The organism is Gordonia sp. NPDC003425, assembly GCF_053588635.1.
In genome coordinates this window covers 400,613-457,510 of the sequence record NZ_JBSFQI010000002.1, presented here as the reverse complement: position 1 = coordinate 457,510, position 56,898 = coordinate 400,613, and the positions used below count along the sequence as shown (strand labels likewise).

55 protein-coding genes (1 of these 55 running past the window's edge) are annotated in these 56,898 nt (G+C 67.6%); 25 read left to right on the top strand and 30 right to left on the bottom strand.

From position 1 onward, the window contains the following. Positions 1-115: the 5' end (the start) of a SelT/SelW/SelH family protein gene (locus tag ACWDTD_RS04665; RefSeq protein ID WP_449745879.1), read on the bottom strand. It extends 173 nt beyond the left edge of the window; only the first 115 of its 288 coding nucleotides appear in the window; it begins with the start codon at positions 113-115; its stop codon lies off the left edge, out of view. 35 nt (positions 116-150) lie between these two features. Between ACWDTD_RS04665 and ACWDTD_RS04660 the strand changes: the two genes are divergently transcribed. Continuing rightward, complete coding sequence (locus ACWDTD_RS04660; protein WP_449745878.1) at positions 151-1,035, top strand: phosphoribosylaminoimidazolesuccinocarboxamide synthase; 885 nt, start codon at positions 151-153, stop codon at positions 1,033-1,035. Positions 1,036-1,066: 31 nt separating this feature from the next. Next, positions 1,067-3,220, top strand: a complete 2,154-nt coding sequence (locus tag ACWDTD_RS04655; protein WP_449745877.1) for a S9 family peptidase — start codon at positions 1,067-1,069, stop codon at positions 3,218-3,220. A gap of 617 nt (positions 3,221-3,837) precedes the next feature. Here the strand turns inward: ACWDTD_RS04655 and ACWDTD_RS04650 are convergent. After that, positions 3,838-5,439 (bottom strand): DHA2 family efflux MFS transporter permease subunit, encoded by a 1,602-nt coding sequence (locus ACWDTD_RS04650; RefSeq protein WP_449745876.1) that lies wholly within the window; start codon positions 5,437-5,439, stop codon positions 3,838-3,840. Further along, positions 5,436-5,942, bottom strand: a complete 507-nt coding sequence (locus ACWDTD_RS04645; RefSeq protein WP_449745875.1) for a MarR family winged helix-turn-helix transcriptional regulator — start codon at positions 5,940-5,942, stop codon at positions 5,436-5,438. The genes ACWDTD_RS04650 and ACWDTD_RS04645 overlap by 4 nt, the downstream gene beginning before the upstream one ends. 122 nt (positions 5,943-6,064) lie before the next feature. On the opposite strand from ACWDTD_RS04645, the gene ACWDTD_RS04640 reads away from it, so the two are divergent. The 4 genes from ACWDTD_RS04640 (at position 6,065) to ACWDTD_RS04625 (ending at position 8,924) form a co-directional block, all read left to right on the top strand. Continuing rightward, positions 6,065-6,547, top strand: a complete 483-nt coding sequence (locus tag ACWDTD_RS04640) for a glutathione peroxidase (protein ID WP_449745874.1) — start codon at positions 6,065-6,067, stop codon at positions 6,545-6,547. A gap of 94 nt (positions 6,548-6,641) precedes the next feature. After that, positions 6,642-6,881: a phosphoribosylformylglycinamidine synthase subunit PurS gene (gene purS / locus ACWDTD_RS04635; RefSeq protein WP_449745873.1), complete on the top strand. Its 240-nt coding sequence runs from the start codon at positions 6,642-6,644 to the stop codon at positions 6,879-6,881. Between the two features lie 59 nt (positions 6,882-6,940). Then, entirely contained in the window at positions 6,941-7,621 is a 681-nt protein-coding gene (gene purQ, locus ACWDTD_RS04630; protein WP_449745872.1) for a phosphoribosylformylglycinamidine synthase subunit PurQ, read from the top strand. Then, complete coding sequence (locus ACWDTD_RS04625; RefSeq protein ID WP_449745871.1) at positions 7,614-8,924, top strand: M18 family aminopeptidase; 1,311 nt, start codon at positions 7,614-7,616, stop codon at positions 8,922-8,924. The genes purQ and ACWDTD_RS04625 overlap by 8 nt, the downstream gene beginning before the upstream one ends. Before the next feature lie 37 nt (positions 8,925-8,961). Here the strand turns inward: ACWDTD_RS04625 and ACWDTD_RS04620 are convergent, their stop codons facing one another. The 3 genes from ACWDTD_RS04620 to ACWDTD_RS04610 all read right to left on the bottom strand — a co-directional run bounded on the left by ACWDTD_RS04620 (position 8,962) and on the right by ACWDTD_RS04610 (position 12,194). Beyond that, positions 8,962-9,750 carry a lytic transglycosylase domain-containing protein gene (locus ACWDTD_RS04620; protein ID WP_449745870.1) on the bottom strand — a complete coding sequence of 263 codons (789 nt, stop codon included), beginning with the start codon at positions 9,748-9,750 and terminating at the stop codon, positions 8,962-8,964. 174 nt (positions 9,751-9,924) lie between these two features. Continuing rightward, complete coding sequence (locus ACWDTD_RS04615; RefSeq protein ID WP_449745869.1) at positions 9,925-11,232, bottom strand: hypothetical protein; 1,308 nt, start codon at positions 11,230-11,232, stop codon at positions 9,925-9,927. A gap of 92 nt (positions 11,233-11,324) precedes the next feature. Beyond that, positions 11,325-12,194 (bottom strand): NmrA family NAD(P)-binding protein, encoded by an 870-nt coding sequence (locus tag ACWDTD_RS04610; RefSeq protein WP_449745868.1) that lies wholly within the window; start codon positions 12,192-12,194, stop codon positions 11,325-11,327. 115 nt (positions 12,195-12,309) lie between these two features. Here ACWDTD_RS04610 and ACWDTD_RS04605 point away from each other — a divergent pair, with 115 nt between their 5' ends. Further along, positions 12,310-12,744: a winged helix-turn-helix transcriptional regulator gene (locus tag ACWDTD_RS04605; protein ID WP_449745867.1), complete on the top strand. Its 435-nt coding sequence runs from the start codon at positions 12,310-12,312 to the stop codon at positions 12,742-12,744. Positions 12,745-12,764: 20 nt separating this feature from the next. Here ACWDTD_RS04605 and ACWDTD_RS04600 read toward each other — a convergent pair whose 3' ends face one another. The 4 genes from ACWDTD_RS04600 to ACWDTD_RS04585 form a co-directional block, all read right to left on the bottom strand. After that, the gene (locus ACWDTD_RS04600; protein WP_449745866.1) at positions 12,765-14,117 is read right to left on the bottom strand and encodes a VOC family protein; all 1,353 of its coding nucleotides are present in this window, start codon (positions 14,115-14,117) and stop codon (positions 12,765-12,767) included. Beyond that, the gene (locus ACWDTD_RS04595) at positions 14,114-14,635 is read right to left on the bottom strand and encodes an RNA polymerase sigma factor (protein WP_449745865.1); all 522 of its coding nucleotides are present in this window, start codon (positions 14,633-14,635) and stop codon (positions 14,114-14,116) included. The genes ACWDTD_RS04600 and ACWDTD_RS04595 overlap by 4 nt, the downstream gene beginning before the upstream one ends. A 97-nt stretch (positions 14,636-14,732) precedes the next feature. Next, positions 14,733-15,320 (bottom strand): LppP/LprE family lipoprotein, encoded by a 588-nt coding sequence (locus tag ACWDTD_RS04590; protein WP_449745864.1) that lies wholly within the window; start codon positions 15,318-15,320, stop codon positions 14,733-14,735. Between the two features lie 125 nt (positions 15,321-15,445). Further along, a complete protein-coding gene (locus ACWDTD_RS04585; RefSeq protein WP_449745863.1) occupies positions 15,446-16,096 on the bottom strand; it encodes a TetR/AcrR family transcriptional regulator in 651 nt (216 codons plus the stop codon). A 72-nt stretch (positions 16,097-16,168) separates the two neighbouring features. Between ACWDTD_RS04585 and ACWDTD_RS04580 the strand changes: the two genes are divergently transcribed. From ACWDTD_RS04580 to ACWDTD_RS04570, 3 genes are all read left to right on the top strand, one after another. Beyond that, the gene (locus ACWDTD_RS04580; RefSeq protein WP_449745862.1) at positions 16,169-16,684 is read left to right on the top strand and encodes an ester cyclase; all 516 of its coding nucleotides are present in this window, start codon (positions 16,169-16,171) and stop codon (positions 16,682-16,684) included. Between the two features lie 30 nt (positions 16,685-16,714). Further along, positions 16,715-17,506, top strand: a complete 792-nt coding sequence (locus ACWDTD_RS04575) for a VOC family protein (protein ID WP_449745861.1) — start codon at positions 16,715-16,717, stop codon at positions 17,504-17,506. A gap of 258 nt (positions 17,507-17,764) precedes the next feature. Continuing rightward, complete coding sequence (locus ACWDTD_RS04570; protein ID WP_449745860.1) at positions 17,765-20,311, top strand: ATP-dependent Clp protease ATP-binding subunit; 2,547 nt, start codon at positions 17,765-17,767, stop codon at positions 20,309-20,311. Here the strand turns inward: ACWDTD_RS04570 and ACWDTD_RS04565 are convergent. From ACWDTD_RS04565 to ACWDTD_RS04545, 5 genes are all read right to left on the bottom strand, one after another. Continuing rightward, on the bottom strand, positions 20,308-20,565 hold the full coding sequence (locus tag ACWDTD_RS04565; RefSeq protein WP_449745859.1) for a hypothetical protein: 258 nt from the start codon (positions 20,563-20,565) through the stop codon (positions 20,308-20,310). The two genes, ACWDTD_RS04570 and ACWDTD_RS04565, sit on opposite strands and share 4 nt — an antisense overlap. Positions 20,566-20,709: 144 nt before the next feature. Then, positions 20,710-21,627, bottom strand: coding sequence for an SGNH/GDSL hydrolase family protein (locus ACWDTD_RS04560; RefSeq protein ID WP_449745858.1), 918 nt, complete (start codon positions 21,625-21,627; stop codon positions 20,710-20,712). A 180-nt stretch (positions 21,628-21,807) separates the two neighbouring features. Continuing rightward, a complete protein-coding gene (locus ACWDTD_RS04555) occupies positions 21,808-23,142 on the bottom strand; it encodes an acyltransferase (RefSeq protein WP_449745857.1) in 1,335 nt (444 codons plus the stop codon). A 166-nt stretch (positions 23,143-23,308) separates the two neighbouring features. Next, a complete protein-coding gene (locus ACWDTD_RS04550) occupies positions 23,309-24,574 on the bottom strand; it encodes an MFS transporter (RefSeq protein ID WP_449745856.1) in 1,266 nt (421 codons plus the stop codon). A 52-nt stretch (positions 24,575-24,626) separates the two neighbouring features. Beyond that, entirely contained in the window at positions 24,627-25,205 is a 579-nt protein-coding gene (locus tag ACWDTD_RS04545) for a TIGR03086 family metal-binding protein (protein ID WP_449745855.1), read from the bottom strand. 94 nt (positions 25,206-25,299) lie between these two features. Between ACWDTD_RS04545 and ACWDTD_RS04540 the strand changes: the two genes are divergently transcribed. Beyond that, complete coding sequence (locus ACWDTD_RS04540) at positions 25,300-26,259, top strand: helix-turn-helix transcriptional regulator (RefSeq protein WP_449745854.1); 960 nt, start codon at positions 25,300-25,302, stop codon at positions 26,257-26,259. Positions 26,260-26,274: 15 nt separating this feature from the next. Next, positions 26,275-26,937, top strand: a complete 663-nt coding sequence (locus ACWDTD_RS04535) for a GntR family transcriptional regulator (RefSeq protein WP_449745853.1) — start codon at positions 26,275-26,277, stop codon at positions 26,935-26,937. Positions 26,938-26,941: 4 nt separating this feature from the next. Here the strand turns inward: ACWDTD_RS04535 and ACWDTD_RS04530 are convergent, their stop codons facing one another. Genes ACWDTD_RS04530 through ACWDTD_RS04510 form a run of 5 tightly spaced genes read right to left on the bottom strand, consistent with a single transcriptional unit; the run spans position 26,942 to position 31,849 of the window. Then, positions 26,942-27,721, bottom strand: a complete 780-nt coding sequence (locus tag ACWDTD_RS04530) for an alpha/beta fold hydrolase (protein WP_449745852.1) — start codon at positions 27,719-27,721, stop codon at positions 26,942-26,944. Continuing rightward, on the bottom strand, positions 27,718-28,545 hold the full coding sequence (locus tag ACWDTD_RS04525; protein ID WP_449745851.1) for an HpcH/HpaI aldolase/citrate lyase family protein: 828 nt from the start codon (positions 28,543-28,545) through the stop codon (positions 27,718-27,720). The genes ACWDTD_RS04530 and ACWDTD_RS04525 overlap by 4 nt, the downstream gene beginning before the upstream one ends. Continuing rightward, entirely contained in the window at positions 28,545-29,405 is an 861-nt protein-coding gene (locus ACWDTD_RS04520; protein ID WP_449745850.1) for an FAS1-like dehydratase domain-containing protein, read from the bottom strand. The genes ACWDTD_RS04525 and ACWDTD_RS04520 overlap by 1 nt, the downstream gene beginning before the upstream one ends. Further along, positions 29,402-30,652, bottom strand: coding sequence for a CaiB/BaiF CoA transferase family protein (locus tag ACWDTD_RS04515; RefSeq protein ID WP_449745849.1), 1,251 nt, complete (start codon positions 30,650-30,652; stop codon positions 29,402-29,404). Before ACWDTD_RS04515 ends, ACWDTD_RS04520 begins: the two co-directional genes overlap by 4 nt. A 39-nt stretch (positions 30,653-30,691) precedes the next feature. Further along, positions 30,692-31,849 carry an acyl-CoA dehydrogenase family protein gene (locus ACWDTD_RS04510; RefSeq protein WP_449745848.1) on the bottom strand — a complete coding sequence of 386 codons (1,158 nt, stop codon included), beginning with the start codon at positions 31,847-31,849 and terminating at the stop codon, positions 30,692-30,694. 194 nt (positions 31,850-32,043) lie between these two features. On the opposite strand from ACWDTD_RS04510, the gene ACWDTD_RS04505 reads away from it, so the two are divergent. Then, positions 32,044-33,084, top strand: a complete 1,041-nt coding sequence (locus ACWDTD_RS04505; protein WP_449745941.1) for an alpha/beta hydrolase — start codon at positions 32,044-32,046, stop codon at positions 33,082-33,084. 10 nt (positions 33,085-33,094) lie between these two features. Here the strand turns inward: ACWDTD_RS04505 and kstR are convergent, their stop codons facing one another. Beyond that, complete coding sequence (gene kstR, locus ACWDTD_RS04500) at positions 33,095-33,751, bottom strand: cholesterol catabolism transcriptional regulator KstR (RefSeq protein WP_449745847.1); 657 nt, start codon at positions 33,749-33,751, stop codon at positions 33,095-33,097. Between the two features lie 121 nt (positions 33,752-33,872). Between kstR and ACWDTD_RS04495 the strand changes: the two genes are divergently transcribed. From ACWDTD_RS04495 to ACWDTD_RS04465, 7 genes are all read left to right on the top strand, one after another. Then, entirely contained in the window at positions 33,873-36,053 is a 2,181-nt protein-coding gene (locus ACWDTD_RS04495) for an acyl-CoA dehydrogenase family protein (protein WP_449745846.1), read from the top strand. Positions 36,054-36,169: 116 nt separating this feature from the next. Beyond that, positions 36,170-37,273 carry an acyl-CoA dehydrogenase family protein gene (locus tag ACWDTD_RS04490; protein WP_449745845.1) on the top strand — a complete coding sequence of 368 codons (1,104 nt, stop codon included), beginning with the start codon at positions 36,170-36,172 and terminating at the stop codon, positions 37,271-37,273. Beyond that, positions 37,263-38,426 carry an acyl-CoA dehydrogenase family protein gene (locus tag ACWDTD_RS04485; protein WP_449745844.1) on the top strand — a complete coding sequence of 388 codons (1,164 nt, stop codon included), beginning with the start codon at positions 37,263-37,265 and terminating at the stop codon, positions 38,424-38,426. The genes ACWDTD_RS04490 and ACWDTD_RS04485 overlap by 11 nt, the downstream gene beginning before the upstream one ends. Beyond that, positions 38,423-39,478 (top strand): bifunctional MaoC family dehydratase N-terminal/OB-fold nucleic acid binding domain-containing protein, encoded by a 1,056-nt coding sequence (locus ACWDTD_RS04480; RefSeq protein WP_449745843.1) that lies wholly within the window; start codon positions 38,423-38,425, stop codon positions 39,476-39,478. The genes ACWDTD_RS04485 and ACWDTD_RS04480 overlap by 4 nt, the downstream gene beginning before the upstream one ends. Then, positions 39,475-39,888, top strand: a complete 414-nt coding sequence (locus tag ACWDTD_RS04475) for a MaoC family dehydratase (RefSeq protein ID WP_449745842.1) — start codon at positions 39,475-39,477, stop codon at positions 39,886-39,888. The genes ACWDTD_RS04480 and ACWDTD_RS04475 overlap by 4 nt, the downstream gene beginning before the upstream one ends. Beyond that, a complete protein-coding gene (locus tag ACWDTD_RS04470) occupies positions 39,885-41,072 on the top strand; it encodes a lipid-transfer protein (RefSeq protein ID WP_449745841.1) in 1,188 nt (395 codons plus the stop codon). The genes ACWDTD_RS04475 and ACWDTD_RS04470 overlap by 4 nt, the downstream gene beginning before the upstream one ends. Positions 41,073-41,146: 74 nt before the next feature. Next, on the top strand, positions 41,147-42,781 hold the full coding sequence (locus tag ACWDTD_RS04465; protein ID WP_449745840.1) for an AMP-binding protein: 1,635 nt from the start codon (positions 41,147-41,149) through the stop codon (positions 42,779-42,781). 88 nt (positions 42,782-42,869) lie between these two features. On the opposite strand, the gene ACWDTD_RS04460 is transcribed toward ACWDTD_RS04465, so the two are convergent. Together ACWDTD_RS04460 and ACWDTD_RS04455 are read right to left on the bottom strand one after the other, a co-directional pair. Beyond that, positions 42,870-44,144: an SLC13 family permease gene (locus tag ACWDTD_RS04460; protein ID WP_449745839.1), complete on the bottom strand. Its 1,275-nt coding sequence runs from the start codon at positions 44,142-44,144 to the stop codon at positions 42,870-42,872. Between the two features lie 18 nt (positions 44,145-44,162). Then, positions 44,163-45,812 carry an MFS transporter gene (locus ACWDTD_RS04455; protein WP_449745838.1) on the bottom strand — a complete coding sequence of 550 codons (1,650 nt, stop codon included), beginning with the start codon at positions 45,810-45,812 and terminating at the stop codon, positions 44,163-44,165. A 186-nt stretch (positions 45,813-45,998) separates the two neighbouring features. Here ACWDTD_RS04455 and ACWDTD_RS04450 point away from each other — a divergent pair, with 186 nt between their 5' ends. Continuing rightward, the gene (locus ACWDTD_RS04450; RefSeq protein WP_449745837.1) at positions 45,999-46,136 is read left to right on the top strand and encodes a hypothetical protein; all 138 of its coding nucleotides are present in this window, start codon (positions 45,999-46,001) and stop codon (positions 46,134-46,136) included. A 22-nt stretch (positions 46,137-46,158) separates the two neighbouring features. On the opposite strand, the gene ACWDTD_RS04445 is transcribed toward ACWDTD_RS04450, so the two are convergent. From ACWDTD_RS04445 to ACWDTD_RS04425, 5 genes are all read right to left on the bottom strand, one after another. Then, on the bottom strand, positions 46,159-46,590 hold the full coding sequence (locus tag ACWDTD_RS04445) for a DUF6918 family protein (RefSeq protein ID WP_449745836.1): 432 nt from the start codon (positions 46,588-46,590) through the stop codon (positions 46,159-46,161). Positions 46,591-46,663: 73 nt separating this feature from the next. Further along, complete coding sequence (locus tag ACWDTD_RS04440; RefSeq protein ID WP_449745835.1) at positions 46,664-47,527, bottom strand: MaoC/PaaZ C-terminal domain-containing protein; 864 nt, start codon at positions 47,525-47,527, stop codon at positions 46,664-46,666. Between the two features lie 3 nt (positions 47,528-47,530). Continuing rightward, a complete protein-coding gene (gene kstD, locus ACWDTD_RS04435) occupies positions 47,531-49,303 on the bottom strand; it encodes a 3-oxosteroid 1-dehydrogenase (protein ID WP_449745834.1) in 1,773 nt (590 codons plus the stop codon). Positions 49,304-49,434: 131 nt separating this feature from the next. Continuing rightward, positions 49,435-50,703 carry a CaiB/BaiF CoA transferase family protein gene (locus tag ACWDTD_RS04430; protein ID WP_449745833.1) on the bottom strand — a complete coding sequence of 423 codons (1,269 nt, stop codon included), beginning with the start codon at positions 50,701-50,703 and terminating at the stop codon, positions 49,435-49,437. Positions 50,704-50,732: 29 nt separating this feature from the next. Continuing rightward, positions 50,733-51,947 (bottom strand): NADH:flavin oxidoreductase, encoded by a 1,215-nt coding sequence (locus tag ACWDTD_RS04425; protein WP_449745832.1) that lies wholly within the window; start codon positions 51,945-51,947, stop codon positions 50,733-50,735. Between the two features lie 96 nt (positions 51,948-52,043). Between ACWDTD_RS04425 and ACWDTD_RS04420 the strand changes: the two genes are divergently transcribed. From ACWDTD_RS04420 to dmpG, 4 genes are all read left to right on the top strand, one after another. Continuing rightward, positions 52,044-52,904, top strand: a complete 861-nt coding sequence (locus tag ACWDTD_RS04420; RefSeq protein WP_449745831.1) for an SDR family oxidoreductase — start codon at positions 52,044-52,046, stop codon at positions 52,902-52,904. A 101-nt stretch (positions 52,905-53,005) separates the two neighbouring features. Continuing rightward, a complete protein-coding gene (locus ACWDTD_RS04415; protein WP_449745830.1) occupies positions 53,006-53,794 on the top strand; it encodes a 2-keto-4-pentenoate hydratase in 789 nt (262 codons plus the stop codon). 17 nt (positions 53,795-53,811) lie between these two features. After that, a complete protein-coding gene (locus ACWDTD_RS04410) occupies positions 53,812-54,714 on the top strand; it encodes an acetaldehyde dehydrogenase (acetylating) (protein ID WP_449745829.1) in 903 nt (300 codons plus the stop codon). Beyond that, the gene (gene dmpG / locus ACWDTD_RS04405) at positions 54,711-55,787 is read left to right on the top strand and encodes a 4-hydroxy-2-oxovalerate aldolase (protein WP_449745828.1); all 1,077 of its coding nucleotides are present in this window, start codon (positions 54,711-54,713) and stop codon (positions 55,785-55,787) included. The genes ACWDTD_RS04410 and dmpG overlap by 4 nt, the downstream gene beginning before the upstream one ends. Positions 55,788-55,915: 128 nt before the next feature. Here dmpG and ACWDTD_RS04400 read toward each other — a convergent pair whose 3' ends face one another. Both ACWDTD_RS04400 and ACWDTD_RS04395 read right to left on the bottom strand, forming a co-directional pair. After that, entirely contained in the window at positions 55,916-56,107 is a 192-nt protein-coding gene (locus ACWDTD_RS04400; RefSeq protein ID WP_449745827.1) for a hypothetical protein, read from the bottom strand. Further along, the gene (locus ACWDTD_RS04395; protein WP_449745826.1) at positions 56,104-56,838 is read right to left on the bottom strand and encodes a hypothetical protein; all 735 of its coding nucleotides are present in this window, start codon (positions 56,836-56,838) and stop codon (positions 56,104-56,106) included. The genes ACWDTD_RS04400 and ACWDTD_RS04395 overlap by 4 nt, the downstream gene beginning before the upstream one ends. Positions 56,839-56,898 lie beyond the last annotated feature (60 nt).

Here is a 56,898-nt window from a genome sequence, read left to right as displayed (position 1 = left end):
TCACCGAACCGAGGTCGGTGCCGAAGGTGTTCAGCAACTCGGCGGCCATCCAGTTGGCGCGCAGCAGCCAGTTGCACTGGGTGCAGTAGGTGATGGTGATCCGCGGCCCGGGCATGCGGCTCAGCGTGTCATACCTCTAAGGTCGAAGCCATGCGGCCGGCACTGGAGTCATATCGGCATCTCGCCTCGGGCAAGGTGCGCGAGATCTACGAGATCGACGCCGACACCCTGCTGATGGTGGCCAGCGACCGCATCTCGGCGTACGACTTCGTGCTCTCACCCGCGATACCCGATAAGGGCGCCATCCTGACCGCGATGAGCTTCTTCTGGTTCGACGCATTGGGTGTGCCCAATCATCTGGCCGGCGGCCCCGACGACGAACGCATCCCCGACGTGCTCGTGGGACGGTCGATGGTGGTGCACCGACTCCCGATGCTGCCGGTCGAATGTGTGGCCCGCGGATACCTGACCGGTTCCGGGCTGATCGACTACCGGGCCACCGGGGCGGTGTGCGGGGTGGCGCTGCCGGACGGCCTCGACGAGGCCGACAAGCTGCCCGAACCCATCTTCACCCCGGCCACCAAGGCCGAACAGGGCGATCACGACGAGAACATCAGCTTCGGGAGGGCGGCGGAGATCGTCGGCACCGACGTCGCCGAGGCGTTGCGCACCGCCACCCTCGACATCTACGGGCGCGGTGCGCAGTTGGCCGCGGAGCGCGGAATCATCCTCGCCGACACCAAGTTCGAGTTCGGGCAGGCGCCCGACGGATCGCTCGTGCTGGCCGACGAGGTGCTCACCCCCGACTCGTCGCGTTATTGGGACGCTGGCACCTATGCGCCCGGACACGTGCAGCCCAGCTTCGACAAGCAGATCGTCCGGAACTGGCTAACCTCGCCCGAGTCGGGCTGGGACCGGGCGGGCGATGCGCCGCCGCCCACGTTGCCCGCCGATGTCGTCACCCGCACCCGCGCCCGGTACATCGAGGCCTACGAATGGATTTCGCAGAAATCCTTCGACGACTGGCCGCACTAGACAACCGGCCACACCAGAGGATTGGAGATCCGTGCCCGCTCCCGCCGCCAAGAAGGTTCCCTCCGAACGCGTCCACCACGGAGACACCTTTGTCGACGACTACGAATGGTTGCGCGACAAGGACGATCCGGAGGTCGTCGCGTTCCTCGAGGCGGAGAACGCCTACACCGAGGAGAACACCGCCGATCTCGCCGATCTGCGCGCCAGCATCTTCGGGGAGATCAAGGCCCGCACCAAGGAAACCGACATGTCGGTGCCGAGTCGCCGCGGCAATTACTGGTACTACGGGCGCACTCACGAGGGTAAGCAGTACGGGATCAACTGCCGCTGCCCCATCCGTGGCGAGGACGACTGGACGCCACCCGAGATCTCCGACGACGCAACACTTCCCGGCGAGCAGATCCTGCTCGACGCGAATGTCGAAGCCGAAGGTCACGACTTCTTCAGTCTCGGCGCGCTCTCCGTCAGCCACGACGGTCAGTGGCTGGCCTACAGCACCGATGTGGTGGGCGACGAGCGGTACACGCTGCGGTTCCGAAATCTCGACACCGGTGAACTCCTGCCGGAGACCATCGCCGACACCGCGGGCGGTGCGGTGTGGTCGCTCGACGCCGCGCACGTCTTCTACCAGACGGTCGATGCCGCGTGGCGCCCGGACACGGTGTGGCGCCATGACATCGGTGCGGGCACCGAGGATGTGAAGGTGTTCCACGAACCCGACGAACGGTACTGGGTGGGTATGGGCACCACCCGCAGTGACAAGTACCTGATGATCGCTGCCGGATCGAAGATCACCTCGGAATGCTATGTGCTCGCCGCCGACGACCCGACGGGCGAATTCCGCAGTGTCGCACCGCGCGTGGACGGCGTGGAGTACACCGTCGAGCATGCCGAGATCGGCGGGTCGGACTATTTCCTGATCGTGCACAACGACATCCGGGATGGCGAGAAGGCCGACGATTTCGCCATCGACATCGCGCCGGTCGACGATCCGGGGGCGCGCACCGAATTCATCGGGCATCGTCGCGGCGTGCGGATCGAGGACATCGATGCCTTCCGCGACTATCTCGTGCTCTCCTACCGGGCCGACGCGTTGCCGCGGGTGTCGATCGCCGACCTGCGCCGGATCGACGGTGTTCCGGTGGCCGAGGATTTCGTCGAGGTGGCGGTCGCGCAGGAACTGTTCTCCCTCGGGCTGGCCGGGAATCGTGAATGGGTCACGCCGCGACTGCGTTTCGGGTACGGCAGCTTCATCGAACCGGCCGAACTGTTCGAGCTCGATGTGCACACCGGCGAACGGGTGCTGCTCAAACGGCAACCGGTGCTCGGCGGCTACGACGTGGCCGACTACGTGCAGTCCCGGGAGTGGGCCACCGCGGCCGACGGCACCCGGATTCCGCTGTCGATCGTGCGACACACGGACGTCGCCGCACCGGGTGATCCGGGCCAGGCGCCCGCCCCGCTGCTCATCTACGGATACGGTTCGTACGAGGCAAGTTTCGACCCAGGGTTCTCGGTGTCGCGGTTGTCGCTGCTCGACCGCGGCGTGGTCTTCGTGCTCGCGCACATCCGCGGCGGCGGTGAGATGGGCCGGCACTGGTACGAGAACGGTAAGACGCTCACCAAGAAGAACACCTTTACCGACTTCGTCGACTCGGCACGGTATCTGGTGGATCGGGGCTGGACCACGCCCGGACAGATGGTGGCCGAGGGTGGTTCGGCCGGTGGGCTGCTCATGGGCGCGGTGGCCAACCTGGCACCGGAACTGTTCGGTGGCATCCTCGCATCGGTGCCGTTCGTCGACGCGCTCACCTCGATCCTCGATCCGTCTCTGCCGCTGACGGTGATCGAATGGGACGAATGGGGTGACCCGCTGCACGATCCGACGGTCTACGAGTACATGAAGTCGTACTCGCCCTACGAGAACGTCACCGCCCAGCCCTACCCGCCCATCCTCGCCGAAACGTCACTCAACGACACCCGGGTGATGTTCACCGAGGCCGCGAAATGGGTTGCCAAACTGCAGGATCTGAGCACGTCGGACAATCCGATCCTGCTCAAGACCGAGATGTCGGCGGGCCACGGCGGGGTCAGTGGTCGCTACAAGCAGTGGGAAGAGATCGCGTTCGAACTCGCCTGGATTCTGCGTCAGACGGGCGCGGTCACCCCGTCGCCCGCTGGTTGAGCTGCTATCGCTGGTTGAGCTTGTCGAAACCACCCACCCGGCTGGTTGAGCTGCCATCGCTGGTTGAGCTGCTCTCGCTGGTTGAGCTTGTCGAAACCACCCCACCCGCTGGTTGAGCCCGCTCGCTGGTTGAGCTGCTCTCGCTGGTTGAGCTTGTCGAAACCACCCACCCGCAAGTTGAGCCGTCGCCCGCTGGTCGAGCTGCTATCGCTGGTTGAGCTTGTCGAAACCACCCACCCCATCCGCTGGTCGAGCTGCCATCGCTGGTCGAGCCGTCGCCCGCTGGTTGAGCTTGTCGAAACCACCCGCAAGTTGAGCCGTCGCCCGCTGGTTGAGCTTGTCGAAACCACCCCACCCGCTGGTTGAGCCGTCGCCCGCTGGTTGAGCTTGTCGAAACCACCCCCGCCGGGCACGCTCGACGCGGATCTGGGCACGCTCGACCGGGATTTGGGCACGCTCGACGGGGATCCGGGCACGCTCGACCGGGATCTGGGCACGCTCGACGCGGATCTGGGCACGCTCGACTGGGATCTGGGCACGCTCGACTGGGATCTGGGCACGCTCGACGCGGATCTGGGCACGCTCGACGCGGATCCGGGCACGCTCGATGCGGACCGTCAGTGCATGATCGTCGGCGTCATCGCTGCGTCGACATCCTCCTCGACCAGCGGTGAGGCGATCTTCTTGCGCGGCAGGAACAACGCCGGGATGAACGTCAATCCCACCAGCACCACCGCGACGATGAACGTGGTGCCGAACGCATCGGCGGCCCAGGAGAACCACTGATCCGGAGGTGTGGCAGGCAGGTGCATCTGCGGTGGCACACCCGGTGCGTTCGACGCCGCGACCGCCTGCTGGTACTTCTCCGGTGCCGCATTCGACGTGATCGCGAGCAGCGATTCGGTGTGGGTCTTGAGGTTGGTCGCGAGGATCACCGAGATCACGGCGGTACCGATCGACGACGCGGTCTGCTGGACGACGTTCATCAGCGTGGACCCGTCGGGCACCTGCACGTTGGTGAGCGTCGCGAGGGCCGCCGACATGATCGGCATCATCGTCATGCCCATGCCGAGTCCCTGGACGAACAACGCACCGCAGAGCAGCCAGTATGAGGTGTCGGCGCCCAGGAACACGAAGGTGCCCATGCCCAGGAAGATCAGCACGATGCCACCGAGGACGAACTTGCCCGGGCCGATCTTGTCGGTCATCCGCCCGGCGATCGGCATGGTGAGCATCGCGCCGATGCCCTGCGGGGCCAGCAGCAGACCGGCCGAGAGAGTCGACTCGCCGCGCACACCGATGAAGTACTGGGGATACAGCAGTGACGCACCGAAGAAGGCGATCATGAACAGCGTCATCGTGATCACCGCGATACTCAGTGTGCGATTGGAGAACAGGCGCAGGTCCAGCAGCGGCTTGTCCGAGCGCAGCGCGTGCCAGATGAAGGCGGCGATCAGCACCGCACCGACGATGGTGGGGATGAGAACCTTCGCGGCGATGAACGTGCCCGCGTCGGTGCTCGACGACACGCCGTAGAGGAACAGCGCGAGACCCGGTGAGAGCAACAACAATCCGACGATGTCGATGCTGGGCCGGGACGTCTGCTGGTCACCGGAGAGGGCGAACCACGAGTAGACGAGCGCGACCAGTCCGATCGGCACGTTGATCAGGAACACCCAGTGCCAGCTGGCCTGCTCGATGAGCAGACCGCCGAGGATGGGTCCGGCGATCGGGCCGAGCAGCATGGGGATACCGAGCACCGCCATCACCGAGCCGATGCGTTCGGGTCCGGCGGCCTTGGTCAGGATCATCATGCCGATCGGCATCAGCAGGCCGCCGCCGAGTCCCTGCACCACGCGGAAGGCCACAAGTGATCCGATGTTCCAGGCCAGCGCGCACAGCGCCGACCCGATCACAAACAGGACCAGCGAGGTCATGTAGACCCGTTTGGTGCCGAATCGTGCTGCGGCCCAACTCGACAGCGGGATCACCGCGGCCAACGCCAGGGTGTAGCCGGTCATCGTCCAGGCCGCGCCCGCGGCGTTGGTGTTGAACTCGTTCTGGAAGGTGTTCTGCGCCACCGAGACCACGGTGACGTCGAGAATCGACATGATGGCGCCGAGCACCACCACGCCGGCGACCATCAGGACGTGACGGTCGAGTTTGGTGTCGGGTGGACCGGCGTGGACGTTTCCGCCGGCGTCGGTGGAGGAGGTCATGAGAGCGTCTTCTCTTTCGTGAGGGCGGTCTGGTGAGTGAGATCGAAATAGTCGACGTCGGCGTCGACGATCTGTCGGAGTGCAGACGTGAGATGGGCGCGAAATTCATCGGGCAGACCCGCGACGAACCGTCCGACGAGGTCGCGCTTCACGTCGAGTTGTGCGTCGACGGCCGCTTGTCCCTGCTCGGTCGGCGCCACCCGCTTGATCCGCCGGTCGGCGGGGTCCTCGCGACGATCCACCAGTCCCGTCTGGACCAGCCGGTCGACCACTCGACCGGCTGCGGCGACCGATAGGTCGACGGCGTCGGCGATCTCGTGCACGGGCATCGGCGTCGGCTCCACGCACACGACGAACAGCACGCGTAGCTGCGAGAACGTGAGCTCGGACGCGGCGAAGGTCTCCATGGCCCGGGCCGTGCCCAGGCAGCTCAACCGCTCCAGGAACGACGTCAGCGCTTCGCAGGCGGCGTCGGCCTGGGAGGTGTGGGGAGCGGAGGTCACCCCGAAATAGTAACGAGCACGCAACTATCGCAGCGACGCAACTATATGTGAGATGCATCGCGTGCGAGATCGGCTGTGATCTGGCCAACACCTCGTCGGTGGGCTGCGGCTACGCTCGGAACATGACCAATATCAAGGACATCCCCGTCACCGCGCTCGACGGCTCGGATCTCAGTCTCGCCGACTTCGGCGGGCCGCTGCTGGTGGTGAACGTCGCGAGCAAGTGCGGACTCACCCCGCAGTACGCGGGTCTCGAAGAGATCGCCGAACGCTATGCCGATCGCGGGCTGACCGTGGTCGGCGTTCCCTGTAACCAGTTCATGGGTCAGGAACCCGGCAGCCCGGAGGAGATCGCCACCTTCTGCTCCAGCACCTACGGCGTCACGTTTCCCCTCCTGGCGAAGTCCGACGTGAAGGGCGACGCGCAACACCCGCTCTACGCCGAGCTGACACAGACCGCCGACGCCGACGGCGAGGCGGGCGACGTGCAGTGGAACTTCGAGAAGTTCGTGGTCGACGCCGACGGGACGGTCACCCATCGCTTCCGGCCGCGCACCGAACCCACCGCACCGGAGGTCGTCGAGGCCATCGAAGCCGCGCTCTGAGCCCGGCCGGGGCAAACGGTAAGGTGAGCGTGGTCGCCGAACATCCAGCCATCATCTGACGGCTGGATTCTTCTCCAGATGGGAGCGCTAGCCGATGGCACGAGTGGTGGTCGATGTGATGCCGAAGGCCGAGATCCTCGACCCGCAGGGGCAGGCGATCGTCGGCGCGCTGGGGCGTCTGGGCTTCACCGGGATCGGCGAGGTACGCCAGGGCAAGCGATTCGAACTCGAGGTCGACGACTCGGTGGACGACACCACGCTCGAGCGCATCGCCGAGGAGTTGCTCACCAACACGGTGATCGAGAACTTCAACGTCTCGCGTGTGGTCGACTGACCGCCCGCGACACCAGACGATCCCCCTTCATCCGGCGCCTCTGTGACGAGTAGGACCTCATGACTGCACGAATCGGTGTGATCACCTTCCCCGGCACCCTCGACGACATCGACGCCGCCCGCGCGGTCCGTATCGCCGGTGCCGAGGCCGTCGAACTGTGGCACGGCGACGCCGATCTCAAGGGTGTCGACGCGGTGGTGGTGCCGGGCGGTTTCTCCTACGGCGACTACCTGCGTGCGGGCGCCATCGCCAAGTTCGCGCCGGTCATGGGATCGGTGGTCGAGGCCGCCGGCAAGGGAATGCCGGTCCTGGGTATCTGCAACGGATTCCAGATCCTGTGCGAGGCCGGATTGCTGCCCGGTGCGCTCACCCGCAATGAGGGACTGCACTTCATCTGCCGCGATCAGTGGCTGCGCGTGGAGTCCAACAGCACCGCGTGGACCTCGCGGTACGAGCGGACCGCGGAGATCCTGATCCCGCTCAAGTCCGGCGAGGGACGCTACGTCGCGCCCGAACGCAAACTCGAGGAACTCGAGGGCGAAGGTCTGATCGTGTTCCGCTACGCCGGCGACAACCCGAACGGCTCGGCTCTCGACATCGCGGGTATCAGCAGCCCCGACGGGCGCATCGTCGGCCTGATGCCGCATCCCGAGCACGCCACCGAGGCGCTGACGGGTCCCAGCGACGATGGCCTCGGCATGTTCTATTCGGTCATCGACTCGGTCCTCGCCAGTGCCTGAGACCCCTTCAATCGCCACCACCGCGACGGCGGGCGGTCTCGGTCGTTTCATCGACAAGTCCCCGTCGCCGTTCCACGTCTGCGCCACTGTGGCCACCGAACTCGAGGACGCCGGTTTCCGGAGGCTTCTCGAGGAGGACGACTGGTCCTCGGAAGAACATCTCGCACCGAACTTCCTGGCGCAGGACTCGTCGCGACGCTTCTACGTGATCCGCGGCGGGTCGATCATCGCGTGGGACCAGGGCGACGGCGACGCGTTCCGGATCGTCGGCGGGCACACCGACAGCCCCAATCTGCGGGTCAAACAGAATCCCGACCGCTTCTCGGCCGGTCTGGCGATGGTGGCACTCGAACCGTACGGCGGCGCCTGGCTGAACTCGTGGCTCGACCGCGATCTCGGTCTTTCGGGGCGACTGGCCTATCGGGTGGGCGACCGGGTGGAGCATGCGCCGGTGCACGTCACCGAGCCGGTGATCCGGGTGTCGCAGTTGGCCATTCACCTCTCCGAGGACCGCAAGGGGGTGTCGCTGAATCCGCAGCGCCACGTCGACGGAATCGTCGGGGTGGGCGAGGGGCGGCCGATTCTGCGGTGGGTGGCCGAGTACGCGGGCGTCGACCCCGATGCGCTGCTCGGCTGGGAACTGATGACCCATGACGTGAGTCCGTGCAGTCTCGTCGGCGCCGACGACGAATTGCTCAGTGCGCCACGGCTGGACAATCAGGGCACCTGCTATGCGGGATTGCGGGCGCTGCTCGACGGTGAACCGTCGATCCACACCCGGGTGCTGGCACTGTTCGACCACGAGGAAGTGGGCAGCGGCTCCGAACGTGGTGCGGCATCGGATTTCCTGGCCACCACGCTGGAGCGAATCGTGTTGGCGCGCGGTGGATCTCGTTCGGACTATCTGCGTGCGATGGCGGCGAGTTGTTGCGTGTCGGGCGACATGGCGCACGCCACCCACCCGAACTACCCGGACCGGCACGAACCGTCGCATCGGATCGCGGTGAACGGCGGTCCGGTGCTCAAGGTGAACCAGAATCTGCGGTACGCCTCCGACGCGATCGGGGAGGCCGTCTTCGCGCTCGCCTGCGAGGTGGCCGGGGTGCCGCTGCAACGGTACGTCCACCGTGCCGATCTGCCGTGCGGCTCCACCATCGGACCCATCACCGCCACCCGCACCGGACTGCTCACCGTCGACGTCGGGGCACCGCAGCTGGCTATGCACAGCGCGCGAGAACTGATGGGTGCGGCCGACGTGCCGATGTATTCGGCTGCGCTGCAAGCTTTCCTGAGCGCCGAGTGAGGGTCCGGAGTGAGTCCGGCCCGGTGGCCGCGCAGGATCAGTAGCTGCGGGCGAATCCGAGCACGTTGCTGACGTAGTCGGCGGAATTGTTGTAGCGCAGCACGGCTGTCCCCTCGGCAACCGGGTTGCGCAGATCCAGATTGCCGTCGCACAGGTACCGGGCGGTGGTCAGTGCGGCGTCGAAGATGTTCTGGGGGTCGGCGATTCCGTCGCCGTTGCCGTCGGCTGCGTACTTCTGCCAGGTGGCCGGGAGGAACTGCATCGGGCCCACCGCGCGATCGTGAGTGGGATCGCCGTCGAGACGTCCACCGTCGGTGTCGGCAACCACCTGATTGCCGGCGAGTGAGCCGTCGAGCGCGGGCCCGAAGATCGGGGTGCGCAGCGCGCCGTGGGCGTCGGTGTCGCCCTCGTTGGCATGATGTGATTCCACCTTGCCGATGCCCGCGATGAGCGTCCACGGAATGCCGCAGCCGGGCTGGGTGCGGGCCATGGTGTCCGCGGCGCGGCGATAGGCCTCATAGTTGATCGTGGGCACCGAACCGTCGGTCACACTGACCGGCAGCGGAGGCGGCGGTGCGGCCGGTCGGGCGACGACCGGGGCAACAGCAAGTGTGCGGGCGGGTGGGCTGTCGGGGCCGGTGGACTCCTGGTGCGGGCTCTGCGCCGCAACGGCCGGCACCGAGGGCTGCACGTGGTCGGCGCCTGCCGACGACGCCGCGGTGAGCGCCCCGCCGGCCGCGAGCAGCGCCGCCGCGGCGAGCGGCGCACGAGACATGCCGGAGACCCGCCCCAGAATCGGATCCCGGGGCTTGGAGTGCTTACCCAAACTTCAACCTCACACGTACATCGGCGGACAGACCGGAGCCGACCGTACATGTTCCCGTGTCCGGAGCGTTATCTCAGCGTTATACAAAGCTGAGGATGGGCTGAGCCTCCCAGGCGCCCGCGCAGGTCAGCTCGAACGCCCACCACGAACTATGAGCTCGACCACACCCGGCGCTCAGCCGGGACGTAGCACGCTCAGCGAGGTGCCCTGGGTGACGACGATGTATCCGTCCACGACGCGGGTCTGACCGAGAAGTGGCCGACGCCATGCGATCCGTCGTTGTGCCGGATCGAAGGCGGTGAGCTGATCGGCATTGGCGAAGACGACGAGGTCACCGGAGGAGCCGACACAGCGGAGCGAATCGATGTTGGCGTCGGGCTCGTCGAGTGACGGCACCGGAAGCGCCCCGACTCTCGTTCCATCTCTGAGGCGGTAGACCTCCCGGGAGCGATCCTTGCGGGCGAAGGCCACCATCGTCCCGCACGGCCGCGTGTTGGCCTTCGACAACTCGGGGTCGGTGATCTGCCACAACGGCTTTCCGCGGGCCGGGTCGCGCACCTCGTACTGCCCCTGGGTGGCCTCCATCTCGGGGATGCCGGTGCCGGCGATCACCGGGAGGATCGACGCGCCACCGAGCACCCGGGAATCGGGCTGACGTGCGGTGGGGCGCCGGCTGACGGTGCCGTCGACCACGGCGTAGGTGGTCACGCTCTCTGCCCCGAAGGTGTTGTGCGAAACGGTGATCCCCGAAGCGAAGCGCCGGATGTCGCACCCGGCGCAGGTGATCTCGTCGGTCCCGTCGGAGGGGTCGACGACGAACTCGTTGCCGTCGGCGGTCGAGATCAGCAGGATGCCGTGGGAGAATGAGGCGGTCGCCGCCGCGGCGAAGGTGCGGTTCCACACCGATCGCCCGGACGGCGAACGCATCGAGACGCGATAACCGGCCTGGTCGATCCGCAGGAAGTCCGCGCCCACGCCGATCACCTGTGCGGTGTCGTCGAGGGGCAACCGGGCGCCGAGTCGGCCGGTGTCGTCGACGGAGTAGAAGCCGTCGGGGGCCTGACCGAGTTTCAGTGCGCATCCGACGCCGCCGGAACCGTCGAAGGCGCACGCCCCCAGGCCCACCACCACCGGAGCGGACCACACACGACGGCCGGTGTAGCGGTCCACCATGACGAAGGCGCGGCCGATTCCGCTCGGATACGCCAGCAGCCAGCGGTCTCCGTGACTGTCGGCGACCTCGATCGGCGACGCCGACTGGTATCCGGGCAGGTCGGCGTCGGCGACGGTCCAGGCGACGTCGGGCTGTCGCGGGTAGCTGCGGAGCTGCCCGTTGTCGTAGGTGGCCGTCGATGTCGGAGTGCCGATGGAGAGCACCACGCCGACCGTCGCGACGAGCGCGGCCGACAGGATGAGGGTCACCGTGCCGATGCCGAAGGGAACGTGTGCGACGAACCGCTTGGCGGCACCGCGGATGGACATGGGCAACAGTCAATCACGGGTGCGTGCCCGCGGAACCGGCCGCCGTGGTGGATCGCGGCGGCGGGGTCGGGATGCGGGCCCGGTCTGCTCGCCTAGGTCGCGGCGGGCTCGAATGCGGTCCGCGCCACCTCGGCGAACGAGGTCGGCGGACGGCCGATGAGATCGGCCAGATCGGTGGAGTCCGAATCGAGCTCGCCGCGGGCCACGCCCGCGTCGGAGTCGGCCAGGATCTTCGCGAACGCCTCGGGGATGCCGGTGCTCGCGAGCGCCGCGGCATAGTCGGCCTCGGGCAGATCCTGATAGCGGACGGGAGATCCGCTGACCTCGGCGAACGTCGCGGCGAAGTCGGCGTGCGTGAGGTGTTCGGAGCCGTTGAGTTCGTACACCTCGCCGCCACGGGCGTCGACCAGCGCGGTAGCCGCTGCCGCCGCGTAGTCGGCGCGCGTCGCGCCGGCCACCCGGCCGTCACCCGCACTGCCGTAGAGCACGCCGGAGGTGACCGCGGCCTGCGCGCCGCCGAGGTAGTTCTCCCAGTACCAGCCGTTGCGCAGCAGGACGTACGGGATTCCGGCGTCGGCGAGTAGTTTCTCGGTGTCGACATGCTCGGTGGCCAGCGCCAGTGTGCTGGTGTCGGCGCGCAGGATCGAGGTGTAGGCGATCACACCGACGCCGGCGGCCTTGGCGGCCTCGATCACGTTGGTGTGCTGGCTCACTCGCGCGCCCACCGCGCTGCTCGACACCAACAGGAGGCGGTCGACGCCCGCCAACGCCGAACGCAGCGCGGCGGGATTCTCGTAGTCGGCCACGCGGACGGCGACGCCCGCTGCGGCCAGCGCGCTCGCCTTGTCGGCGTCGCGCACGATGGCGACGATGTCGGTCGGTGCGATGCCCTTCTCGATCAGTGCGTCGACGGTGGCGCCGCCGAGATGTCCGGTCGCGCCTGTCAGTGCATACGTCGTCATGGTGGTCCATACCTTTCTGGGTGATGTCAGCGATTCCTCTCGATCATGCACTTACTATTCATGCAGTGCAACAGTGAGGGTAAGCACATAATGGTTGGTGGGGTATGGTTGTCTCATGACCGCTGACCTGCCCGCCCCCGGTGTCGACGTCGGTCTCGATCTGGACCGGACGCTCGAGGCCGACGTGTTCGCGCGCGACTGCGGGTCACGCGAGGTGCTGGGCGACGTCACCAGTCGGTGGGGGTTGCTGGCGTTGGGTGCGCTCTACGACGGTGATCTGCGGTTCAGTGCGTTGCGACGGCGTGTGCAGGGTGTCAGTGAGCGGATGTTGTCGGTCACACTACAGACGCTGGAACGCGATGGCATGGTCAATCGCACTGTGCTGCAGTCCATTCCGCCCAAGGTCGAGTACTCGCTGACCGAGTTGGGACGCGAGGTGGCGGCACGCTTGATCGACGTGATCGAACTCGTCGAATCGCGATTGCCGGAGGTGAGTGACGCGCGCACGGCGTACGACGCGGCACGTGGTGCCAGTAGATCTCCTCGCTGACACCGATCTCCGGTCTGTGGTCAGAAGAGCTGACCGAGATAGAACCGCGCCCCCTGATCGTCGGCGCACAACGCCACCCGGCCGTAGGCCTGCCGCGCGGGCTCGTCGATGATCTGCCCGCCCGCCTCGCGGACCCGGAGCACGGCGGCATCGATGTCGGCGACGTTCCACATCGGGATCGACACGGACTCGTCGGCACCGCCGGCGACTCCCACCTGCGGCCGCACGTCGTCGACCTCCCAGCCGTCGTCGATGCGTCCGGCGTGGAACGTCCAGCCGAGCGCGGCGTGGTGGAAGTCCCGGAACCGCGCGCTGTCGGGCGTATGGATGGTGAGGTACGACATCTCGCCGACACCACGCGGGTGCTGATCGGGGCGTGCCGTGCCCGGTGCGGGCACGTGGACCGAGAAGGCGACCCCCTGGTCGTCGACGGCATCGATTACCTGTGTGCCGTCGCTCGACACGTCGGAGACCTCGCCCGCCCGGCCGCCCGCGGCGATGATCGCCGCGCGTGCCGCGTCGAGATCATCGACGGCGTACACGCAGTACAGGGTGTTCGTCCCGTAGCCGGGGGCATCCGAAATGCCCAGTCGGTGACCGAGATTGGTCACCTGCCTGCTCGCGGCGTCGTACCCCCAGCCGAGTACCGACCCGTAGAAACGGGCGGCCCGCACCGCATCCGGGGTCTGCAGCGACATGTAGACGATGTCGCCGCGGCGGATCGGGTCGGCTGTCGGCTCACCACCCGCGGCGGTGACGACCGGTCCGGTGAGCATCCAGCGGTGACCGAACGGATCGATGATCGTCGCCGTCCTGGTGCCGTGCGCCTCGTAGGGTTCGCGGGTGACCGCCGCCCCCGCCCGTTCGGCCCGGCGCAGCGCAGCATCGGTGTCGTCCACCGGCAGCATCAGGCTCACCGAGACGTGCCCGGGTTCTGGTGCACGCAAACCCATATCGGGGAATTCCGTGGCGAGATAGATCACCCCGCCGCCGATCTCGAGTTCGGCATGACCGATCCGGTTGTCGTCCATCATGATCGGCTCGCCGCGCAGTCGGGCACCGAGATTGCTCACGTACCAGTCGATCGCCGCGCGGGCGTCGCCGACGGTGAGGTAGGGCAGGGCGCCGGGACGTTCGACCAGCGGTGCGTCGGGCTCGTCGAAAGTGGTGACAGCCGTGTCGGTCTCGACGATGGTGGTGGTGGACATGATGACTCCCTCGGGTAGGGTGGCGCCGCGTGTCAGCCGGTCACGCAGCCGGGCGGCGAAGTCGGGGTCGGGCGCGACCGGGGTGTCCCAGCCGGGTGCCACGGAGGCGCTCAGGGCGACGAAAGGGTCTGGTGCCGAACCGAATTCGGTGCTGTCGTGGCTCATCCGCGTTCTCCTTCCCGGATGATCGGCGATTCACTCGGATAGGCTTCGCGGAATGCGTGCTTGGCCCGGGTGAGCAACGCCTCGGTGGCGCCGACGGTCCGTTGGAGAATGGCCGCGCACTCGGCCACCGGTAGATCGTCGACGTAGCGCAGCGTCAGGGCCGCGCGGTTGACCGGTGAGAGCCGGGCAAGTGTGGCGTGAGCGACCATACGGTCGAGGTGTGCATCCCAGTCGTCGAGTGCGGATTCGGGCGGGTCGCCCACGGGTTCGGGGGTGCGCTGGGCGCGGCGCCAGTGGTCGGCGAGCTTGTGGCGCGCGACGCCGATGAGCCACGGCGTCGTGGGGGCGGTGTCGGCGTTGCGGCGCAGGGTGTCCATCGCCGCGAGGAATGTCTCCGAGGTGACGTCCTCGGCCACGCGGCGATCCGTGCACCGCCGGAACACGTAGCCGTAGACGGCAGGCAGTGCCTCGTCGTAGACCTCGAGAAGGGCCTCGGGGCCGTGGGAGTGGACGCTCACATACTCATCATCGTCGCGGTGGGCGGGAATCCGACGCTTCGGCGCCGGATTCCCGCCCGCACTTTCCGAACCCGTTCTCTCGTGGGTGCCGAAACGCTCAGCTGTGCGGGGGGAACGTGCCGATCCGGAAGATCCGTCCGGCGAACCCGAACGCGGTCACCTCGGTGGGCCCGCCGCTCGCGCAACACAGCGGATCACGGTCGAGCAGCCAGCGGTAGCGGACGGTGACCGAGTACTTCGTCGAGCGTGCGATGAAGGTGAACGGGTACGGCTTGGGGTCGACCGTGCCCAGGAATCGGCCGTGTTGGAACAGCAGCACCCGCGATTCGTAGGTGCCGTCGCCGATCCCGTTCCCGTTGACCAGCATCCAGTCCAGAAAGCAGCCACCGGACACGGGATTGGTGCTGGCCCGATACGGCGACCAGGTGCCGCCGTTGGAATCGCGGCCGATCTTGGTGAGCGAGGTTCGGGCGAGCGGCGAGTTCACGTCGAAACACAGGCCATGGCCGCTGCCGTACGGAGCGGCCGAGGCGGTTCCGCTCCCCAGCGTCGTCGCGCCGAGGCTGCCCGCGACGAGGCCGACGAGGGTGAGCATGAGCACGCACAGGCGCCGGATGCCGAGCGAACGGACACGGCGGGTGCGGGTGGGGATACCGGAGGAGAACCGGGTGGTGGGAGGGTGCATGGTCGTGCCTTCCGATCGGGGAGCCGGTGGACGCCGGCCGCAGACCGCGTGGCGGGCCCGCTGCTGGTGTGATCGGAGGTCGGCCCGAGCCCTGTTAGCGGTTCGGGGCGCTGGTCATTCGCGTGTCATACGACCTCGGCGTGGATGGCGCGAATGAGCCACTCGCGATAGTCGTCGTCCGACCAGCCGCGTTGACCGACGAGCATGTCGTAGATCTCCGGGGAGATGAGCGCCCACAAGGCATCCCGCAGGCGTTCGACGGTGACCGCGGCATGCGCCGGACCCGTCGACAGCAGTGTGGTCGCCAGGGCGGTCATCCCCGCGAGGCGCTGACGTAACAGGTCGTCGTACAGATCGGCGAGGGCGGGGTCGCGGGCAACGCCGTCGCGGATGGCGAGCATCAGCCGCGACGAGCGGGCGGCACGACCGGTCGCCAGCCGGGCGTACATGCGGATCTTCTCGTCCAGGTCGGGCTCCTCGTCGATGGCGCCCGACTCGGGACGATCGGCCATCGGTACGGGGACGTCGTCGCCGGCGATCGCCTGATCGAAGGCCTCTTTGATCAGACCGGCCTTCCCGCCGAAGTTCTTGTAGATGGTCTCGGGGGAGACGTCGGCGGCGCGGGCGATGTCGGCGACGGTGGCTGTGTACCCGTCTCGTTCGACAACCGAGGTCGCAGCGGACACGATGCGACGCCGGGTGGCCCGGGCGTTCTCGCGTCGGGCGGAGTTGTCGTAGCCGCGCGTGCGGGCACCGCGCTCATTGACTCCAGGCATTCTGTAATGAATACTCTATTTCTAATACAGTCTGTCTGTATCCAAATGCCCGCCCGACCCGAGGATGCGACCATGAACACCTCCGAAGCGACCGACGTCGCGCTGCGCTCTCTCGTCGACATCGGTGCGGGCACCCGCGAATCGTTCGACGCGCACATCCATCCCGACGCGACCAATCGGGAGGCCCACCAGGAGCCGCCGGAGTGTCGCGGTCGCGGTCCGGAAGCGTTCTGGGCCACCGCCCTCTGGCTGCGCGCAGCGTTTCCCGACGTCACGCACGAGGCCCATGAGGTGGTGGCCCATGACGACCTGGTGGTGGTGCACGCGACCATGTCGGGCACACATCGGGGTCCCTTCGTGGTGTACGACGACGCCGGCAACGTCGAACGGGCCTTCGCGCCGACCGGCCGGACGTTCACCGTCACCCAGACGCACTGGTTCCGCATCAGAGACGGCCTGTGCGTGGAGCACTGGGCCAATCGCGACGATCAGGGCATGGCCGGCCAACTGGGCTGGATTCCGCCGAGCCCCGCCTACCTGCTGCGTTGTGCGCTGGCCACGCGGAGAGCTCGCGCGACGGCTCGATGAGATTCGGGGAGCCTGCAAGTCTGTATCCGCATGGCTACCGCAACGATTTCCTCCATGCTCCTGTCCTCGGACGATCCGAAGCGCCTCGCCCACTGGTACGCGCGGGCGTTCGAGGCCGAACTCATGACCGTGCCAGGCGCACCCGACGGTGAGGGCTACACCATCGTCGACCTCGACGGCTTCGCTCTGATGCTGGACACACGTGCCGACGTCTCGGGCGCGAATCCGCAGGGAGCCCGCGCGATCCTGAATGTCGAGGTCGATGATCCCGTCGCCACCGCGGCCCGGCTCGACGCGCTCGGCGCGGAGTGGGTCAGCACACTCGAGGATCGCGACGGCAACCACTTCGGTACCGTCGCCGATCCCGACGGCAATTGGGTGCAGATCCTGCGCCTGAGCGACGCGCACGAGGCGCAGATGAGCGCGCCGACGTCGGCGTTCTCGGGCTTTGCCGTACGTGACCTCGAGGCCACCGAGACGTTCTATCGCGACGTCCTGGGCATGCGGGTGCTGCGTTTCCCGATGGGCGCAGACGCCGAGGGAGCGGGCGCGTACCTCCTGGGAATCCGGATCAACCGGGGCACCACCGTGCTCGCCTATCCGAAGCCCGATCACCAGCCCGCGTCGTTCACGGTGCTCAACATCCCGGTTCCGGACCTGGTGGCACGGGTCGACGAGCTCGCCGCGCGTGAGGTCGACTTTCTCCGCTACGACGGATTCGACCAGGACGAACGCGCGATCGCCCACGGACACGGCCGCGGTCCCGACATCGCCTGGTTCGCCGACCCCTCCGGCAACGTGATCGCACTCCAACAGCGCTGAAGGTCTGTCGTTTCGCTCTCGGCGTAGCGCAGTGCCCCCCGACGCGGAACATGGCCCTGTGCTGGGCGGTTGTACCCCGCAGACCCCGGTGAGACGGAAATCCGATCAGAACCGACCGGGCGTTAACTGCAGGTGCACACCACGCGACCACTAGAGTGGAGCACACGCTGGTCGTCGTCTATCCGACACCACCGCAGTTGTCGCCACCTGACGGTTTTCTCAACGACGGCCGGGGCGCTAGCAATGTGAGGGAGAACAATGTTCGAACGGTTCACCGACCGCGCACGCCGGGTTGTGGTCCTCGCCCAGGAAGAGGCGCGGATGCTCAACCACAACTACATCGGGACCGAGCACATCCTGCTGGGTCTGATCCACGAGGGCGAGGGCGTGGCCGCCAAGGCGCTCGAGTCGCTGGGTATCTCCCTGGAAGGTGTCCGCAGCCAGGTCGAGGAGATCATCGGCCAGGGGCAGCAGGCACCGTCGGGGCACATCCCCTTCACTCCGCGCGCCAAGAAGGTCCTCGAGCTGTCGCTGCGTGAGGCGCTGCAGCTCGGACACAACTACATCGGCACCGAGCACATCCTGCTCGGCCTCATCCGTGAGGGTGAGGGTGTGGCCGCTCAGGTGCTGGTCAAGCTGGGCGCCGACCTCAACCGGGTCCGCCAGCAGGTCATCCAGCTCCTGTCCGGCTACCAGGGCAAGGAGCCGCAGGAGGCGGGCACCGGCGGCCGGACCAGTGAGTCGGGCACCCCGTCGACCTCGCTCGTGCTCGACCAGTTCGGCAGAAATCTGACCGCTGCCGCGGCCGAGGGCAAACTCGATCCGGTCATCGGACGCGAGAAAGAGATCGAGCGGGTCATGCAGGTGCTCTCGCGCCGCACCAAGAACAACCCGGTGCTGATCGGCGAGCCCGGCGTCGGCAAGACCGCCGTCGTGGAGGGTCTCGCGCAGGCCATCGTGAACGGTGCGGTGCCCGAGACCCTCAAGGACAAGCAGCTCTACACCCTTGACCTCGGTTCGCTGGTCGCCGGCAGCCGCTACCGCGGTGACTTCGAGGAGCGGCTCAAGAAGGTCCTCAAGGAGATCAACACCCGCGGCGACATCATCCTGTTCATCGACGAGCTGCACACGCTCGTCGGCGCGGGTGCCGCCGAGGGTGCGATCGACGCCGCCAGCATCCTGAAGCCGAAGCTGGCCCGCGGTGAGCTGCAGACCATCGGTGCCACCACGCTCGACGAGTACCGCAAGTACATCGAGAAGGACGCCGCCCTCGAGCGTCGTTTCCAGCCCGTCCAGGTGGGCGAGCCGTCGGTGGAGCACACCATCGAGATCCTCAAGGGCCTGCGCGACCGCTACGAAACCCACCATCGGGTGTCGATCACCGACGGCGCGCTGGTCGCCGCCGCCACCCTGGCCGACCGGTACATCAACGACCGCTTCCTGCCGGACAAGGCGATCGACCTCATCGATGAGGCGGGCGCGCGCATGCGCATCCGCCGGATGACCGCACCGCCAGACCTGCGCGAATTCGACGAGCGGATCGCCGAGGCCCGCAAGGAGAAGGAAAGCGCGATCGACGCACAGGACTTCGAGAAGGCCGCGAGCCTGCGCGACAAGGAGAAGCAACTCGTCAACGAGCGTGCCGAGCGCGAGAAGCAGTGGCGCAACGGCGACATGGACGTCGTGGCCGAGGTCGACGACGAACAGATCGCCGAGGTGCTGGGCAACTGGACCGGTATCCCCGTGTTCAAGCTCACCGAGGAGGAGACCACCCGTCTGCTCCGCATGGAGGAGGAGCTGCACAAGCGGATCATCGGCCAGGAGGATGCGGTCAAGGCCGTGTCGAAGGCCATTCGCCGTACGCGTGCGGGTCTGAAGGACCCCAAGCGTCCGTCCGGCTCGTTCATCTTCGCCGGCCCGTCGGGTGTCGGAAAGACCGAGCTGTCCAAGGCGCTGGCCAACTTCCTCTTCGGTGAGGACGATGCGCTCATCCAGATCGACATGGGTGAATTCCACGACCGGTTCACCGCGTCGCGTCTGTTCGGTGCGCCTCCCGGCTACGTCGGGTACGAAGAGGGTGGCCAGCTCACCGAGAAGGTGCGCCGCAAGCCGTTCTCGGTGGTGCTGTTCGACGAGATCGAGAAGGCCCACTCGGAGATCTACAACACGCTGTTGCAGGTGCTCGAGGACGGCCGCCTCACCGACGGTCAGGGCCGCACGGTCGACTTCAAGAACACCGTGCTGATCTTCACCTCGAACCTCGGTACCTCCGACATCTCCAAGGCCGTGGGTCTGGGCTTCACCAAGGGCGACGATTCGACGTCGAATTACGAGCGGATGAAGCTCAAGGTCAACGACGAGCTCAAGAAGCACTTCCGTCCGGAGTTCCTCAACCGTATCGACGACGTGATCGTCTTCCACCAGCTGACTCAGGAGGAGATCATCCAGATGGTCGACCTCATGATCAACCGGGTCGAGACGCAGTTGAAGAACAAGGACATGGCGCTCGAGCTCACCGACAGGGCCAAGTCGCTGCTGGCCAAGCGCGGTTTCGACCCGGTGCTCGGTGCTCGGCCGCTGCGTCGCACCATCCAGCGTGAGATCGAGGATCAGCTCTCGGAGAAGATCCTCTTCAACGAGCTGACCCCGGGTCAGATCGTGTTGGTGGACGTGGAGAACTGGGACGGCGAGGGCGACGGGGACGGTGCCAAGTTCACCTTCACCGGCTCCGAGAAGCCCCGCGAGCTGCCCGACGCTCCGGCCGAGCTGACCAAGGCCGGCGACACCCAGGGCGACGTGAGCTAGCCCGGTCGATTCAGCGCGCGAGCGATCGACGACGGCGGCGGCACCCATCGGGGTGCCGCCGCCGTCGTGTGCGCGTTGAGCGTGCCCATTTCCGCGTTGAGCGTGCCCATTTCCGCGTTGAGCGTGCCCGCTTCCGCGTTGAGCGTGCCCATTTCCGCGTTGAGCGTGCCCACATCTGGGTCGAGCGTGCCCACTTCCGCGTTGAGCGTGCCCGCTTCGGGGTTGAGCGTGCCCGCGGGCGGTGGTTTCGACAAGCTCAACCAGCGGGCGGGATGCTCAACCAGCGGGGAAGCTCAACCGGCGGGGAAGCTCAACCGGCGGGGAAGCTCAACCAGCGGGGAAGCTCAACCAGCGGCGATGCTCAACCAGCGGCGATGCTCAACCGGCGGGCTGGGTGCTCAGCTCCGCGGTCCGCCGAGGGCGTCGACCACCAGGTCGGCGACGCCGGTCTTGCCGGCTTCGTCGGGGTGATACGGGATCGGCGGGGCAAACCCACGCAGCCATGGTTGCGCCGAACAGACGGTGTGCGCGGCTCCCGCACGTGACGCCTTCACCAGGGTCGCTCCGGTCTCCTGCGCCGCGCGAGCCGTCGCCGCGGCGAGTGCGTCGAAGATCCGTACGGTTTCCGCGATCTGATCGGGGTTCAGCGGCAGCAGTGCGCAGGGCAAACCCCCGGCCACTACAGCGGGCGGATAGTCGACGAGGACCACCTCGGCTCGCGGCGCGCGCTGCCGCACCACGTGAATGGTGTCGACGATCTCGCGTTGCACGGCGGCGTAGCGAGCCGGGCCGGGTTCTGGCGCCGGCTCCCGGCCGAAGGCACATCCGCGTGGTGCTGTCCCCGGAATGATGCCGTCAAGGACGGTCTGGCAGCTCATCGTGATCAGTCGTGCGATGTAGCCGATGTCGTTGCCGCCGGTGGTGATGGTGACCAGCGCGGTATCGCGCGTCACGGCGTCGATCTGCGGGCTCGGCATGAACTTCTGTGGGACCGAGACGATGTTCGCAGTCGTCGCACCAGAACATGTGGCGTCCACCAGCTGCATGTGGCGTGCGCGCGCGACCTGGTGCGGATAGTTGTCGGCGGTACGCAGGCATCCGCCCTCCGGGCCCGGGGACGCGTCGGGACCCGAGGCATAGGAGCTACCCAGGGCGACATACTTCGCCGGCGTCTCCGCGGCAGCCCGGACGGCCGGCTTCATCGTCGGTCCGGGCGTTCCGCCCCCACTGCCGGGCAGCACGACGGCCGCGGCCGCGACGAGAGCAGCGACCGCAATGAGACCGCGGTGCAGATGGCGACGGGACACGACAGACATTTTCACATACATCGTGCTCGCGTCGTCGGCGACACCGCTCTCGAGTGATCTACACAGACGACGAGGTCACCCGGTGGGCACGCTCGACGCGGATCCGGGCACGCTCGACCCCGAATCCGGGCAAGCTAGACGCGAATCCGGGCACGCTCGACGCGGATCCGGGCACGCTCGACGGGAATCTCAGACGGCTTGCTCGACGTATTCGTGGTCGCGGTGCCGGTACTGATGCCACGCGACGATCAGCGCCGAGACCGCCAGCAGCGCTCCGGTGACGGCGAGCAGATTCCCCACCCACAGGCCGAAGACGCCGCGCAGCAGCGCGCCCACCGCGATCGACGCGACCGCGACGAGCAGCGAGCGCAGCGCATTCTGCGAGCGCCAGTCGATGCGGCTGCGACCGGTGGTGATCAGACTGATCGGGCTGCGGCGAAGCACCTCCACCACGAACACGGTGAGGGCGACCGTCGCGGTGTAGGCCAGCAGCACCCGCGGAAAACCCGGCCACGACGTGATGTTGATGGCGGGGTAGAGAGCGCTCAGCGCCAGGGGATGGGCCAGATAGATCCCGAACGACCGGTCCGACGCGGTGCGCAACACGGCGTCGGGTATCGAGCCCGGCGTGCGGCGCTGCTGCCAGATGGTGCCGAGGCAGTAGAGGATCACGATGATGGCCATGAATGCGAACACGTTGTGCGGCAGGAACACGTTGGTGGCCCGTCCCACCGAGGTGCCGTTCGAGGTCAGGTAGAGGTAGTAGATCAGTGTGCCCACCACGGTCGCCGCGCACAGGGTCAGCAGCTGCCACCGCCACCGGATCACGAACGCCTGAAACGCCTCGTAATGCATGGCGGCCACACAGCCCGCGAGAATGAAGAACTGATACGGGAAGATCGTGATCACCAGGTGGGTCCACAGCACATGTGCGGGACCGTCGGCGAAGATTCTGGGCACCGGGCGCACCATGAAGTACATCAGCGCCACCTGGATCGCGAAACTCACCGCCAACTGGTAGCGATGAAAACCCCACGTACGCTTGAGGATCACCAGGATCAGCGGGAACACGGCGTAGATCTGCATGCTCACCGACAAGAAGTACAGGTGATACATCGCGTTGCCGGTCACCAGATCGTAGGCGATACTCTTGGCTGCGGTGATCATCGACTGTTGGTCGGCCACAACGCCTTTGAGTGTCGCGAGTCCGTCGATGCGGTACCGCCCGTAGGTCCAGTAGAACAGCGTCCATGTGACGAACGGCAGCCCGATGAGTTTGAAACGCCGCCGCCAGAACGGGATCGGATCGAGCGAACGATTGCGGTACTGGTAGGTGAGGACGAAGCCGGTCAGGGCGAAGAAGCCGTAGCGGGTGTATCGGAGGAACACCTCCACCGCACCGGCGGCGACGCTGGTGGCGGCGGTCGTGATGATCATGACGTGATCGAGGATCACGCCGCCGAAGGTGACCAGCCGTACGAGATCGATCTGGTACAGGTGCTTGTCGCGCCGGGTGGCGGTCATCGGTTGCGGACTCTCCGCACGAATGTCGTGTTTATCCGTTTCGCGGGGTTCCTCGGGTTCCGGGGCGCGATCCGTGGTCGTGCTAACGATCGCTCACCCTCCGTTTCCGCGGAATTCACAAGCCGGACGTCAGGCACGCTACACCGTGTTTTGTGCCGCGGACGCCTCAGGTCGCCGTGCGCGATCGTCTCCACCACACGGTCGCGCCGAGCCCGGCAGCGATGAAACAAGACGCGGCGCCCACTGCCAGCCCGGCCCGGGCACCGGCGACCTCGATGATCCACCCGATCAGTGGCCCGCCGATCGGGGTGGAACCCATGAACGCCACCGACCACAGCGACATCACCCGACCGCGCATCCGCGGTTCGGAGTTCAGCTGGAGTGTGGCATTGCCCGTGGACATGAAGGACACGCTCAGCCAGCCGACGAAGAACAGGGCGGCGATCGCCATCCACAATGTCGGCGCGGCCGCGGTCAGTGCGATGGTGACGCCGAATCCGGTGGAGGCGATGACGAGGGTTCGCAGACCGGTGGTGCCGCGCGCCGCGACGATCAAACCGCCCACCACCGCCCCGACCCCCATCGACGAGGTCATGAAACCGAACGCTTGCGGGCCACCGTCGAAGACGTCCCTGGCCGCCGCGGGCAGCGACACCTGGAACTCGTAGGCGAGGGTGCCGACGAGACCCATCATCAGTAGCGGCACCCAGAGGACCGGTTTGTCGGCGACGTAACGCAATCCCTCGCGCAGTTGGCCCTTGGCCCGCGCGACGGGCTGCTCCTCGGTGATCTCGGCGGTCCGCATCATCGCCAGAGAGGCCACCACCGCGACGAAGCTGGCCGCGTTGATCGCAAAACACCACCCGGCGCCCGCTGCCGCGAGCAGCACACCGGCCACCGCGGGCCCGACGGACCGGGCCGCGTTGACCATCACCGAGTTCAGGGTGACCGCATTGCGGATCAGGTCGGTGCCGACGATCTGGTGGATGAAGGCCTGACGCGCCGGATTCTCGAAGGCGTTGTTGAGGCCGAGAAGCAGCGCGAGTACGGCAATCTGCCACACCCGTACCCACCCGCCGAAGGTGAGCACGGCCAGCACAGCCGCCAGCACCCCCATCACCGACTGCAAGGCGATCATGAGCGTCCGACGATTTACCCGGTCGGCCACCACCCCCGCGTAGGGCCCGATCACGAGGATCGGCACCGCCTGTAGGGCGACGATCACGCCGAGGGTCGACGTCGAGCCGCTCAGTGTCAGCACCAGCCACGCCTGCGCGGTGGCCTGCATCCAGGTGCCGATGAGCGATACGGCCTGGCCGGTGAAATAGAGGCGGTAGTTGTATACCGACAGCGACGCGAACGCGCCCGACGCCGACGGCGCATCCGCGACCACACCGCGCGAGGGCTCGGTGCGCATGCGGTCGTCGGTCATCAGACCCAGCGTAGGCCCCGAGTCTGTGGGTCCACTCCGATGCTGGAGGCGGCTACCGCCAGGCCGCCGAGCGTCCGGACCAGTTCGCCAGACGCTCGGTGGGTCCCGCGTCGGGTCGAGGCTCGACGACGGGCGCGAACGGCACACCGGGATCATTGCGGATCTCCGCCGGAATGAACCGTTGGGCCACCGCGAGTGTGACGCCTGCCGCCTCCGGATCACCTTCGGCGGGTTGTCCGGTGGCCTCGGCGAGATCCCAGGCGTGCACGAGGGTCTCGTTGACGTAGCCCCACAGCGCGCCCGCGCCGGGCACCTGACCCCAGGGCACGGTGACCATGGCCGACAGCTTCGCGTCGTCGCTCCACAGGGCGATGGCCTCGGCCACTGCCTTCGCATACGACACGGCATCGTGGCGGTCGGCGATCGACGGCACGCTGGTGACGTCGATACCCGCGCCGAGTGCCACGGCCCGGCGCGCGGTACCGACGATGTGTGCCGACAGGGTCTGAACGTCGAAATCGGTGCAGGGCGTGGGGTTGCCGAGCTGATCATCATCGACGCTGGCGAGCAGGTCGGCCATCCAGGAGGTGGCCGTCTTGTAGAACGGTCGGGGATCGGCGGGCTGAGTCATGGTGAGCCTTTCGGACGGGTCGGAGCGCGTGCAGAACCCAGTGAATCGCTGATACATGACACCTTCTGTCATGTATTCGTGGAGAATTTCCGACATGCGGGCCGAACGCCTCCTGAACCTGATCATGCTGCTGAAGACGCATGGGCGGATGACGGTGGCGCGAATCGCCGCCGAACTCGACGTCTCCGAGCGGACGGTGTTGCGCGACATCGACGCACTGTCGCTGTCGGGGGTGCCCGTGTACACCGAGCGTGGCCGCCACGGCGGCGTCGCGCTGGTCCCCGGCTACCGAACCGACCTCACCGGACTCACCCCGGATGAGGCGGCCGCGCTCCTCGCCGCGGGCGGGCGCCTCGAGTCGTCGGCGCTCTCGAGTGCGATGCGCAAGATCGCGGCCGCCCTGCCCGAGGCCTACCGCCCCGATGCGATGCGCGCGGCGCAGCGCGTGCTGGTGCGCCCCGAGGGATTCGTCCGCGCACCGGCGCCACTCGACGCGCTTGGTCCTCTGCAGCAGGCGGTGTTCGACGGCCGGCGGGTGCGGCTCGACTATCGACGCCCGGGTTCGGCATCGGCCGTCGAGCGCATCGTCGACCCGGTGGGTCTGATCGTCGCCGGCGACACCTGGTACCTCGTGGCGAATGTTGCTGGGGCAGAGCGCATGTACCGGGTGTCACGGATCAGCGACGTCACCGTTCTCGACGTCCCCGCCGAGCGAGCCGACGATGTCGACCTCGACGAGATCTGGCAACGTCGACGTGCCGAGTTCCGGGCCGGATTCGAGTCGCTGGATGTGGTGATCGACTGCGCACCAGGTGATGTGGCACGCTTCACCGATCTGGGAATCGCCGTGACCGGCGTCGCCGCCGGCGGCGAGCACGCCGCTCGAGTCGTCTTGCACTTCGGTGACCGTCGCCGCGCGGAACGAACGCTCTGGGCGGCACGGTTCGACATCGCGTTCCGCGTTGTCGAACCCGCCTGGATTCACGAATCACTTGCTGCGGCCGCACGTGCGGCCGTGGCGTCGCCAACTTTTGTGGACCCAACCGCTCAATAGACTATATTTCGTGCCATGAGCGAGGAGGCCCGACCGCGCCGCCGGCGTCGGCCGCGACTGTCCGACGAGGCGGCCGAGCATGTCCGCGAACTCATCGTCTCCGGCGGGCTCGCGCCGGGGGAGTTCATCCGGCCCGAGAGCATGGCCGCCGAACTCGACATCTCGGCCACCCCGATGCGTGAAGGACTGCTCTCGCTACAGAGCGAGGGGCTGCTGCGGGTGGAGCCGCGCCGCGGCTTCGTGGTGGCGCCGCTGAGCAGCACCGACGTCGAGGACGTGTTCACCGGACAGGCCCTGCTGGCCGGCGAACTCGCGGCGCGGGCGGCCACCCGGATCACCGGCGACGATCTCGACGAACTCGAACGCATCCAGTCCGATCTCGAGAAGTGTGCTCGCGCAAACGATTTCGATCAGGTGGAGCTCCTCAACCATCAGTTTCACCGGATCGTCTATCGCGCCGCCGACTCGCCCAAGCTGTCCTGGATGATCAAGGGGTCGCTCAACTATGCGCCGCGACGGTTCTTCGCGTCGGTCGAGGGCTGGCCGCAGGCATCGGCCGCCGACCACCGCGCGATCATCGACAGCCTGCGTGATCGCGACCCCGACGCCGCCCGCGCCGCGATGTCGGCGCACATCCGCAACGCCGGACATCTGCTTGCAGCCCACCGGAAGAGCTGATCGATCAACCGGCGAGGAACTCCAGCGCCATCGGGCCGGCGGTGTCCCGGCATTCGTCGAAGTAGCCATGGCGGGCGCCGTCGAACAGGTGCACCCGCGCGTCGGGGATGCGTTCGGCGAGGATATCGGCGTTGACGGCCGGCGCGAACAGGTCGTCGGTGCCGTGCAGGATCAGTGTCGGCGCGGCGATCTCGGGCAGTCTGCCCCACGCGTCATGGGTGTTGCTGGTGCGCAGGTGGGCACGCCGCGCCCGGTCGCTCATCGTCGGATCGCCGAGAACCTGGTAGGGACCGGGGTGTTCGGCCTGCCACCGCGGTGTGTACATCAGGTCGGTCATCACCGCCGCGGCATCCGGACCGGCGAGCGCACGACGGATCTCCGGTGCGCGTTCCACCGCGTGATGACCGCCGGATGTGGTGCAGCCCAGCACGAGTCGACGCAACCTCGGTTGCGCGGTGATCGCGATCCACTGCGCGGTCCGACCGCCCATCGACGTGCCGTACACATCGAACCGGCCGATGGAAAGGGAGTCGAGTACCGCGATCGCGTCCTGCGCGAACTGTGGTGTGCTGTATCGGCCGTCGGGTGAATCGCTGTCGCCGGTGCCGCGGTAGTCGAAGGTGATGGTGGTGTGATCGCGGGTGAAATCACCGCGGGTGCGGTCCCACCAGCGATGGGTGTTGGCCTGCCCGGGCAGCAGCAACAACGCCGGCCCGGTGCCGCGCACCTGTACGGCGAGACGCGTGCCGTCGGCGGTGCGGGTGATCTGGTGGTATTCGGTCAACGCTGGGCCGCCGCGAGAATGCGCTCGGCACGGGCGACGACGGGCGGATCGACCATCTGACCGTCGACCGCGATAGCGGAGCCGTCGGACCGCGCCACGGCATCCACGATCCGCTCGGCCCACGCCACCTCCTCCGATGACGGAGCCAGGCACTCGTGCACCACCTCGACCTGCGCCGGATGGATACACAGCTTGCCCTGCAACCCGATCCGGGCGGCATAGCGCACGTCGTCGGTCAGCCGACCGGGATCGCGCAACGCGGTGGTGACCCCGTCGACGGGACTACCGATCCGGGCTGCCGCCGATGCCACCACCAGCGACGACCGGGCGAACAGCAACGCCTCGCGGTCGTCGGGATCGACCCTGAGTTCCGCGGCGAAATCGATGGCGCCGAAAGCTATCCGCGCCACGCCGCTCACCTGCGCGAGGTCGGCGCAGCGGGTGAGTCCCACCGCGGTCTCCACCAGCGGGATCACCGGCGCGGCGGTCGCCGCGGCGATGTCGGCGAGCGACTCGGCCGACTCCGCCTTCGCCACGAGGGTCGCCGCTCCGAACCGCGCGGCGAGCGCCACGTCGTCGCGATGCCATTCGGTGGTCGCCGCGTTGACCCGGATCACCGCGCTGTGACCGGCCGCGAGCCACCCGGCGACGTGGTCGCGCGTGGACACCTTGTCCGTTGGGGCCACCGCGTCCTCGAGGTCGATCACCACGACGTCGGCTCCGGCGGCCTCCGCCTTGGCGAAGCGCTCCGGACGGTTGCCCGGCACGAACAGAAACGTCCGGGCGGTGTCGAGATCGTCGGGACCAGGTTCGTCGGCGGCCATCAGAAGGTCCCGTGCGCGGTGACGTGGACGGTGTCGGCGCCGCTGACAACCCGCAGGTCGGCCCCGTCGCCCTCGGGATGTCCCACCACCCGGAACCGGTCACCGAGGAACAGTGGCTTGCGCAGCCGGAAGTCGAAGTGACGCAACGACACACCGTGATTGTGTGCGCGAGCGAGCTCCGCCAGGTACGTCGCCAGCAGTGGTCCGTGCACCACCAGGTCGGGGTATCCCTCGACCCCGGTCACATAGGGCCGGTCGTAGTGGATGCGGTGCGCGTTGGAGGTGAGCGCGGAATACCGGAACAACAGCGCGGCGGTGGGGATCGGCTCGGCGGTCCAGGGCCGGTCGGTGGCGCCGAGCTCCTCGATCTCCCGGGTGAACGGCCGAGACGATCCGGAATCGCTGCGGTACACCAGGTTCTGGTCCTCGATGAGCCGGACGGCACCGCCCTGGGAGTATTCGCTGCGCACGGTGACGAACAGCATGTCGCCGGTACGGCCGTGCTTTTCGACGACGTCCAGCAGGCTCGACCGCTTCTGCGTGGGTTCGCCGAGTCGAAGCGGTTGCGACACCGACATGGTCGATCCCGCGAACATGCGTCGGCGGTCGGGGATCGGCGGCAGGAAGTGGCCGTCGGCGGGATGCCCGTCGACGCCCAGCGCTGCGGTTGCGGGCCAGTCGGGAAAGAAGATCCACTGCCACGGGAGCGGCAGTTCGCCTCCCGCAGTGAAGGTGTCGCCGAGATCCAGGGTGACGGCGAGTCGCGTCGCCTGTGCCGGATCGAGGTCGTCGGCCTCGACCACCGGTTCCGGCGACCACGACGTGAGGTAATCGGTCAGCGAAGTGCGGGTGTCGGTCACCGGCGTTCTCCCGGGTTCGTGGCGGACAGGGGGCTGGGGGTGGACACAGGAGGTGTGTCGCGGTCGGGGATGCCGAGCACTCCGTCGGCCGCCAGGCCGGCGATGTCGGCGTCGGCGAGGCCGAGTTCGTGTGCGATGGAGACGGTGTCGGCGCCGAGTGACGGGACCGCATCCATGCGCGGGTCGGCACCCAGGTCGATCGGCGGGAGCAACGCGCGTATCGGGCCGTTCTCGGTGTCGACGCTGCGCCACCGATCCCGGGCGGAGAGCACCGGATGGTCGAGGAACTCGGTGACGGTGTTGACGCCGCCGAATGCGATGCGCGCCCGGCCAAGGCGGTCCGACAACTCGTCGGACGAGTACCGTCCGACGTGGGCCTGCACCTTCTCGTTGATCTGATCACGATGGGCCACCCGTGACGTGTTCGATCCGAAGCACGGGTCGGACGCCAGGCCCGGGTCGTCAAAGACGTTCTCGCACAAACGATGCCACTCAGGCTCGTTCTGGATGGCAAGCAAGAAGACGTGACCGTCGGCCGCGGTGAACGGACCGTACGGCGCGATGGTGGCGTGCTGGGCGCCGAAGCGCCCGGGTTGATGGCCGGCACCGGCGGTGAAGTGCGCGGGCTGGCCCATCCATTCGGCCAGCGCCTCGAACAGCGACACCTCGATGTGCGCGCCCTCGCCGGTGACCTGTCGTTGATAGAGCGCGGCCAGAACGCCGGAGAAGCCGTACATCCCGGCTGCGATGTCGGCGACCGAGACGCCGGCCTTCGCGACGTCGTCGGGGGTTCCGGTGATCGAGACCAGCCCGGTTTCGCATTGGACCAGCAGGTCGTAGGCCTTGCGGTCGGCCCAGGGGCCGGTGCTGCCCCAACCGGTGATCGAGAGTGTGATCGTGCGGGGATTACGGGCCCGGATGGCGTCGGCGCCGAATCCGAGCCGGTCGGCGGCACCCGGTCCGAGACTCTGCACGATCACGTCCGCCCGGTCGGCGAGGTCGTGGAGTATCGCCCGTCCACGTTCGCTCTTGACGTCGAGCGCGATCGACTCCTTGGACCGGTTGAGCCAGACGAAGTAGCTGGCGAGCCCGTTGACCGATTCGTCGTAGTAGCGCGCGAAATCGCCGGTGCCGGGTCGCTCGACCTTGATCACCCGGGCGCCGAGGTCGGCGAGCTGCCGGGTGGCGAAGGGCGCCGCGACCGCATGCTCGAGGGAGAGCACCGTCACGCCCTGGAGCGGGAGCATCAGATCACCTCCGGGAGAGAAGGTTATTGGGTTGATGGGTCAAATGGCGAGCCCGCCGCGGGCGACGAGCTGTTTGGCGATCACGTTCTGCTGGATCTCGTTGGTGCCCTCACCCACGATCATCAGCGGAGCGTCGCGGAAGTAGCGCTCCACGTCGTATTCGGTGGAATAGCCGTAGCCGCCGTGGATTCGGACCGCGTCGAGAGCGATCCGCATGGCCGTCTCCGAGCAGAAGAGTTTGGCCATGCCCGCCTCCATGTCCGAGCGCCGGCCTGATCCGACCCGTTCGGCGGCGTCGAGGAGCAGGCTGCGTGCCGCGGCGAGCTTTGTGCCCATGGTGGCCAGCATGTTTCCCACCGCTTGGTGTTTCCAGATCGGCACACCGAAACTCTCGCGTTCCTGGGCGTAGCGCAGTGCGTCGTCGAAGGCGGCCCTGGCGACGCCGGTGGCGCGCGCCGCGACCTGGATCCGGCCCACCTCGAGCCCCGTCATCATCTGTGCGAAGCCGCGGCCCTCGGTGCCGCCGAGCACGGCATCGGCCGGGACGCGGGCGTCGGTGAAGTTGAGTTCACAACTCTCCACGCCCTTGTAGCCGAGCTTGGGTAGGTCGCGGGAGACGGTGAATCCGGGAACCTTCTCCACCAACAGAATCGACACGCCCGTGTGCGCCGGCCGGGCGTGCGGATCGGTCTTGCACAACAGCGCCACCAGGCCGGATTTGCGGGCGTTCGAGATCCACGTCTTGGACCCGTTGATCACGTACTCGTCGTCGTCGCGGCGGGCAGATGTCGTCATGGCCTGCAGGTCGGAGCCGCCGCCCGGCTCGGTGAGCGCCATGGTGGCGCGCAGTTCTCCGGTCGCCATGCGGGGCAGGTACTTCTGCTTTTGCTCGTCGGTCCCGAAGGTCAGGATGAGCTTGGCCACCACGGTGTGCCCGCCCATCGCACCGGCAAGACTCATCCAGCCGCGCGCGAGTTCCTCGGTGACCTGCGCGTAGCAGGGCATCGACACCTGTGCGAATCCGTAGGGCTCGGGGATGGCCAACCCGTAGACGCCCATCTCCTTCATCTGCTCGATGAGCGCCTCGGGATAGGTGTTGGCGTGCTCGAGGTCGCGGACCACCGGACGGACCTGCTTGTCGACGAAGTCGCGGACGATCTCGACGATGGCCTTCTCTTCGGTGGACAGGGTGTGCACGGGGACTCCTTCCGTAAACTCTATAGAAAATAGAGTATAGCCCGAGCGTCGCGGTCACAACTGCCTAACGACCTCCGTCCGGGTTTGTCGAGCCACGAGCGCCCTGAGTAACATCTGAGACTGATGTTACGAATGTGACTAAAGGGGCAGATGTGAGTAAGCGATGGATTCGCCGTGTGGGAGCATTCGCGGCGCTGTCCGCGGTGACGGTTGGCGCCGGCACGCTCAGCGGCGTCGCGGCCGCCGACCCGTCGCCGGCCGGCCCCATCCCGTCGGTCTCCAGCATCCAGACCGTGGTGCACGATTCGCCCCTGCAGAGCACCCTCATCGTCTACTCGGCGTCGATGAACAAGCCGATTCCCGTCACCGTGCTGCATCCCAAGGACACCGGCAAACCGGTTCCCACGCTGTATCTGCTCAACGGCGCCGGCGGCGGCGAGGATTCGGCGACCTGGGCCGCGAAGACCTCGTACGCGCAGTTCTTCGCCGACAAGAACGTCAACGTGGTGACCCCGATCGGCGGTGCGTTCTCGTACTACACCGACTGGCAGCGCGACGATCCGGTACTCGGCCGCAACAAGTGGCAGACGTTCCTGACCAAGGAACTCCCGCCGTTGATCGACAAGGAGTTCAAGACCACCAAGGCCAATGCGATCGCGGGCATCTCGATGGCAGGCACCTCGGTGCTCAACCTCGCCATCGCCGCGCCCGGTCTGTACAAATCCGTGGCGGCCTACAGCGGATGCGCGCGCACCAGCGATCCCCTGGGCATGCAATACATCCGGATGGTCGTCGGCGACCGTGGCGGCGGCAACATCGTCAACATGTGGGGTGTGCCCGGTGGGCCGGGGTGGCGTGCCAACGATCCCTACATCAATGCGGCCAGACTGCGGGGCACCAAGGTCTACATGACCAGTGGAAGCGGACTGCCCGGGCCCTACGATCAGCTCAGCTCGCCGTTGATCGCCGGCGACCCGGTGACCCTGGCCAACCAGGTGGCCCTCGGCGGGCTGATCGAGGCCGCGGTGAACAACTGCACCCAGCAGATGACGCAGCGCCTGCGTGCGCTACGCATCCCGAACACGGTGATGTTGCGGCCCAACGGAACCCACTCCTGGGCGTACTGGGAAAAGGATCTGCACGACACCTGGCCGCTGATCGAGGCCGACCTGCGGCCGCAGCCCGCGCCCAAGCCGGCGCCGCAGCCCGTGTCGAAGAAACCCTCCACCCGCTGAGCGCCGGGCGTTACTCCTCCACCCGGCTCTTCAGTAGTAGTCGCACGGTCAGTTCGAGACGATTGGTGACGTCGGTGGCCGAGGCGCGCCGGGTCAGCCACTGCACGAGATTCGACATCCACACGTCCGCGAGCACACGCGCGATCGCCAGGTCCTCGTCGGTCGGTTCACCCTCGTCGACGATGGCCCCGGCCAGCAACCGGTCGATGATCGAGGCCACCTGATCGACCTCGGTGGTCGCCGACGCGTCGGCGAACATGAACGCGCGGGTCATCGCTTCGGTCAGCAGCGGATCCCGTTGCATCGCAAAGGTGATCATGTCGAGGACGTGCCGCAGACGCTCGATCGCGTTGTCGCCGCGCAGTTGCGAGCGGTCGACGCGGGACTCCACCCGTTCGAGTTCGCGCGCCAGCGCGGTCACCAACAGATGCACCTTGGACGGGAAGTAGCGGTAGAGAGTACCCACGGCGACGTCGGCCTTGTCGGCGACGGTGCGCATCTGCACCGCGTCGTACCCGCCCTTGGAGGCAAGCGCCAAGGTCGCGTCGAGAATGCGTCGACGGCGATCACGTTGCGCGGCCGAACCGCTTTCCCCGGCCGAGCCGACCGGGGTGCGCGCCGTGGCGCCCTCCGGTGACACGTTCTCCTCAGCTGTCTGCCGGGCCATGCGTTCGCACCATCGTCACGTGAGATCTCCTCGGTTCGGCGGGTGGTTGCCGACACCCACCCATGGCATATTAGAACAGGTTCTATTTCCTGGTCACAACTCGACATGCAGAGGATTCAGAGTGACGCTAGCCACCTCTCCCGAACAGATCGCGGTGTGTACGTCGATCTCGTCCTGGGCCGATCGCCTCCGCACCACCGAACTCGTCCGTGCCGATCTGGAGAAGCCGAGTGACCGGTGGCGCGAGCTGTTCGGCCAGCTCGGAGACTTCGGGGTGTTCGCGACGGCGCTGCCGGAAAGATGCGGTGGACTCGGCGGGAGCTGGGCTGATGTGGCGGCGATGCTGCAGGAATGCGGCCGCAGGCTGGTGCCCGGGCCGATCGTCGCCACGGTGGCCGCAGCGGTCGCGTTGTCGGCGTCCGACGACCCGCGCGCACCGGAACTGCTCGACGAGGTGATCGGCGGCGAGCGGCCGGCGGTGGTGCCCGCGAGGCTCACCGCGTGGGATGAGGTACCCGAATTCGACGGGCGGCTCGATCTCGGTCCGGTCGCGGGATATGACGACGACCTGGTGGTGCTGGTGTGCGCCGCGGTGCCGGGGCGCCGGGGGTCGTTCTGGATCGTGCCGCCCGGCGCCGGTGTGCGCGAGGTGATGCCGCAGGCGGTGATCGACGGCACGGCGTCGGTGTCGCGGGTCTCCATCACCGGACTGGTTGCCGACGACCTGATCGCCTGCCCGAACGGGCCGATGCTCGTCGGGGCGTTGGCGTGCGGTCGCACCGCGTATCAAAGCGGCGTGGCGCGCTGGGCGCTCGACACCGCGGTCGCCTACGCCAAGGTGCGCACCCAGTTCGGGGCTCCGATCGGCTCGTTTCAGGCGGTCAAGCACCTCTGCGCCGACATGCTGTGCGACACCGAGCAGATCGAGTCCGCGGCATGGGATCTCGCCGGCTCCCTGGACCGGTTCGCCGCGGCCGACCACCCGGAGTACCTGCTGGATCAGCTCACGATGAGCCGGCTCACCGCCGACGTGCTCACCGCCGACCTGCCGGTACGCGTCACGCAGGGTTGCGTCCAGGTGCTCGGCGGCATCGGCTTCACCTTCGAACACGACGCGCATCTGTACCTGCGGTCGGCGGTGGCCGCGCGCGCCGCAGTGGGTGCGGCAACCCGGCAGCGCGCCGACCTCGCCCGATGTGGATTCGACGGTGTCCGGATCACTTTCGACGTCGACCTGTCGACGGTGGAGGAGCGCCGCGCGGAAGTGCGGGCCGCCGTCGCCGAGGTCGCCGCTACCGACCCCGTCGGCCGGCGCGGGAAGCTCGCCCGGTCGGGCTACCTGGCCCCGCACTGGCCGCCGCCCTACGGACTCGGCGCGAGTCCGGCGCTGCAACTCCTCATCGACAGCGAGTTCGAGGCCGCCGACGTGGAGCGGCCGGACCTGGTGATCGGCGCCTGGGCCGTGCCGACGATCCTCGATCACGGCACCGACGCGCAGCGTGACCGGTTCGTGGTGCCCACGCTCGAAGGCGACATCGTCTGGTGTCAGCTGTTCAGTGAGCCCGAAGCGGGTTCCGACCTCGCGTCGTTGCGCACCCGCGCCACCCGGGCGGACGGCGGCTGGCTGTTGTCGGGGCAGAAGATCTGGACGTCGCAGGCGCACAACGCGCAGTGGGGGATCTGCCTGGCGCGCACCGACCCCGAGGCGCCGAAACACAAGGGGATCACCTACTTCCTGGTCGACATGAGCACGCCGGGCATCGTCATCCGGCCACTGCGCGAACTGAGCGGACAGGCCAACTTCAACGAGGTGTTCCTCGACGACGTGTTCGTGCCCGACGACTGCGTGGTCGGCGAGGTCAACGCCGGCTGGCGCCTGGCACGCACCACATTGGCCAACGAACGGGTCGCCATGGGCGGATCGGGTCTCGGCAAGGAGATGGACGCGCTGCTGCGGCAACTCGCGGACTCTTCTCGCGCCCTCGACGCCGGTGAGATGCGCAGGCTCGGCGACCTGGTCGCCGACGCCCACATCGGCCGGGTCCTCGACGCGCGGTCGGTGGCCCGGCGGGTCCAAGGGCTGGACCCGGGTGCGCTGTCGAGTGTGCGCAAGCTCATCGGGGTGGCGCATCGGCAATCGGTGCCCGCATTCGGGCAGGATCTCCTCGGCGCCGAGGGACTTGTGGCATCCGATGCCGGCGACCTCCTCCTGCAGAACCGCTGTCTGTCCATCGCCGGTGGCACCACCCAGATCCTGCGCACGGCCGCCGCCGAACGCATTCTCGGACTGCCCCGCGGCTGAGAGTCGCCATGCGGCGAAAACTGCAGATCATGGGCCGTTGAGGACACACGGCCCGCCCGGTCTGATACAACTAGAACAAGTTCTAGTTCTGTTCCGCTCCGACGAGGAGGATACGGGTGGATTTTGCGCTCGATTCCGCGGCCACGGCGGTGGCCGACGTCGCCGCCGACGTGCTCTCCCGGCATCGCCCCGACTGGGCCGATCGCTTCACCGACGACGGTTTCGACGACGCGGTGCCCGGTGGTTTCGACACCGTCCTGTGGCGGGCGGTGGTCGATGCCGGTCTGGTCGCGCTGCCGCTACCCGCGGCGTTCGGGGGCGACGACCTCGGCGTCTGCGACGTCGCGCCGATGCTGCGGCGGTTGGGGGAGTCGGCGGCGGTCACCCCGGCCATCGGATCGGTGACATCGGCCCTGGTACTCGACGCGGTCGACCCGGACTGCGCCGCGGATGGACCGTGGGCGCGCTGGGGCCGCACGCTGACCGGCGGCGGCCGGCATGCGGTGGCCCTCGGTGAACCCGGCGACACGCTGACCGTCACGCCGCACACCACCCTGCGCGACGGACGGCTCAACGGCACCAAAACCGGTGTGCTGCACGCGGAGGGGGCCGATGCCCTGCTCGTCGCCGCCGACGCCGGCGTGATCGCCGTGGACCCGACCTCTTCCGGCGTGAGCGTGGTTCGTACCCCCGCGTCGAGCGGCTGGGGGGAGTTCACGGTGCGCTTCGACGACGTCGCCGTCGACGATGCGGACCTGCTGACCGCCGACATCGCCGTGCTGCGCGACTACTACCGCGTCGCGCTGTGCACCTACGCCGACGGCCTCGTCGCCGGTGCCACCCGGCTCACCGCCGAGCACGTCTCCCAGCGCAACCAGTTCGGCAAACCCATCGCGCTGTTCCAGGCAGTGGGCCAGCAACTCGCCGACATCTACGTCGTCGGGCGGTCGCTGCACCTGGCCGCCACGTCGGCGGCCTGGCGTCTGTCACAGCGGCGTGACGCCGACCATGACCTGGGCATCGGCACGTACTGGATTGCTGCCGAGATCCCCGCCGCCATGCGCACCATGACCCACCTGCACGGCGGTATCGGCGTCGACATCACCTATCCGCTGCACCGTTACTTCTCCATCGCCAAAGACCTGGCCCGACTCGTCGGCGGTGGCGACGCGCGACTCGACGAATTGGCCGACCTGGGGGAGCTCGCCGATGTTCATTGACCTCACCGACGATCAGAAGGCGCTGAAAGCACAACTGCACGAATACTTTTCGACGCTGATCGAACCGTCCGACGCCGCGGAGATGGTCACCGACCGCCACGGCGCCGCCTATCGCAGGGTGATCCGACAGATGGGACGTGACGGCTGGCTGGGTGTCGGCTGGCCGAAAGAATACGGCGGCAAGGGTTTCGGCGAGATCGAACAGCAGATCTTCACCAACGAGGCAGTCCGCGCCGACGTGCCGCTGCCCGCGGTGACCCTGCAGACCGTGGGGCCCACACTGCAGGTGTACGGCACACCGGAACAGAAGGAGAGGTTCCTGCCCCGCATCCTCTCCGGTGAGGTGCATTTCGCGATCGGGTACACCGAGCCCGAGGCCGGCACCGACCTGGCGTCGCTGACCACCTCGGCCGTTCTCGACGGCGATCACTACGTGGTCAACGGCCAGAAGATCTTCACCACCGGAGGCCATGACGCCGACTACATCTGGCTCGCGGTGCGCACCGACAAGGACGTGCCCAAGCACAAGGGCATCTCGATTCTGATCGTCGACACCTCCGATCCGGGCTTCAGCTGGACACCGATCATCACCGCCGACGGCGCCCACCACGTCAACGCGACCTACTACAACGACGTGCGGGTGCCGGTCGGGATGCGGGTGGGCGGCGAAGGCGACGGCTGGAAGCTCATCACCACGCAGCTCAACCACGAACGGGTGATGCTCGGCCCCGCCGGACGGATCGAGGGACTCGCGGCCCGGGTCCGCCGGTGGGCCGCGCAGGCGGGACCGGACGGCACGGCGATCGTCAAGCAACCCGATGTGCGGCGCACGCTGGCGCAGATCGACGCGTACGCACGGATCAACGAACTGCTGAACTGGCAGGTCGCCTCCACCGGCGAGGCCATCTCCATGGCCGACGCCGCGGCCACCAAGGTCTTCGCCACCGAACGGGTGCAGATGGTGTGCCGGATGGTCGACGAGATCGTCGGCCGTTACGGTGATTTCACCGACCCGCAGACCGCGGCCCTGGTGGAGTGGCTCGATGTGCAGGAGAAGCGCAACGTGGTCATCACGTTCGGTGGAGGGGTCAACGAGGTGATGCGGGACATGATCGCCACCGCGGGTCTCGGATTGCCGCGGGCCAAGCGATGAACGCCGTCTCCGCCGCCGAGATCCGCTCCGCCGCACAGATACTCATCGACGCCGGAGCCAGTGCCCCGGTGGCCGGGCGAGACCCCGTGAACACGCCGATGATCAACAACTGGGTGGAGGCGATGGGGGACCGCAATCCCGTCTACGTCGACGCCGACGCAGCGCGTGCCGCCGGTCATCCCGGCATCGTCGCGCCGCCCGCGATGGCCCAGGTGTGGACCATGCGAGGGCTGCACGGTGTGCGCGCCGCCGACGATCCGCTCGGCCGGGCAAGCGAACTCTTCGACGAGGCCGGCTACACCTCGGTGGTGGCCACGAACTGCGACACCACCTATCACCGATATCTCGAGGTGGGTGAACAGGTCTCGCTGTCGAGTGAACTCCTCGACGTGACCGGGCCCAAGAACACGGCGCTGGGGGAGGGCTGGTTCTTCACCACTCGCAACACGTGGTCGGTGGGCGACGAGGTGGTCGCCGAGATGAATTTCCGCATCCTCAAGTTCCGGCCGCCGGCCGCCGAGGGTTTCGACAAGCTCAACCAGCGGGGGGACGAGCTCAACCAGCAGGGGGACAAGCTCAACCAAGATCTCGACCCCACCCGGATGCTGCGGCCGAGCGTCTCACGTGACACCGCGTTCTTCTGGGAAGGCGTGGCGGCGCACGAACTGCGAATTCAGCAGACCGCCGACGGCACCCTGCGTCATCCGCCGGTGCCCGCCACGTGGAAGCCGCGCGACCCCGATGGCACGTATCCGCAGACCGACTTCGTGGTCGCACAAGGGACCGGCACCGTCTACAGCTACGTGGTGCATCGTGCGCCCAAGGTGCCCGGCCGTACGCTCCCGTTCGTGGTGGCGCTGGTGGAAGTCGATGAGGGCGTGCGGATGCTCGGCGAACTGCGCGACGTCGAACCCGGCGACGTCGAGATCGGCATGCCCGTCGAGGTCACCTTTCTCGACTTCCCCGCCGACGCCGACGCGGGCACCGACGCGTGGACGCTCTACGCCTGGCGCCCCGTGGCGCGGGCCGGCTCCGCGGAGGCGCGGCGATGACCGCCGGCGTGGCATCGACGGTGGTCGTGGGAACCCAGCTGCCGCCGTTGACGATCGACGCGACACCGACGTTCGTGGTGTCCACCGCGCTGGCCACCCGCGACTTCCAGGATGTGCACCACGACCGCGATCTGGCACAGGCCAAGGGCTCGAGGGACATCTTCGTCAACATCCTCACCGACACCGGACTCGTCGAACGCTTCGTCACCGACTGGGCCGGACCGTCGGCGCGGATACGGTCGATCGCGTTGAAACTCGGCGTGCCCTGGTACGCCTACGACGCGGTCACCTTCACCGGCGAGGTCACCGCCGTCGACGACGAACTCGTCACCGTGGCGGTCACCGGCGCCAACAGTCTCGGCAAGCACGTCATCTCGACCGTCACCCTCACGATCGGAGCACACCGATGAGCCTGTCGGGCAACAGCTTGTCGGGTAAGGCCGCCATCGCGGGGATCGGCGCCACCGACTTCTCCAAGGACTCCGGACGCAGCGAACTACGACTGGCCGCCGAGGCCGTCTCCGCCGCGATCGCCGACGCGGGCCTCACACCTGCCGACGTGGACGGCCTGGTCAGCTTCACCATGGACACCAATGCCGAGATCGCCGTGGCCCGAGCGGTCGGTATCGGTGACCTCACCTACTTCTCGCGTATCCACTACGGCGGTGGCGCCGCGTGCGCGACGGTGCAGCAGGCCGCGATGGCGGTGGCCACCGGCGTGGCCGATGTGGTGGTGGCCTACCGGGCGTTCAACGAACGCTCCGGACTGCGTTTCGGTCAGGTCAATTCCGCGGTGGCCAACCAGGAGAACTCGTCGGGCACCGACAACGCCTTCAGCTATCCGCACGGACTGTCCACCCCGGCGGCGTTCGTCGCGATGGTGGCGCAGCGCTACCAATACGAATACGGCGCCACCAGTGAGGATTTCGGGCGCATCGCGGTGGTCGACCGCAAACATGCGGCGTGCAACCCCAACGCCTTCTTCTTCGGCAAGCCGATCACGCTCGACGACCATCAGAGTTCCCGCTTCATCGCCGAGCCCCTGCATCTGCTCGATTGCTGCCAGGAATCCGACGGCGGCGTCGCGGTGGTCGTGGTGTCCGCCGAGCGGGCCCGCGATCTGCCCCACCGGCCCGCGATGATCGCGGCGGCGGCGGCCGGCAGCGCCGACGACCAGTTCATCATGACCAGCTACTACCGCGACGAACTCGCCGCGCTCCCCGAGATGGGACTCGTCGGGCGGCAGCTGTGGGCACAGTCGGGACTGCGTCCCGACGACATGGACGTCGCCATCCTCTACGACCACTTCACGCCCTACACGCTGCTGCAGCTCGAGGAACTCGGGTTCTGCGGCCGCGGCGAGGCCAAGGACTTCGTCCGGGAACCCGGCGCCCTGGAAGTGGGCGGACGGCTGCCCCTGAACACCCACGGCGGGCAACTCGGCGAGGCCTACATCCACGGCATGAACGGCATCGCCGAAGGAGTTCGCCAACTGCGCGGCACCTCGGTGAACCAGGTCGACGACGCCGCAGCGGTGATCGTCACCGCCGGAACCGGCGTGCCCACCAGCGGACTGGTGCTGACTGCCGCCTGACCCTGACACCGGACCGTGCCCCGACCACCGAACCACACAGTCACTGTCATTCCACCGACGAGGAGGCCGGAACGATGAAGTTCAACCTGGCAGATGTTTTCGAAACCGTCGCCGATTCCGTGCCGGACCGGATCGCGGTGAGTTACCAGGGACGCCAGATCAGCTACACCGAGCTTGACCGGCTCGCCACGCAGGTGGCACACATGTTCGCCGCCAACGGCATCGGCGCCGACGACCACGTGTCGCTGTTCCTCAAGAACAGCGTCGAACACGTCACCAGCCTGCTCGGCCTGCTGAAGATCCGTGCGGTCCCGGTGAACATCAACTACCGCTACACCACCACCGAACTGCACTACATCTTCGACAACTCCGATTCGTGCGCCGTGGTCGTCGAACTGCCCGAACACCAGCGCAGCCTGGCGCAGCTACTCGGCGAACTCCCGCTGGTGCGTACCATTTTCGTGATCGGCGACGTCGTCGACGACCTCGTGACCGCGGCAGCCGGACTGCCCGGTGGCCGAACGGTGAACGTCGTGACCTTCGCCGACTACGAAACCGCCTCGACGGAGCGGGATTTCGAACCGCGCACCGGCGACGAACACTATCTGCTCTACACCGGGGGAACCACGGGATACCCGAAAGGTGTCATCTGGCGACACGACGACTTCTTCCGCAAACCCATCTCCGGCGGCAATCCCTACGGCGAGGCCCGCCGCGATCTCGCCGAACTCGGTGCCGCGGTCAAGGATTTCCCGTCCATCGCGTTCAACATCGCGGCGCCCCTGATGCACGGCGCCGCGTCGTACTCGCTGTTCACCTTCCTCACCCTCGGCGGTCGGCTGGTGCTGATGCGTGACTTCGACCCCTCGGCGATCGTCACCGGTATCGAGGAGGAGAAGATCCAGATCGTCCTGATCGTCGGTGACGCGATGGGGATGCCGCTGGTGGAGGAACTCGAGCAGCGCGCCGGGGAGGTGGATCTGTCCTCGCTGTTCTCGATCACCTCCGGTGGTGCCATCTGGTCGCAGCACGTGCGCGAACGGATGGCGGCGGTCAAGCCGGATCTGGTGCTGCGCGACAACTTCGGCGCCTCCGAATCGGGCAACGACGGCGAGATCTTGATGGACGACAACGGCAACCTGCGGGTTCCGCCGACCGAGAAGATGATGGTCGTCGACGAACGCCTGAGGCCGATCGAACCGGGCTCCGGTGATGTCGGCTACATCGCGCGGATCGGCAACGTCCCGCTGGGCTACTACAAGGACGAGGAGAAGTCCGCCAAGACGTTCCCGACGCTGCCCGACGGGCGACGCGTGTCGATTCTCGGGGACATGGGCACAGTGGAGGCCGACGGCACCATCGTGTTCCTCGGCCGCGGTTCCCAGTGCATCAACACCGGTGGCGAGAAGGTCTATGCCGAGGAGGTCGAGGCCACCCTGCACGCACATCCCGCGGTGGCCGACGCGCTGGTGGTGCCGGTGCCCGACCCGCGCTACGGGCAGCGGGTGGCCGCGGTGGTCACGGTGGCCGACGGATTCGCCGAACCGTCCCTGGAGGAACTGCAGGACCATTGCCGGGAATCGTTGGCCGGCTACAAGGTTCCCCGTGCGGTGGTGTTCGTCGACGAGGTCAAACGCACGCCCGCCGGTAAGGCCGACTACAAGTGGGCCAAGAACGCCGCGGCGGTGGGGGCGACGGCAGTGGTGTAGCGGGCTGGTGCCAGAAAGGTCACCGCTCAGAGGAGCGGACTGCACCGGTACCACCCGGACTTCGCTGCGGTGACCTCTCTGGATGCCCTCAGAGCGTGAACCCGACCCACAGCGCGACGACCGCCGCCGCCAGCGTCGGCGGCACCGACACCACCCCGAGCGCCAGGTGTGTGCGCACGCGCGTCGGCGTGGACTGGCGATGCATCACGTCGCGCCACAACAGATTTGCCAGCGAGCCGAAATACGTGAGATTCGGGCCGATGTTCACGCCGAGCAGCACGGCCAGTACGAGAGCGGGCTGGTGGGTGACCAGCGGGACCAGCAGCAGCGTGGCGGGCAGGTTGTTGAGCAGATTGGCCAGCACCGCGGCCAGGGCCGCCGCGCCGAGCAGTGCGAGCAGACCGGTGCCCCTGGGTAGCAGGTGGGCGACCAGGTCGCCCACCGCACCCTCGCGGACCGGCAGGATGATGACACCCAGCGCCGCGACGAAGACGAGAAACGGCACGTTCAGCGCCGAGATCGTCCGCTGCACCGCCGCACCCGGTGCCCTGCGCAGCGACGGAATCACCATCACCACCGCACCGATCGTCGCCACCAGATACAGCGGCACACCGAGCGGTTCGGCCACGACGAACGCCACCAGCAACACCACGAGCGCGGCCAGAGCGGCACGGGTGGAACGGCTCGGTGCCGCGATCCCCGCATCGGTGTCGGGCGCAGAGGCCACGGCGGCGCGTCGACTCAGCTGCTCGGCGAAGAACCAACGAAACACCAAGTACTCCACCACGACGGCCGCCACGAACGGGGCGGCCATCAGGCCCGTGAAGCGCGCGAAGCTCAGGCCCGTGGCACCGAAGGCCAGCAGGTTGGTGAGGTTGGAGATCGGCAGCAACGTCGACGCGCTGTTGGCGAGATGACTGTTGGCCATACCGATCGGGGCCACCGCCACGCCCACCCGGCGCGCGGCCAGGACCGCCACCGGAGTGAGCAACACGATGGTGGTGTCCAGGCTCAGCACGGCCGTGGTGAGCGCGGCCACCACGAACACGATCTGCAGCAACCGAATCGGCGAGCCGCGGCACGCGCCCGAGATCACTCCGCCTACCCAGTCGAAAACACCTGCCTCCGAACAGATGTCGGCGATCACCAACATGGCCGCCAGGAAGACGATGGTGGGGCCGATGCCGGAGATCTCGGTGCGGGCCGCCGCCACGGTGGTCAGCCCGAGTGCCGGCATCCCGATCGCGGCCGCCACGGCCACCAGCGCAGTGATCACGCGGCCCGTCGACAGGGTGGTCACGATCACCACGAGCAGGATCGCGACCGACACGAGGGTGCCCAGCGGTGTGTGGACCCCGATCACCGTGCCGAGCCTACGCGGTCATGCGTCCGAGCCGGCGTCCCAACCGAATTCGTTCTCGCCGGCAACCGGCTCGGAGTCGGCCTCGAGTGCGACCACCCGGCGCGGGGCGAGCCAGATGAGCACGAGGGATCCGGCGACGAGTACGGCGCCGAGGATGACGCACGCCTGGTTCATCGGGGTGATGAAGGCGCTGCGCGCGCCGTCGAGGATGGCTCCGGCGAGGTTGCCCGCCTGCGCGGGCAGCCGGTCGGCGACCGCCGTTGCCTCGGCCAGTGATTTGGAGATGCTGGTGGCGGCGTCGCCCGCCTGCGTGATGAGCGCCTGCCCGCCTGCGGCATCGCCCGCGGCGATGCGCTGTTGCCCGGCGGCGGTGAGTTGTGTGCGCGCGAGGTCGGCGGTGGGTCCGATGCGTGCGGTGTACCCGGCCGCGAGCAACGACCCGGCCAAGGCGATGCCGATGGCGGCGCCGAACTCGCGGGCGGTGTCGTTCACCGCCGACCCCACACCCTGGTTCTCCAGCGGGGTGTTGCTCATGATCGCCGTGGTCGACGGCGCGGTGGCCAGTCCGATACCCACGGCGACGAGCGCGAGCATCCACGCCATCATCCAGTACTGGTCGTAGTCCACCAGGCCGAGCGCCAGCAGTCCCGTACCCGCGATCAGGATGCCGCCGGACAGCACGAAGCGCAGCGAGTGGAAGCGCACCGCCAGCCAGTTGCCGACGAGCGCGAACACACTGACGCCGATCACCATCGGCATCAGTGCGAAAGCCGAACGCAGCGGCGAGTATCCGAACACCAACTGAAATCGCTGCAGCAGGAGGTAGAAGGCGCCGAAGGACGCAAAGAACTGCAATGTCACCGACAACGCGCCCGACCCGAAGGCGCGGTTGGTGAACAGTCGGACGTCGAGAAGCTGGTGCGGGCTCCTGAGTTCCACCAGGCAGAACGCCACCAGCAACACCACACCGCCGACGAGGCCCACCAGGACCACCGGGTCGGCCCAGCCGCGGTGTGGTGCCTCCAGCAGGCCGAAGATCACTCCGGTGACGCCGAGGATCGACAGCGCCGACCCGAGCACGTCGAAAGGCTTGGGTTCGTCATCTCGCGACGACCCGATGGTGACGCAGAGCGCGGCGACCAGTGTTGCCGAGGCCGCGAAGGTGATGAAGATCGAATGCCACGAGAAGAACAACAACAGCACACCGGTGACGAAGAATCCGGCGATCGCCCCGGCGCCGGCCACCGCGGCCCAGATGCTGACACCGAGGCTGCGCTTGTCCGACGGCACCCCGGAGGTGATCAGCGACAGGGTGGTGGGCATGATCAGCGCGGCGCCCGCCCCGGCGAGCACGCGGGTGGCGATCAGCTGCGTGGGGTTGGTGCTCCAGATGGCCAGCAGCGACGCCACGGCGAAGACGATGAGGCCGATCACCAGGATTTCGCGACGCCCGTACCGGTCGCCGATGGCACCCGCCGGCAGCAGCAGGGCGGCCAGTGCGAGTGTGTATCCGTCGGCGATCCACGTCATCTTTCCCGCGTCGGCGCCGATGTCGACGGCGATGTCGGCGAGGGCGGTGTTCAGCGCCGCCATCGCGGCTACCACCATGCTGACAGCCGCGCAGGCGATGAAGATCAGCCATGCCGCCCGCAGGCCGGTGCGGTTCATGCCGAACACGGTGTTCCGGCCTCGACGGTGTGGCGACGGCCCAAGTGGGTCGTTTGTGCGACACGCGGCGCGGGAATCACGCCACGCGACGCACCATGTGACACATTTATCACTGTAGTAACAAACCCGGTGAGGTGTCGCCGCCGCCTGGACGGCACCGATCCGGACAACCGAAAGTGAGAGATCATGGCCTCACCCCAGGTCGCATCTTCACGAACCACCGAGGCCCCGGTCCGGGTCCACGTGTGGCGAATCCTGTCGATGCTGGCAGCCCTCGTGCTGGTCATCGTCGGCCTGCTGATCATCCTCACCTCTGCCGCCTAGCGCGTCTCAGGTTGCACGCCGGTCACCCGGCGTGCTTCTCAATGGCGGCACCGACTCCCGGAAGTGCCTCGGCGACATAGCCTTTGGCCTTTCCCCGGAGCGATTTGTACGCCTTGGCCAGGGTTGGCCTTGCACCACCCACCTGATCATCGGTCACCTGCAGAAGCGCCTCGGTCGCGGCATCGGAGTTCGCGGCCAGGTGATCGCCGAAGGCCACCCCGGCAGGCTTGGAATCCCAGAAGGGTGCCAGTGCAGTCAGGAAGTCGGGGAGCATCTGATCGGTCGCGCGGGCGACGATGTCGGGCTTGACCTTCTGCACCGCGCCGTAGGCCGCCTTGACCGCGGCACCGCCGAGTCCCTTCTGCTTGGACACCTCGGTATCGATGACGCCGGTCAGGTCGGCCACCGTGGCGGCGCGGTCGGTGTCGAGCAGGGACTGCAGCGAGTCGGTCATCACATCTCTTTCGTCGTCCGCGGCATCGCGCGGTGGGCACGGATTTCCGGAGATGACCCTATCCCGGCCGGGTTCAGTCCGTGATGGCGCAGATCACATTGCCCAGCGCAGGTGCGCCGTCGCGCTCGGCGACCGTGGCGGTCACCATCGGGCCACCCTGCTCGTCCCAGATCTGCACGTCGAGGGTCTCGCCGGGGAACACGACGCCGGCGAAGGTTGCGGCGTAGTCACCCAGGCGGGTCACGTCGCCGTCGAGGACGGAGTCGACGATGGCGCGGCACACCAGCCCGTAGGTACACAGTCCGTGCAGGATGGGTCTCGGGAACCCGGCCCGCCTCGCGAAGTCGGGGTCGGAGTGCAGCGGGTTGCGGTCGCCGCACAACCGGTACAGCAACGCCTGGTTGGGCAGTGTCGGCACCGTGAGCCGGTGGTCGGGCTCGCGGTCGGGGTAGGTGATCCTGCTCGACGCCCCGCGTTCGCCGCCGAATCCGCCCTCGCCCTTGGCGAAGATGGAGGACCGTTCGGTCCACAGCGGTGTGCCGGTGTCGTCGACGGTCACCCCTTCCGGGATGATCACCGCCGCGGATCCCTTGTCCTGCACCTCGACGATCCGCTTGCGCGTGGTGGCCTTACCCGCCGGGGGCAACGGCCGGTGCACGATCACCTGCTGGCTGCCGTGCACCACCTTCGCGAGGTCGATGTAGATCCCGGGGAACGACACGGTCGGTGCCTCGGTGGCGTGGAAACCCGCCGCGACCGTCGCGAAGGTCGGCAGCACCTTGGGGTCGGCGTCGTCGACATAGCGCAGACCCTCGGGGTCCATCGGATCGGCGGCCGCGCCGACCGCGAGGTGATAGAGCGCGACGTCCGAGGCGGACCACGAGAAGGTCACCTCGGGGAGTTCGGCGCCGACGGCGACGGACGGATCGATGGGCACCGGTCACACTCCTGATTCGGTGGGGGACGGGGATTCGGTGGGGGATGTGGTGGGGGACGGGACCTCGCCACGGGCATGTTCCGCGGCGTCGAGGGCGGCGAGATAGCCGAAGACGAGTGCGGGTCCGATGGTGGCGCCCGGCCCGGCGTAGGTGTGGCCCATCACCGGCGCGCTGGTGTTGCCCGCGGCGTAGAGTCCGTCGATCACCGAACCGTCGGCGCGCAGCGCACGTCCGGCGGCGTCGGTGTCGATACCGCCCTTGGTACCCAGGTCGCCGGGCACCATCCGCACCGCGTAATACGGCGCCTTGGCGACCTCGCCGAGGCTCGGATTCGGCTTGTGCGTGATGTCGCCGTAGTAGTGGTCGTAGCCGCTGCGGCCGCGGCCGAAGTCTTCGTCGACGCCTTTCCTGGCGAACCCGTTGAACCGTTGTGTGGTGGCGGTGAGCGCGTCGGCGGGCACCCCCATCTTCTCGGCCAGCGCGGTGAGGGTGTCGGCCTTGACCACCACCCCGGACTCGTACCATTTGCGGGGCAACGGTTGCCGCGCGTTGATGCCGGCGAACAGATACCGGTTGCGACAGGTCTGGTCGAACACCAGCCAGGACGGCACATTGCGGCCGGGCCCCTCGCCCTGGCCGAATTCGCCGCCGTACATCTGATGCACCGCCTCGACGTAGGGCAGCGACTCGTTCATGTAGCGCTCACCGCGTTCATTGACGATGAAGCTGCCCGGCACCGACCGCTCCGACAGAGCGAACCAGGGGCCGCGCGGCAGCGGGATCGTCGGGCCCCACCAGGCGTCGTCCATCAGTGAGACCGCGGCGCCGATCTTGAGTCCGGCGTTGATGCCGTCACCGGTGTTCGACGGTGCGCCGGTGGTCCACTCCGAGCCGATCGGTTCGCGCTGGTATTTGCGCCGCATCTCGGCGTTGTGCTCGAAACCCCCGCAGGCCAGGATCACCCCGTGCCGGGCCCGGATCGGCACCCGCGTGCCGTCGGATTCGGCGATCACACCCACCACGCGGTCGTTCTCGGTGACGAGGTCGACGAGTGCCGTGTTCAGCCGCAGCGGTACACCGGCACGGCGCACGCCGAGGAGCAGTTCGGCGGTGAGCGCCGCCCCCATCGCGATGAGTTTCTTGCCCCGTGTGCGCGCCCAGAAGAACCGGCCACCCACCTTCGCCATGCGCAGCGGGCCGCGCCAGTGCCGCAGTCCCGTGTTGAGCCATCGGTAATCCGATTGCAGCACAACCATGTTGAGCGGTGCCTTGGTGTACTGGGGATGCAGCGTGTCGAGGTCGGCGCCCAACGCGCGCGCGTCGAAGGGGCGCGGCTCGATGCTGCGTCCACCGAGTCTGCCGCCGGGTGCCTCCGGGTAATAGTCGGAGTAGTTCTTCACCCATTCCAGGTCGAGAGGGGCGTGGTCCATCAGGAAGTCGAGCGCTTCGGGGCCGCGGTCGATGTACGCGTCGATCCGGTCGGGGCGGGCGTGGTCGCCGATGATCGCCCGGACGTACTCCCGGGCCGCCTCCGGTGTGTCGTGCACGCCGTCGCGGCGCAGCACCGAATTGTTGGGAATCCACACGCCGCCGCCGGACCGCGATGTCGATCCGCCCCAATACGCCGACTTCTCGATGATCACCGCCCGCAGTCCGTTCGCGGCTGCGGTGATCGCCGCGCTCATCCCGGCGGCGCCGGCGCCCACCACGACGACGTCGTACGTCTGGTCACTGCTGTCCGATCGGGGGCGCATTCCCGCGGCTGCGTCGGCCATCGATGAGTTCCTTCCACCGCAACTGAAACGTGTTCTCATCGAAAATTAGAACACGTTCCAGAATTGCTGCGCCAGTGCCCGCGTGTCCCGCGCGTCCCCGGCGCGCGGTCGGCGACCTCGGCCGGTACTGCTCAGCCGAGGATTCCGCGCTCGCGCAACGCGCTGATCTGATCGGGGAGATAACCCATCGCGGCGAGCACGTCGTCGGTGTCGGCGCCACGCGGCACGGCGGGCCGTGGGGGCCGGGCGGCGGAGCGACCGAGTGACAGCGGGACCCCGATACCCCGGTACTCCTCGGTGTCGATGAACAGGTCACGATGCCGGACCTGCGGTTCGTTCAGTGCCGCGGCGACGTCGTTGACCGGACTCGACGCGACGCCCGCCGCGTCGAGGCGCGCGGCCAGATCGGCGCGTGGCCACGCCGACACCGCCTCGCCGAGAATCGAGATGAGTTCGTCCTGATGTGCGTGGCGTGCGCCGTTGGTCGCGAATCGTGCGTCGCCTGCCAGATCATCGAGTCCGAGAACTCCGACGAGAGAGGCGAATTGGCGGTCGTTGCCCGCGCTGATGAACACGTCGCCGTCGGCGGCGTGGAACACCTGATAGGGGACGAGCGTGGGATGGACGTCGCCGGTGCGCACCGGCACCGTGCCGTTGGCGGTCCAGTTCGCCGAATGGGGATGCAGGATGGAGATCACCGCGTCGAGCAGGGCGACGTCGACGATCTGTCCGCGGCCGCTGCGGGTGCGCTCGAACAGTGCCAGCAGGGTGCCGGAGAACGCCATGTTGGCGGCCACGAGGTCGACGATGGGCACGCCCACCCGAAGCGGGTTGCGGTCGGGATATCCGTTGATGCTCATCAGGCCGCCGTAGCTCTGCAGCACCGCGTCGTAGCCGGGGGCACCGCCCATCGGCCCGTCGACGCCGTAACCGGTGATGCGGGTATAGACCAGGCCCGGATTGCGTTCGGCGAGGACGGTGTCGTAGTCGAATCCCCAGCGGGCCAGGGTGCCCGCCTTGAAATTCTCGATCACCACATCGGCGACGTCGAGCAATTCGCCGAGCACCGCCCGCCCCTCGTCGCTGCGCAGGTCGAGGCAGATGTTGTCCTTGCTGTGGTTCATGCCGGTGTAGTAGGCGCTGCTGGCGGCGGACACGAACGGCGGTCCCCAACCGCGTGTTTCGTCGCCGCTCGGTGCCTCCACCTTGAGGACCTCGGCGCCCTGGTCGGCGAGCATCTGCGCGGCCAGCGGGCCGGCCAGAACCCGGCTCAGGTCCAGTACGCGGAGTCCGGCGAGTGCGCCGGGGTTGTCGGGGTCGTCGGCCCCACGCCACGCGGCGCGGCCGTCAATCGCGGGAGCCGGCCCCCCGCCGGTGGATACGTCATCGCTTACGGTCACGGGTCATCGTATCCGCGGGTCGACGGGGCTCATCGGTGGGTGGGTGAGGCCAGCACGCACCGCGTACCCCGGAAGATCGTGGGCATGCACTTGTTGCAATGAATGCACAACGAACGGGTGGAGTTCTCGGCCGCGATGCGGTTGATCAGATCGGGTTCGCGCAACAGCGCTCGGGCCATGGCGACGAACTCGAAACCCTCGGCCATCGCGCGGTCCATCCCCTCCTTGTCGGTCACCCCACCGAGCAGCACCAGCGGCATCTGCACCGCGTCGCGGATCTGGCGTGCCTCGTCGAGCAGGAACAGATCCCGGTAGGGGTACTCCCGGATGAAGTGCTTGCCGACCATCGTGATGCCCGCGCGCATCACCGGTGGCATGATCGCGCCGAACTCGTGCACCGGTGCGTCGCCCCGGAACAGGTACATCGGGTTGAGCAGCGAACTGCCCACGGTCAGCTCGATCGCGTCGAGATTGCCGTCGTCCTCCAGCCAGCGCGCCACCTCGATGGCCTCGTCGAGCCAGAATCCGCCCGGCACGCCGTCATCCATGTTCAACTTCGCCAGCACGGCGATCCGGTCGCCCGCCGCGCGACGCACCTCGGCGGCGGTCTCCCGGACGAGTCGCGCACGGTTGGCGAGGCTGCCGCCGTAGCGGTCCTCGCGATGATTGAGCTTCGGGCTGAGAAACGAACTGGCGAAATAGTTGTGCCCGAAGTGAATCTCGACGGCGTCGAACCCGGCGTCGATGGCCAGGCGGGTGGCGGTTCCGTGCGCTTGTCGGATGCGCTCGATGTCGGCGAGGGTGGCGGCATGGACGATCTGTGGGCCCATCGGGTTGAGGCGGCGCGACGACGACAGCGCCCGCACCCCGTTCGACTTGCCGTTGGCCACCGGGCCGGCGTGCCCGATCTGGGCCGATGCGGCCGCTCCGTGCGCATGTACCGCGTCGGTGAGTCGCCGTAGACCGGGCACGGCCTCGTCGCGCATCCAGAGCTGGTTGGCCTCGGTACGGCCCTCCGGGGCCACCGCGCAGTACGCGACGGTGGTCATGCCGGCCCCGCCGGCGGCGACGCGACGGTGGAACTCGATGAGATCGTCGCTGACCAGTGCGCCCGGCGACATGTGTTCGAAGGTGGCCGACTTGATGATGCGGTTGCGCAGCGTGACCGGGCCGAGGGTGGCGGGTGCGAGCGGATCGGGGGGCGGCGTCGGGGTGCGTGAGATGCGGCTCGGCGGCGCGGACATGGATGGAGCGCATCATTTTTGTTCTAGTGTGTCAACGGTCTCGGTGCGGTGCGTTACCCGGTCCCGCCGAGTTCCAAGCGGTGGAAGGAGATTCGGATGGGTGTGTACGCGGTGACCGGCTCGGCGTCCGGAATGGGTTCGGAGGTGGTGAAAAAGCTTCGCGCCCAGGGTCATACGGTGATCGGGGTCGACGTCAAGGAGGTCGAGGTCGTCGCAGATCTGTCGACGGCGCAGGGCCGGCGGGCCGCGGTGACGGCGGTGCTCGAGAAGAGCGGCGGGGTACTCGACGGCGCGGTGCTCGCGGCCGGGCTGGGACCCGATCCGGGAAAGGAGCGGATGCGGCTGCTCGCGGAGGTGAACTACCTGGGAGTGGTCGAACTGCTCGAAGGGTGGCGTCCGACGCTGGCCGAGGCCGACAAGGCGAAGGTGGTGGTGTTCTCGAGCAACTCGACCACCACCGTGCCGGTGGTGCCGCGGCGGACCGTCAAGGCCTACCTCGACCGCGACATCGACAAGGTGCTCACGTCGATCCGCATCTTCGGATCGAAGGGTGCGCCGCCGATGGCGTATGCCGGGTCGAAGATCGCCGTCAGCCGCTGGGTGCGGCGCGCGGCCGTCAGCTCCGAGTGGGCCGGTGAGGGTATCCGGCTCAACGCGCTGGCCCCCGGCGCCATCATGACCCCGCTGCTCGAGCATCAGCTGTCGGCATCGTCGGGCAAGGCCGTCAACAGTTTTCCGGTCCCGATCGGTGGATTCGGCAATGCCGGACAACTCGCCGACTGGGTGGTGTTCATGCTGTCGGACGCCGCCGACTTCCTGTGCGGCAGCGTGGTCTTCGTCGACGGCGGAACGGATGCGTACTTCCGCTCCGACGATTGGCCGCGGCCGGTTCCGGTGCGCGGACTGCTCCGCTACGGGCTGCGCTTCCGCGGCTTCGGTCGCCGTCGCCGCGACTGACCCGACCCCGGCTCTCGCGAATGTCCTGCGGACGTGAGGTACCGCGCAGGTAGAACATGTTCTAAAATAGAACACGTTCACCTGACTGAGGAGCACACGAAATGGCCGTCGACCAGGCATTACGCGAGCAGATTGCCGCCGACCTGTGGGACGCGGAACGGACGGCTACCGCCATCGACCCCCCGACCGTCGCTCATCCCGACCTCGACGTGGTGGACGCCTACGAGATCCAGCTCATCAACATCCGCAAGCGACTCGACGCCGGTGCGCAGGTGGCCGGCCACAAGGTGGGCCTCGCCTCGGAGGCGATGCAGAAGATGATGGGTGTCGACGAACCGGACTACGGGCACCTGCTCGACGAGATGAAGTACCTCGAGCGCACGCCCATCGACACCTCCACCCTCTGTTTCCCGCGGGTGGAGGTGGAGGTCGGGTTCATCCTGGGGGCCGATCTACCCGGGGCGGGCTGCACCAACGAGGACGTGATCGACGCCGTCGAATGGGTGGTGCCGTCGATCGAACTCATCGACTCGCGCATCCGGGACTGGAAGATCAGCCTCTGCGACACCATCGCCGACAATGCGTCGTCGTGCGGGTGGATCCTGGGGGAGCAGCGCGTGCCGATCGCCGACGTCGACACCGGGGATGTGGAGGCCACGCTGCACCGCAACGGCGAGGTGGCGGCCAAGGGCAATTCGTCTGCGGTGCTGGGACATCCACTCAACGCGGTGAGCTGGCTGGCACGGAAGGTGGAGGGCTTCGGCGTACGTCTGCGCAAGGGCGACCTCATCCTGCCCGGCACCGCGACGCGTGCCATCGACATCGCACCCGGCGACCACTTCGTCGCCGAATTCACCGGACTCGGTTCGGTGACACTGGATTTCACGTGAGTAGAGGAGACCACGACGTGGCCAAACTGACCGCAGCCATCATCGGATCGGGCAACATCGGCACCGACCTGATGTACAAGCTCGAACGATCCGAGACGATCGAACCCCGCTGGATGGTGGGGATCGACGCCGACTCCGAAGGGATGAAACGGGCTGCCGACCACGGCCTGATCACCATGAGCGGCGGTGCCGACGAACTGCTCGGCAGTTCCGAACGCCCCGACCTCATCTTCGAGGCCACCTCGGCCTACGTGCACCGTGAGTATGCGCCTCGCTACGAAGCGGCCGGAATCGTCGCCGTCGATCTGACCCCCGCCGCCGTCGGTCCTGCGGTGGTGCCGCCGGCCAACCTGCGCGAGCACCTCGACGCACCCAACACCAACATGATCACCTGCGGCGGCCAGGCCACCATTCCGATGGTGCACGCGGTCAGTTCGATTGTCCCCGTGCCGTATGCGGAGATCGTGGCCTCGGTGGCGTCGGTCTCGGCAGGCCCGGGAACCCGCGCCAACATCGACGAGTTCACCCGCACCACGTCGAAGGGAGTCGAGACCATCGGCGGCGCCGACCGGGGCAAGGCGATCATCATCCTCAACCCCGCCGACCCGCCGATGATCATGCGCGACACCATCTTCTGCGCGATCCCCGCCGACGCCGACACCGATGCGATCGCCGAGTCGATCCACAAGCGGGAGAAGGAGATCCAGTCCTACGTGCCCGGCTACCGATTGTTGCAGGATCCGCAGTTCGATCCGCCGAGTGTGATCAACGGCGGCCACGCACGGGTGTCCATCTTCGTCGAGGTGGAAGGTGCGGGCGATTTCCTGCCGCCGTACGCCGGCAACCTCGACATCATGACCGCCGCCGCCACCAAGGTCGGCGAAGAGATCGCGAAACAGAAACTGGGAGTCTCGGTATGACCATCACTCATGAGGGCTTGATGGCCCACGCGCGGCCCTACTCCGACACCCTTGACATCCGGATCACCGACTCGTCCCTGCGCGACGGCAGCCATCACAAGCGCCACCAGTTCACCACCGACGACGTGCGTGCCATCGTCGGAGCGCTCGACACCGCGGGTGTGCCGGTGATCGAGGTGACCCACGGCGACGGTCTCGGCGGGTCGTCGTTCAACTACGGGTTCTCCAAAACCCCTGAACAGCAACTGATCAAGGCCGCCGCAGAAACCGCGACACGCGCCAAGATCGCGTTCCTGATGCTGCCGGGACTCGGCACCAAGGACGACATCCGCGCCGCCCAGGACAACGGCGGTCAGATCTGCCGGATCGCCACGCACTGCACCGAGGCCGACGTGTCCATCCAGCACTTCGGACTCGCCCGCGACCTGGGTCTGGAGACCGTCGGATTCCTGATGATGAGTCACAGCCAGCCGCCGGAGGTGCTGGCACAGCAGGCGCGGATCATGGCCGACGCCGGATGCCAGTGCGTCTACGTCGTCGACTCGGCGGGAGCGCTGGTGCTCGAGCAGGTCACCGACAGGGTGGCCGCACTCGTCGCCGAACTCGGCGACGACGCCCAGGTGGGCTTCCACGGGCACGAGAACCTCGACATCGCCGTCGCGAATTCGATCAACGCGGTGCGTGCCGGAGCGCAGCAGATCGACGGCTCCATCCGCCGCTTCGGCGCCGGGGCGGGCAACACGCCCACCGAGGCGTTCGTGGGGGTGTGCGACAAACTCGGCATCCGCACCGGCATCGACTTCATGAAGATCGCCGACGCCGCCCAGGACGTCGTCCGCCCGGTGATGCCCAGCGAATGCCTCGTCGACCGGTCGGCGATGATGATGGGCTACGCGGGCTGCTACAGCTCGTTCCTCAAGCATGCCGAGGGGCACGCCGAGCGCTACGGGGTGTCGGCGGCCGACATCCTCATCGAGGCCGGCAACCGAAAACTGGTCGGCGGCCAGGAAGATCAGCTCATCGACATCGCACTGGAACTGAAGAAGAAGGCCGACGCCAACGCCGGAGTCTGAACCCGCGGGCGCGAGCGAAGCCGGTCGACGCGGGTCGAATCGGTAAACGCGGGACGAGTCGGTAGGCGCGGTCGGTACAGCCACCGCGTCTACCGATTCGTCCCGCGTTCATGTGTGTCGCCGACTCGTCACACCACCGCCAGCTTGAGATGCACGAGCCACTCATGGACCTTTCGCACCATGGTGCCTTGTTCGAGGTCGGCCCAGATCCACCGCACCACCATGATTCCCATGCCGCGCAGCGCGTCCTCGCGCCGCTTCTCACGCAATACCGCCGCGGTCACGTCCTCGCCGGGGCGGAGGTGCTTCTGATACTTCACCGCCCCGTCGAATTCGCCGACGAGCCGTCCGGCCCAGTCGAAGTCGGTACCACGAGCCCACCGTCGATATCACGGAACTCGTGTTGAAGTCGTGGAAGCGGGAGACCGGCCTCGATCAGCTGGGCGCGACTCCAGGATTCGCCGGGGCTCTCGGCCTTTCCGTCGGCATGATGCAGTGCGCGGCGCGCGACCGTGACCCCGCGTCGGGTGGCGCGCAGCAACCGCTCCATCGTGGCGCGGCACGCTCCGAGGCGCAGCGCGGCGTCGAAAGCCGCCAGTGCCCCGGCGAATCCCATCGTTGCGGTACAGGCGACGTCGACCGCGGTGTACTCGAGCGACGTGATCAGGATTCCATCGATCTCGACGATGTGATCCGGTGGGATCACCCCGACATGATCGTGCCGGGTGGCGCTACGGGTTCCACCCGCGGCCGATCCCGTGGTGGCGTGGATTCGGCGCAAACCCGGCTTGAGCATGGCGACCCGGTGCATGACGGCCGCCGACTGGTGGCTGACCACCGAACTGAGCAGACCGAGTCGAGCCGTGGCGATGACGGCGAGACGGTGAAGTTCTTCAGGGCTGCGGTCGGTGACGGGCGCGAAGGCGCCCCGCACCACACGCACGATGTCGCCACGCCGACAGCTCCGGCGCAGATCCTCGTCGGTGAAGCCCTCGGCGATGCAGGTGTCGCGGTAGATGAGTCCGTGCGCGTCGATCGGAAGCGAAGTCATGCGTCATAGGACGCACGCGGCGCCTCGTGGGCTCCCGACAATGTGAACGCGGGACGAATC

Bases quoted from the DNA above. Each gene is read 5' to 3' on its own strand.
- ACWDTD_RS04660 (WP_449745878.1), top strand. From the start codon at position 151: ATGCGGCCGGCACTGGAGTCATATCGGCATCTCGCCTCGGGCAAGGTG.
- ACWDTD_RS04650 (WP_449745876.1), bottom strand. From the start codon at position 5,439: ATGACCTCCTCCACCGACGCCGGCGGAAACGTCCACGCCGGTCCACCC.
- ACWDTD_RS04640 (WP_449745874.1), top strand. From the start codon at position 6,065: ATGACCAATATCAAGGACATCCCCGTCACCGCGCTCGACGGCTCGGAT.
- purS (WP_449745873.1), top strand. From the start codon at position 6,642: ATGGCACGAGTGGTGGTCGATGTGATGCCGAAGGCCGAGATCCTCGAC.
- purQ (WP_449745872.1), top strand. From the start codon at position 6,941: ATGACTGCACGAATCGGTGTGATCACCTTCCCCGGCACCCTCGACGAC.
- ACWDTD_RS04615 (WP_449745869.1), bottom strand. From the start codon at position 11,232: ATGTCCATCCGCGGTGCCGCCAAGCGGTTCGTCGCACACGTTCCCTTC.
- ACWDTD_RS04610 (WP_449745868.1), bottom strand. From the start codon at position 12,194: ATGACGACGTATGCACTGACAGGCGCGACCGGACATCTCGGCGGCGCC.
- ACWDTD_RS04605 (WP_449745867.1), top strand. From the start codon at position 12,310: ATGACCGCTGACCTGCCCGCCCCCGGTGTCGACGTCGGTCTCGATCTG.
- ACWDTD_RS04600 (WP_449745866.1), bottom strand. From the start codon at position 14,117: ATGAGCCACGACAGCACCGAATTCGGTTCGGCACCAGACCCTTTCGTC.
- ACWDTD_RS04590 (WP_449745864.1), bottom strand. From the start codon at position 15,320: ATGCACCCTCCCACCACCCGGTTCTCCTCCGGTATCCCCACCCGCACC.
- ACWDTD_RS04585 (WP_449745863.1), bottom strand. From the start codon at position 16,096: ATGCCTGGAGTCAATGAGCGCGGTGCCCGCACGCGCGGCTACGACAAC.
- ACWDTD_RS04580 (WP_449745862.1), top strand. From the start codon at position 16,169: ATGAACACCTCCGAAGCGACCGACGTCGCGCTGCGCTCTCTCGTCGAC.
- ACWDTD_RS04575 (WP_449745861.1), top strand. From the start codon at position 16,715: ATGGCTACCGCAACGATTTCCTCCATGCTCCTGTCCTCGGACGATCCG.
- ACWDTD_RS04570 (WP_449745860.1), top strand. From the start codon at position 17,765: ATGTTCGAACGGTTCACCGACCGCGCACGCCGGGTTGTGGTCCTCGCC.
- ACWDTD_RS04560 (WP_449745858.1), bottom strand. From the start codon at position 21,627: ATGTCTGTCGTGTCCCGTCGCCATCTGCACCGCGGTCTCATTGCGGTC.
- ACWDTD_RS04555 (WP_449745857.1), bottom strand. From the start codon at position 23,142: ATGACCGCCACCCGGCGCGACAAGCACCTGTACCAGATCGATCTCGTA.
- ACWDTD_RS04550 (WP_449745856.1), bottom strand. From the start codon at position 24,574: ATGACCGACGACCGCATGCGCACCGAGCCCTCGCGCGGTGTGGTCGCG.
- ACWDTD_RS04545 (WP_449745855.1), bottom strand. From the start codon at position 25,205: ATGACTCAGCCCGCCGATCCCCGACCGTTCTACAAGACGGCCACCTCC.
- ACWDTD_RS04540 (WP_449745854.1), top strand. From the start codon at position 25,300: ATGCGGGCCGAACGCCTCCTGAACCTGATCATGCTGCTGAAGACGCAT.
- ACWDTD_RS04535 (WP_449745853.1), top strand. From the start codon at position 26,275: ATGAGCGAGGAGGCCCGACCGCGCCGCCGGCGTCGGCCGCGACTGTCC.
- ACWDTD_RS04525 (WP_449745851.1), bottom strand. From the start codon at position 28,545: ATGGCCGCCGACGAACCTGGTCCCGACGATCTCGACACCGCCCGGACG.
- ACWDTD_RS04515 (WP_449745849.1), bottom strand. From the start codon at position 30,652: ATGCTCCCGCTCCAGGGCGTGACGGTGCTCTCCCTCGAGCATGCGGTC.
- kstR (WP_449745847.1), bottom strand. From the start codon at position 33,751: ATGGCCCGGCAGACAGCTGAGGAGAACGTGTCACCGGAGGGCGCCACG.
- ACWDTD_RS04485 (WP_449745844.1), top strand. From the start codon at position 37,263: ATGTTCATTGACCTCACCGACGATCAGAAGGCGCTGAAAGCACAACTG.
- ACWDTD_RS04480 (WP_449745843.1), top strand. From the start codon at position 38,423: ATGAACGCCGTCTCCGCCGCCGAGATCCGCTCCGCCGCACAGATACTC.
- ACWDTD_RS04475 (WP_449745842.1), top strand. From the start codon at position 39,475: ATGACCGCCGGCGTGGCATCGACGGTGGTCGTGGGAACCCAGCTGCCG.
- ACWDTD_RS04470 (WP_449745841.1), top strand. From the start codon at position 39,885: ATGAGCCTGTCGGGCAACAGCTTGTCGGGTAAGGCCGCCATCGCGGGG.
- ACWDTD_RS04465 (WP_449745840.1), top strand. From the start codon at position 41,147: ATGAAGTTCAACCTGGCAGATGTTTTCGAAACCGTCGCCGATTCCGTG.
- ACWDTD_RS04455 (WP_449745838.1), bottom strand. From the start codon at position 45,812: ATGAACCGCACCGGCCTGCGGGCGGCATGGCTGATCTTCATCGCCTGC.
- ACWDTD_RS04450 (WP_449745837.1), top strand. From the start codon at position 45,999: ATGGCCTCACCCCAGGTCGCATCTTCACGAACCACCGAGGCCCCGGTC.
- ACWDTD_RS04445 (WP_449745836.1), bottom strand. From the start codon at position 46,590: ATGACCGACTCGCTGCAGTCCCTGCTCGACACCGACCGCGCCGCCACG.
- kstD (WP_449745834.1), bottom strand. From the start codon at position 49,303: ATGGCCGACGCAGCCGCGGGAATGCGCCCCCGATCGGACAGCAGTGAC.
- ACWDTD_RS04425 (WP_449745832.1), bottom strand. From the start codon at position 51,947: ATGTCCGCGCCGCCGAGCCGCATCTCACGCACCCCGACGCCGCCCCCC.
- ACWDTD_RS04420 (WP_449745831.1), top strand. From the start codon at position 52,044: ATGGGTGTGTACGCGGTGACCGGCTCGGCGTCCGGAATGGGTTCGGAG.
- ACWDTD_RS04415 (WP_449745830.1), top strand. From the start codon at position 53,006: ATGGCCGTCGACCAGGCATTACGCGAGCAGATTGCCGCCGACCTGTGG.
- dmpG (WP_449745828.1), top strand. From the start codon at position 54,711: ATGACCATCACTCATGAGGGCTTGATGGCCCACGCGCGGCCCTACTCC.
- ACWDTD_RS04395 (WP_449745826.1), bottom strand. From the start codon at position 56,838: ATGACTTCGCTTCCGATCGACGCGCACGGACTCATCTACCGCGACACC.